Source organism: Marinobacter sp. X15-166B (assembly GCF_001752365.1).
Lineage (GTDB): Bacteria > Pseudomonadota > Gammaproteobacteria > Pseudomonadales > Oleiphilaceae > Marinobacter.
In genome coordinates this window covers 1,881,569-1,937,764 of the sequence record NZ_MEIY01000001.1, presented here as the reverse complement: position 1 = coordinate 1,937,764, position 56,196 = coordinate 1,881,569, and the positions used below count along the sequence as shown (strand labels likewise).

Below are 56,196 nucleotides of genomic sequence, written 5' to 3'. Positions count from 1 at the left end.
TCGCCGAAGCCCTGCTGGCGGGCAAGCCGGTGATTGCCACCGATGTGCCGATTGCCAATGAGTTTTTGCCGCCGCAGCACATCTACAAGGGCCATGACGCTGAGGGTTTTTCGCGGCTGCTGAACACCAATCTGAGCGAGGTGTATGAGGAGCAACTCCCGGCGCGGAAGCGCGCGCAGACCGAGTTGACGCTCAATGCCATGGTGCAACATACCCTCGACCTCTATCGCGCCGCGGCCGCTGCCGGTTAACTAGCCGCCCAGCCGCTGTTGCAGTTGAATTTCCTTGGCTTTGGCCAACCTCATAAAGTTCCGGTTGGCGGCCACCATGGCCACGCTCAGTCCGAACCAGCCATTGCGGAACTGCTGATGCAGAACATAGTACTTCAAAAACTTCAGCGGAAACTCCACCGCCAAGCGCGCACTGGAAATCCGCCGGCCCTTTGCAGCCATAAAGCGCGCCTGCTCCGTCGATAACTGACAATACTTGCGCTCCATTTGCTCCAGGGATATCAATGTACGGTGCAGCACATCCCCCTGGAGCCTTTCAACCCGGCCGGTCAGGACCTGAGGGCGATCATTGTTGCTGTTCTTTTCTGCCTGTATCTGCGCTTTGTGGCGGTCGTACAAGCGCAATATCCACTTGCTTTTGTCGTACCGGAAAGGATGTTCGGGATTGGGCTGGGACAGCACCCAGCGCATCTGGTAGCCGGCAACGTCGGCCGGTAAGGGACTGCTGAACAGCGTCTGGATGTTCGCCACCAGTTCATCCGACAAGACTTCATCCCCATCCAGATCCAGCACCCAGCGATTGCGACACAGGCTGGCTGCAAACGCTTTCTGACAGGCGAATCCCCGCCAGTCGTTATGCACCACCCGCGCGCCGGCGGCCTCGGCAATGGCCCTGGTGTTGTCAGTGCTGCCGGAATCAACCACAACAATCTCATCGACCCAGCCCTTGACCTTGGCCAGAGACTCGGGGAGTCTTTGCTCCTCATTGAGCGTGATATAATACACTGATAGCGGTAATGTCATGCACACCTCGGCAGTAAGCCATTCATAGCCTTGAGGAAACCTGCTTGTTACAGTCACGGGCTGTTTTTGTACCCACAATCACGGGATAATGGCAGTTTTACGCAGATAAGTCTTTCTGGCCGCACTGTCCGGACACCGCTGGCACACAGCCTGTTGTGCACATACCCCGTTACTTTATCTTGGCTCCCATGAGAAAACTGAAGTATTACATTGTTACCTTTCTGTTTCGCATCTCCGCATTGTTGTGTTTGCCCGCCGCCCAGGCGATCGGGCGTTTTCTGGGCAGCTTGGCGTGGCGATTGAAAACCGATGCCCGGCGGGTGACCGATATCAACCTGGCCATTTGCTTGCCAGACACCCCGGAGGAAGAGCGCAGGCGCTTGTCACACCATTCCTTGCGTCATACCGGTATGACCGCGCTCGAAATTCCGCTGATGTGGGAATGGCCGGTCGAAAAATGCCTCAGTCTGGTCAAAGAAATCGAAGGTGAGCAACTTTTGAAAGCGGCCAGAGCCAGCAACAAAGGGTTGATCCTGCTGGCCCCTCATTTGGGCAACTGGGAACTGGCGGGCCTGTATTTTTCATCCCGTTACCAGATGGCTGCACTCTACAGCCCCCCCAAGATGCCCGAATTTGAACAATACATGATCCGGGTGCGCAGCCGCCTGGGCTCCGAACTGGTGCGGGGCGACCGCCGTGGTCTGGTGCGGATGACCACCCTGCTGCGGGAAGGCGGTGTCGCCGGCATCCTGCCTGACCAGTCCCCGCGGGGCAAAGGCAACGTGTATGCGCCTTTTTTCGGCATGGAAGTGCGCACCATGACCCTGGCGGCCAAACTCGCCCAGCGCACGCAAGCTGATGTACTGATTACCTATGCGGAGCGGTTGCCAAACAGTCAGGGGTTCCGCATTGTTGTCCGTGAGGTCGACGGAGCCATCCACAACGAAGATCCGGTAGTGGCGGCCACGGCCATGAACACCGCCGTCGAGCAGTGCGTGCGCGCGGTCCCGGCGCAGTATCAATGGGAATACAAACGCATGCGTCACCGGCCCGCCGGTGAAGTGAACCCCTACAATCCTGACCGGGTATGCTGACCATGAACAAAAGTGACTGGGCAATCCACCTGCTGCTAATGGTCGGTCTTGGTGGGGCTCTGGTTTCCTCCAGTGTGCTGGCAACGGCCACACTGGTGACCGCCCTCTGTGGCCTGCTGTACATAAAACGCCACACATTGGCCGCAACAGATTGGGACAAGCCCAAAGAGCTGCGTCTGATGCACTTCGCATTCTGGTTCTTTGTTCTGGTCAGCCTGATTGCCTGGGTGTTCGAATCCTTTACTTATGAGGGTGGAAAAAACCTGGGCACCGCCGCGCGCTTCATTCTGTTTTGGCCGTTGGTCGTGGCGTTCACCAAGTCGCAGCTCAGCGCTCGCAGTGTATTCATCGCCCTGGCACTGGTGCCGGCTGCGGCCATCGCCATGGTGGCTTACACGGTCCTGACCCAGGATGTTTCTCTGGCCGCGTTACGCGCGGGCCGATTTGGCGGCGGCATCAACGCCATATCCTTTGGCAACGTCGCCCTGTTGGGCAGTGTGCTCACCCTGCTCGGGGCCGGTTATTTCTTCAGCTGCAGGAACTCCAGTGCGGGCGCCCTGCTGATTATTGTTGGTCTGGGCGGGCTATACGTCGCTAATCTGTCAGAAACCCGCAGCAACCTGATCGCACTGCCGCTGTTGCTGCTGCTCTTTATGCCGCTGGTGAAACCCAAACTGCGCACCGTCATTGTACTGGTGGCGGTCGTCTTCACGTCGGTGTTCGCCTTTTCCAGCGGTCGCGCCATCGCCGCTCTGGGCACCCTGGCGCAACAAGGCGGTGTTGATACCAACATGCACATCCGCTTTGAACTCTGGGCGCTCGCCTGGCAGTTGTTTGTCGACAACCCTTTGGTGGGTGCCGGTCTTGGCGGTTTCACCGAGGCCGCCAGACACGCCGCTTCCAGCGGCGAGGTGTCTGCAGTGATCGCCAGCTGCTGCACCGGCCACCCCCACAACGACCTGCTCAATCTGGCAGCCACACGGGGTACCCCGGGCGCCTTCAGCTGGGCCTTTATACTGTTTATTCCCATGGTGTTATTCGGTAAGCAGATGTTCAATCCCCACAGACCCAGCGCCTATCTGGCCATCGCCGGGACCATGGTGTCCACCGGCTACCTGATGTTTGGGCTCACCGAAGCTGCCTTCGACCGCAGTCTGTTGCTGACGTTTTACTTACTGGCCATCAGCAGCCTGGCCGCAGCGCTGTATCACGAACTCGGCCAATCCTACACCCGCCAACGCCGTGTGCGCGTATCGGCCACCGTCATCACCAAAAATGAAGAAGACCACATTGCCGCCTGCCTGCAATCCGCCCGCCTGGTGGCCGATGAAATCATCGTACTGGACAGCGGCAGCAGCGACCGCACCGTTGAAATCGCTCGCCAGTACGCAGATATTGTTGAAGTCACCGACTGGCCAGGTTTTGGCGTGCAAAAACAGAGAGCACTGGAGAAAGCCAGCGGTGACTGGGTGCTGTCGATCGATGCCGACGAGCGGATTACGCCGGCGCTGGCGCGCGAGATCAACCATCGCCTCGCTGCCCCGGACGCAGACGCCTACAAACTGCCTTGGGCGGTGACCATCTACGGGGCACGCCTGGATTTTGGCCGCAGTGGCCGGGCACCCTTGCGGCTGTTCCGCCGCGAGGGCGTGCGCTTCTCCGACGCACTGGTGCATGAACGCATCCTGATCCCCGCAGGGCGCACCATCAAGACCCTGCGCGGCCGGCTCACCCATTACACCCACCGAAACTTCGGCCACTCATTGGAAAAAAGTGCGAAATACGCCTGGCTGGGCGCTCAGGAAAAGCGGCGGCAAGGCCAGAAGACACGCACCATGCTGTACCCCGCGTTCCGTGGCTGGCTCACCTTCGCTCATGTGTATCTGCTGCGGTTCGGGTTCCTCGACGGCGCGGTTGGCTACCTGACTGCGGTTACCTATGCCCAGGTCACCTTTAATAAATATGCGGGGTTGTGGACCCTGAGTGCGGAAAAGCGAAAGACCAACGACAGTTGAACAAGACGCGTCGCAAATGGCCAAAAAGCTATTTTTTGGCCAATTCCCGTTTGAGTCGCTGGCGAACTTTTAACTTACGGACCAGATTCAGCGGCTTGCGGCGCAGGCTGGTTTGCCCCCCCTGAAGAAACGCTTCCACGGCGTCGAGCACCCGGCCACTGGATTGCCCGTCCGTAAACGAGTGCAGCTCATGGCAGAGGGCTTTGGACGCACGCAACACATCCGTTGCATCCGCCACCGCCTGAGTCAGGGCGGACTCCAGCTCGCTTACTTCCTCCACATCGATCAGGTAGGGGCCAGGCATTTTGGTGCGATAAGTGACCACTGGGCGATCGAGGAACATAAACTCGAACATGATGGAGGATGTATCGCACAACATCACGTCCGCTTTGGGCAACACCTCCAGCAGGTCTTGGTCACTTTCGATAAAGTCCAGATGTTCACCGGCCAAACTGCGATAGGCCTCCACCACCCCGGGATCCATTTTGGGATGCAGGGTAACCAGAAATTTCCAGCGGCCACTGCGGGACAATTCAGCAATGGTTTCCAGCAGTGCGGGCGCGGAAGTGACCGAGCGGCTGAAGGTGGAGGCGTAAAAAACAACGGGGCGCGAATCTTCGCCGGTTTCCCTTCGGCCACTCACCCCGGCCTGCAGCAATGGATCCAGTTTGGGCCAACCGGTTTTGGCCACCGCAAAATGACCGTGTTTTCGGGCCAGCTGCTGGAACCTGGCGGTATCTTTGTCTGCGTGGGTGCAATAGAGGTCGAACCAGCCCCTTATCCGGTAGTGGTCGCTGTCGTCCTCACTGCCGTGCCCGCGCTTGTTGCGGGCCATGCCATGGAAAACTTCCACTTTGATGCCAGGGAAAAAATACGGCACCCAGTCGCCCGGCACAAAGGTCGCACAGGCGTTATAGTCCATGACCTCCTGAACCGTATGCAACCGTATTTCGTCAGCCATCAGGGGGTCGGCGGTGCAGCCGGCGACAAACCAGGCGGCCTCATCGCCCCGGCGGCGAATTTCCTCCTGCAACGGACGCAGGATCGAATAGGAGTAGGGTTGATTGACAAAAAACAGGTAACGACGCATTTATTGATGACCTGCCAGGGTTTGGTACAAATCCCCGGTCTGCTGAACGGTGCGTGACGTATGGAAATCGTCGGCGATGCGCTGGCGGGCGGCCGCCCCCATCTGTGTTAACAGGCCTCGATCGCGGTACAGCCGCGTCATGGCATCAGCCAGTGCCTGGGCGTCTCTGGGGGGGGCACCACCAGGCCGCTGACGCCGTCCTCAACCAGTTCCGGCATACCGCCCACCGCGGTCACCAATGGGGTGGTTCCATAGGCCATGGCTTCAATCACCGCCCGGGGCAAGCCTTCGCGCTCGGTCGAGGGCAACACGAACACATCACTGGCCGCCGCGACGGCGGGCGCATCCTGGCGATAACCGGCAAAATGGATTCGCTCAGGGCGTTTGGTCTGCGCCACCTGAGCCTGCAAGGTCTGGTTGTTGATGACGTCGCCCACCAACAACAGATGCACCTCGACGTCCGCGGGCAACAGATCCACGGCGTTCACCAGCACATCAAAGCCCTTGCGGGGCACATCCCGCCCGGTACAACACACCACAAAGGCACCCGCGGGTACGCCAACCTCACGCAGGTCAGCCGGCTGATCGGTGTACCAGCTTAAATCATGCCCCTTGTAGATACGCTGCAGTTTGTGAGACGGAATCCTGAGTCCCAGCAAGCGTATGGACGCCAAATAGTCTTTAATCGCATCCGCCACGCACACAATGCGACTGACCCGGGGGTGCAAGAAGGTGATCCAGGATTCCGGATTCAAAAAACTGATGTTGCCGATCACGCCCCGGTAAGCCACGATGCTGACTGGCAGGCCTTTGGACGCCCGCAATCCGCATGCCAGCGCCCTCGGATTGTAGGCGTGAATCACATCATACTGTTTCTGCGCCAACTGCTGCTTGATGGCCGCGGTGCCCGCTTTATCAAACCGGCCCTGCAACGCCAGGGTTCCGACCACCAGACCGGCGTCCATCAGGCGCTGATAATTCCGCCCTTTCGGATTGCACATGACCCCCACATCGAAGCCCGCTTTTGCAAGGCCTATAAAGAGTTCTGACTCGGGACGGTCACAGGCGTCCGTCAGACAAAGTATTGCCGGTAACGGCCGCCCCTCACTCACTTGTTGTACTCCGCTCGTATCCTGCCATCATTGTGTCCCAGACCCGTTGCTGTGCAGCCGCTCCCGCCACTTTACGCAATGACCGGGCCAGCCGTTCCAGACTGGCCGCTTTCCATTGCTGGCTTCTCCCGGCGCCCATCAGTTGCCCTTTGTCAAAGTCGATCAAATAAAATTCCTTCTGCCGCACCAGAATGTTGTAACAGTTCAGGTCTGCGTGTTTAACCCCCGCGTCATGAAACCGGCGCAGCAATGAACCCAGCGCAGCCCACCCGTCCAATGCCAGGGTATCAATCAGATCCGCCAGTGGCACCGCATCGGCGATACGCTCAATAATGATACCCGCCTGGTAATACGCGCCCGACGTTTTACCGTACCAGGCCGCCACCGGAGCTGGCACCGGCAATTGCAGATCGATCAGGTGTTCCAACAGGCGCAACTCGGCAAACGAGCGCACACGGTCTTCGCTGGTGTAGAGATAACTCGACCGGAGCAGTTTTGCCGCCATCCCTCCCCGGAGGTAGCGACGCAACACCATGGGGGTACCAGCGGCTTCCACAAACCACGCGCTGCCACGACCACCGCTGGTCACCGGCCGGGCGCGCCCACCCCAGTAATCAGGCTGGAACCAATCTGAGGTGATGCCGGCGTCGGTGTAACCTGAGCCAATCAGGCAAACCCCGTACCGGGTTTCCACCCTGTGTACTACTCCACCCATGTATAACCTTAACGTTTTTACGATATGATGTGCGCTTGTCGCATTGGTGGCGCGCAGTGTAGCAACGATTACCGCCCAAGCTCTACCGACCCGGACCAAGAACCTGTAACGGATCACCCTTCCCATGACTTCTATCTGCATTCTCCGCCTGTCCGCCATTGGCGACGTGACCCATGTCGTCCCGGTGGTACTCAGCCTTCAGCAACAACTGCCCGAGGTGAAACTGACCTGGGTCATCGGCAAACTGGAGGCCCGGCTGATCGGCGACTTGCCCGGCGTCGAATTCATCGTGTTTGATAAAAAGGCGGGCAAGCAGGCCTATGCGGAGTTGCGCCGGCAAATGAAAGGCCGGCATTTTGATGCGCTGTTGCACATGCAGGTGGCCTTTCGGGCCAACCTGGCAGCGGCGCTGATCCCGGCCAGGGTCAAAGTGGGTTACGACAAGGCCCGCAGCAAAGACCTGCACAGCCTGTTCATCAATCAGCGTATCGCGCCGGCACCGCAGCAGCATGTGCGGGATTGCCTGGCCAGTTTTCTGCAGCCGCTCGGGTTGCAGCCGGCGGCGCCGACCTGGCGCATTCCGCTCACCGCCGCCGACCACGACTTTGCCCGTGCGCACCTGGCGACGGACCGCCGCAACCTGATCATCAGTCCCTGCTCCAGCCACCCCCTCAGAAACTGGCCGGTGGAGCGCTACGCCCGGCTGGCGGACCACGCCATCAGTGCGCACAACATGCAGGTGACGCTGGTGGGCAGCCCGGCCCCGTTTGAACTCGATTACTGCCAGCGCATCGAACAGGCCATGACCCACCGCCCCCATAACATCTGCGGACAGGATACCCTCAAGCAATTGACCGCACTGTTGAGTGAGGCCGATCTGGTGGTGGCCCCGGATACCGGCCCGGCGCATATTGCCAGTGCGGTCGGCACGGATGTATTGGGATTGTTTGCCGCCAGCAATCCCTATCGGTCAGGCCCTTATAACTCGCTCAACTGGTGTGTAAACCGTTATCCCGACGCCCTGAAGAAGTTTACCGGCAAGTCGGTGAACGACGCCCGCTGGGGGACCAAAGCGGAGTTTGCAGGGGCGATGGAATTGGTGACTGTGGACGATGCGACGGCGATGCTGGACAGGTGGGTGGAGGCGCACTGACACCCCCACTCCCCAACCCCTCCCCCGCCAGGGGCGAGGGGCTACTGCACTGCAGAACGCTTGGAGTGTTTGCTCCCCCGGCCAGGGGCGGGGGCTCCTGCACTGCTGAAGGCTTGGGGTGCTTGCTCCCCTCGCCCCTGGCGGGAGAGGGGGGGCTTATTTGCGGGCGGTGTAGTCCCGGTAGGACTTTTCTTCCACAAAGCGCGAGCCCAGCGCCAGATTGATGTCTTTTTTCAGGGCAGCACGCTTGTCATTGGTTACGTACACGGCACGGGCCAGTTCGATAAAGCGCTCGCCAAAATTCTGATCGGCCTCTTCGTCGCGGATATCGTCTTCAATCACCCACAGTTCTTCATTGACCGCTTTGAGTTGTGCCCGCAGATCCGCAATGGCGGTCTGATCTTGCACCGCTTCATTCCACGTGGCGGTCAGCTCTTCCAGCTCCAGACGCACGTTTTTTACTTTGGCTTCGTCCTGAATCCGCTCTGACTTGATCTCAAGGATGGTGATTTTGTCGAGCACTTCGCCGAAAGAAACCGGCACCCTGATTACATCTGCCATTAGATCGTCCTGTAGGTAATAGATTGATAACACATAACAAAGCCGCCGGACGGAGGTTCAGTCAACGGCGGCCCGGAAGTTTGCTGATGTCAGTCTCGGACAGCGGTGAGCCAGTCACTGTGCTGCGGGGCCCGGCCCTTGACCGCATCAAAGTACATCTTTTGCAGTTTTTCGGTCAGCGGACCCCGTTTGCCGGTGCCGATGGCACGGCCATCCAGCTCGCGGATGGGCAACACTTCCGCGGCGGTTCCGGTAAAGAAAGCCTCGTCGGCGACGTACACTTCGTCACGGGTGATGCGGCGTTCTTTGACCGGTATATCCAGTTCCCGGGCAAACTCAATGATGGTGGCCCGGGTGATCCCCTCCAGACAGGAGGTGAGTTCCGGGGTGTGCAGTACACCGTCGCGCAGAATGAACACGTTCTCGCCGGAGCCTTCCGCCACGTAACCCTCGTTGTCCAGCAACAAGGCTTCTTCACAACCACTCTCAATGGCTTCATTCAGCGCCAGCATGGAGTTGATGTAGTTGCCGTTGGCCTTGGCCTTGCACATGGTAATGTTGACGTGGTGGCGCGTATACGAAGAGGTACGCACCTTGATGCCCACTTCCATGGCCTCGGGCGACATATAAGACGGCCAGCTCCAGGCGGCAACCATGACGTGCACCTTCAGGTTGTCGGCACGCAGGCCCATGCCCTCAGAACCCAGGAACACCATCGGGCGCAGGTAGGCTTCATCCAGGTTGTTTTCCCGCACGGTGGCCCGTTGTGCTTCGTTCAGCTGCTCTTTGCTGAACGGCATCTTCATTTTGAGGATATGGGCCGAGCGAAACAGACGGTCGGTGTGCTCCTGCAGACGGAAAATTGCCGGACCCTGGTCGGTGCTGTACGCCCTCACACCTTCGAAGCATCCCAATCCGTAGTGCAGTGTATGAGTCAGAACGTGAGTTTTGGCCTCCCGCCAGGGTACCATCTCACCATCCAACCAAATCAGGCCATCGCGATCCGCCATCGACATTGTTTGTGCTCCTAAGCAAGCAGGTTCTGTTGAGCTGGCATTCTAGCAGGAAAAACCACCAGCACGAAGCAACCCGATCATGCCAGCATCACCCGCTGCCACAGCGCCTGAATACACCGGCGCTCGTCCGCAAACGCATCGCCGGAAACCTGACTGTTGAGATTCTGCAGAGCCCGTCGGTGAATGGTCGAGCGCAGGGTAATGTAGGCGGCAATCAGCGTCTCGGTGTCCGCCACCGGCAGCACCCCGGCACGCCCAAGTTCTTCCAGTTGGCGGATATTGTCGGACCATTGGGTCAGCGCGGGGTGGGCGGCACTGTGGGCCAGCATCAGGTATTGCACCAGAAATTCAATGTCCACAATTCCACCGCGATCGTGCTTGATGTGAAACACCTCAACCGCTATCCCGCCCGTTTCCGGGGTACCCAGACTGGTGCGCATTTTCTCGCGCATGTCGACCACGTCCTGACGCAGGGTGTCCGGATCGCGCTTCATCCGCAACAAGTCGTGCCGCAGGGCCTCGACCCGGGCCAGGGTCCGCCGGTCACCGGCCACACCGCGGGCGCGGGCCAGGGCCTGGTGCTCCCAGGTCCAGGCGTCGTTGCGCTGATAGCGTTCGAACGCCGCCAGGGTCGTCACCAACAACCCCGAGTTTCCCGAGGGGCGCAGACGCATGTCCACATCGTACAACTGGCCGGCCGCCGTCTGGGTGCTGAGGATATGCACTATGCGCTGGCCCAGACGGGTATAGAACACCGCGTTGTCGATGGGTTTGTCACCGTTGGTGCTCTGCTCGGGGGCGGCATCGTGAACGAACACCAGATCTAGGTCCGAGGTGTACCCCAGTTCGATGCCCCCCAGTTTGCCATAACCGACGATGGCGAAACCGGTGTCACACACCGAGCCGTCCGCCTGGCAGGGGTAGCCGTGCCGGGCCACCAGATTGGCGAAGGCCACCGCAACCACATGATCCAGCACCACCTCGGCAATCCAGGTCAGATAATCGCTGACCTTCATCAATGGCAGGGTGCCCCGCACTTCGGAAGCGGCCACCCGCAACACGTGGGCCTTTTTGAAGTGACGCAGGGACTCCATTTGCTCTTCCAGGTCTTCGAACGGAATGCGCAGCATCTGCTGGCGCAAATCGTCCTGCAATTCGCTCTTCGGGGGCGGGTGATACAGACTCTCGGCATTCAGCAGCTCATCCAGCAGCAGAGGGGTTTCCGCCAGCTGGCTGGCGATCCACGGGCTTTCACTGCACAGCCAGACCAGCTGGCTGCGGGCACCGGGATTTTCCAGCAATAACACCAGGTACGCGGTGCGCCGCAACACCGCTTCCACCAGCGGCATGACCCGGCCGAGGGTTTCTGAGGGGCAATCCACCTGGGTCAGTTCTGCCAGCAACACCGGCATAAACCGGTTCAGGCGCTGCCGGCCCTGGGTTTGCATGGTCTGCAACGCACGCCCGTCACGCAGCTCGGCGAGCAGGCTCGCACTGGCTTCCGGCGCCTCGTAGCCCTGCCCGGCCAGCCAGGCTGCCGCAGTCGACGGGTCCATTTCCCCCAACCAGAGGGCCTGCCAGTCCTCATCCAGCACGGTGCCGTTCTGTTCCGGGTCATCAATCGCGATGATGTCGGCAAAATGACGGGCGACCCGCTCCCGGTGGGCGTTCAATGCGTCCATGCAGGCCTGCCAGTCGCTGAACCCCAGGATCAGGGCGATGCGCGCCTGGGTCAGCTGATCGGCGGGCAACAACTGGGTTTGCTGATCGGCCACCCCTTGCAGGGCATGCTCCAGATTGCGCAGAAACACATACGCGGCGCGCAATTCCTCAACCACCGGTTCGGGCAACAGCTCCAGCTCCACCAGTTCATCCAGAATGGTCAGCAGCTCCCGTTGCTGCAGTTCCCGGTCGCGGCCGCCGCGGATCAGCTGAAACGCCTGCACCACGAACTCCACCTCACGGATCCCGCCACTGCCCAACTTGATATTGTTTTCCAGACCCTGACGCCGGACCTCCCGACCGATCATCAGCTTCATGTTGCGCAACGATTCAAAGGCGCTGAAATCGATGTACTTGCGGTACACAAAGGGCCGCAAGGAGTCGATCAATACCTGGCCGGCACGCCGGTCGCCGGCCACAACCCGCGATTTGACCATGGCGTAACGTTCCCAGTCGCGTCCCTGATCCTGATAGTAGGCTTCCAGCGCGGCAAAACTCAACGCCAGGGCACCACTTTGCCCGTAGGGACGCAAGCGCATGTCCACCCGAAATACAAAGCCATCGGCGGTGATCTGATCCAGCGCCTGAATCAGCCGCTGGCCCACACGCACAAAAAACTGCTGATTATCCAGCGCTCGGCGCCCGCCCCGGGTTTCGCCGTTACTGGGGAAAGCAAAAATCAGGTCGATGTCGGAGGACACGTTCAGCTCACAGCCACCGAGCTTGCCCATGCCCAGCACCACCATCTGCTGCGGGGCCTCGTGACCGGTGACCGGGTCACGCCCCCAGGGCGTCCCGAACTGGGCGCAACTGTCGGCGTACACCCAATCGAGTGCCCCCTGGATACACACATCGGCAAACGCACTGGTGGCCTGCATGGTTTCCGCCAGATCGGCCCAGCCCAGCAGGTCCCGCCAGATGATCCGGAACTGCACCTCGCGGCGAAAGCGGCGCAACTGGGTGTGCAGAGAGGCCTCGTCGGTCACCTCGGCCAGAAAACCGCGCCAGCGCGACTGCAGATACTCCGCCGTGGTGGGTTCTGACAAAGACCGGGAGGCCGCCATGGCCGCCATCGCTGCGGGCTGCTGTTCCAGAGTGCGGCGCACAAACACGCTGCGGGCCAGGGCCCCGGCCAGATCGTGGACGCTGACCCGACCGTCGGCGGCCGGATGATCGGAGTCGGCCACCCAGTCCGGCAAGCCGTCCGGAAAGATGGTTGCCCAATGGTTCGCCACTTCAGCGGCCAGAATGGGCGGCAATGCACCCCACGGTTCAGGCATAATGCAAACCTCTGTATCTCTGTTATATTTTTGTACTGTAATAGGAAGATTCGATGAGCGCCATGGCGCTCGCCCGCCACGCCGTTATTACTGACGCCCATAGGCTTTACATGCTTCGCAACCGTCGTCCGCTCAACCCCGAGCACCAGTACTCCCACCTGCCCATTTCCGGCATCATCCGGGCCCGCATCAAGCGGTTGTTCTTGATACTGGGTGGACTGGTGGCCCTGCAAACGCTGATCATCTGGAGCGTTGAAGAACTGTCCCTGTTCGAATCGGCGTGGATGACCATGACTACCCTCGCCACCGTTGGCTACGGCGACTTCGCCCCCGCCACCACCCTGGGCCGGCTGAGCACCATCGCCCTGATTTTCGTCGCCTCCATCACCATCATGACGCTGATAATCAGTGATTTTATCGAGTACCGCTATTACCGGCGGGAACGCATTCTTACCGGACGCTGGATCTATAACATGAAAGACCACATAGTGATCATCAATACCCCCCGCCACGCCGGGGAGCAATACTTCATGCGCATTGCCACCCAATTGCGGGCGGTGCCGGGCTACGAAACCATCCCGATCCAGATCCTGACGCGGGAATACCCCAACGGCCTGCCCCAGGAATTGTCCGACATGGGGCTGGTGCATTATCACGGTTACGGTGCCGACCCCAAGGCCCTGAAGGCGGTGCACGCCGGTGACGCCCGTCATATTCTGTTGCTGGCGGCCGACGAGTCGGACCCGGTGTCCGACAGCCTCACCTTTGATATCGCCCACCGCCTGAGCGAGGTCAACCTGGCCTCCCGCACCACCCTTGAGTGCGTGGTGGATGAGAACCGAATGCGCTTTGTCCCGCTGGGTATCCGCACCATCATCCGCCCGGTGCGCACCTACCCCGAGATTATGGTCAGAGCCGTGGTGGCGCCGGGTTCGGAACAAGTGCTCGAGGACATGTTCAATTACGAAAAAGACCACCCCCACCGGTATGAGATCGACGTGGACGATCTGAACTGGGCGGACATCGTCAGCGCTTTGATCCGTCATGGCATAGGCACCGCACTGGCCTACATTGGCCCGGACGGCGAGGTGGTCTGTCACCCGCCGGTGACCAAGAAAATACAGGGCAAAGGACTGATCATTCTGGTCAAGTCCCAGGATACGCCCACCGTCGAGATCGTGCAGGAAGCGTTGGACCGGTACCGAAGTTTTCTGGAAAAGTGGCGGACAGTACAGGAAAATGCCACCATCCCCGCGGATTCCACCCCGGACACCGATTGATCCACCGCTACCCAGGGTTTTGCTATGCAGCCAGTACACTACCAACCCCTGATCGACGCCCTGTCAGGAGGCCAGCACCACGCGATAGTGGAAGCCGCCAGCCAGTTCAATGCCGCTGACCTGGCGGAATTTATTGAGCAGCACCCGGAAGACGGCATGGGTGAAGCCCTGTTCGAGCTGTTGCCCCTGGAAGCCCGGGCCAAGGTACTGGGTTACATCAGCCCCGAGACGCAACTGGAACTGACCGAAGACGCACCGGTTCCCGAGCTGGCCCTGCTCACCGCAGAAATGCCCTCGGACGAACGGGCCGATTTTTTCAGCCGCCTGGAGGAGCCCCTCCAGCAGCAGCTGATCAAATCCCTCGATCAGGACGACCGCGAAGACCTGACCACCCTGCTCGGGTATGAGGAGGGGACCGCGGGCTCTTTGATGAGCACCGATTTCGCCATTTTTGATTCCGGAATCACCGCCAGCGAAGCCATTACCATCCTGCGCAAGACCGCAATGGACAAAGAGACCATCTACCAGTCCTACGTGGTGGATGATCAGCACCACCTGATTGGCGTGGTGTCCCTGCGGCGACTGATTACCGCCCCGCCGGACACCATCGTTGATACCCTGATGGCCACCGGGCTGGTGTACACCTATACGGATACCCTGCAGGATGATGCCGCCAAGCTGATTGCCAAGTATGACTTGCTGGCGCTGCCGGTCCTGGACCGGGACCAGCAACTGATGGGGATCATCACCTACGATGACGCCATGGACGTGATCGAAGCCGAGGCCACCGAGGACATCCACAAAGGGGGCTCCGTCGGTGCCCTGGAGTCCAACGTCATCGTCGCATCGCCGTTTTCGCTGTACCGTTCCCGCATCCAGTGGCTGGTGATTCTGGTGTTCGCCAACATCTTCACCGGTGCCGGGATCGCCCATTTTGAGAGCATCATCGGTGCCCATCTGGCGCTGCTGTTCTTTATGCCCCTGCTGGTGGCCAGTGCGGGTAATGCCGGGGCCCAGTCCGCCACCCTGGTGATTCGGGGCATTGCCACCGGCGACGTGGTCAACCGGGACTGGTGGCGATTGTTCCGCAAGGAGCTGCTGGTGGCCTCGGCCCTGGGGCTGACCATGGCGCTCACCGTCTGGGGGGTGGGCGTGTTCCGCACCAACATCGACATTGCCACCACCGTGGCGCTGACCATGATTGCCGTGGTGCTGGCCGGCAGTCTGATCGGGGTGCTGCTGCCGCTGGTGCTCAACCGCCTGAAGATTGACCCGGCGGCGGCCAGCATTCCGCTGATCACCACCATTGCCGACGTCAGCGGGGTGCTGATCTACTTCAGCATTGCCACCGCCATTCTCGGCAGCGGCTGAGGGCGGTGCCCCCCTAGGCCAGCAGCGCCAGCTGCAGCTGTCCCAGGGTCGGGTCTTGCAGCAAGGTGGCGGGCTCTGCCCCCGCCTGCAGCTGGGTCATGACCCGCTGCAGTGCATCCGTCACCGCCTTCTGTCCGGCCCGGACGGCCAGCGCTTCCTCATCCAGCCCCTGCAGGTCCACCGCCGTTCCGCACAGCCAGGCCAGCGCCAGACGCCGGCACCAGGCAATCACCGCATCCGCCGGTTGTGCATCGGCTGCAGGCGCGTGCACACCGGCCAGGTAATAGCCCTGCTCGGCTTTGCTGATCAGGTTCACAAACACCGGGCACCGCTGGGCCAGGCGCCCGGCCCACTCCAGCAGCCGCTGGGGGTTGCCGGACTTGAGTTCGAATTCAACTTCACACAGGGGTTTTTGCCGCGAGCCGGCGACGACCACCCCGTGGTCCAGCGCACACTCGATCACCGCTTCGCCGTCGTCGATGATCACAATCTGGCGGCTGAAATTGGTCTCGAACACCGGCGCCAGCTGCGCCAGGTTCACGCCCTCCGCCAGCGGAGTGTCCGCCAGCAAACCGAGGTTCAGGGTCGCCGTTGCCAGGGGCCACTCCCACTCATCCCGCTGGTGCAGGCCGTTGACAAACCGCCCCTGGGTTTTCACCGTCTGCACACAGGCATCGCCCTGCTGGCGTACCCGCAGGGCCGCTTTTTGCCGGTTCAGGTCGGCCCCGGGGGTGTCGTAGTAGGTGTTCTCCAGCCGCTTGCTGGCGCCAAGGGCGGTGCAGGGCTGGGCCTTCAACCAGACCAGCACCGCCGCCAAATCGCACTCATTGAGGGTCAGTTTGATTTCCAGTTCCTGGGCCATGGGGTCATCCGTCATTTTTCATTACTGTAACAAAAAAAACCGGCGACCTTGCGGTCACCGGTTTTTCAGACTGCTTCAGACTGAGCTAACTCAGATCAGAAGTAGTAGGTAGCACCCAGAGCCAGAGTCGTGGTGTCCTGATCAGCCACGCCGCTGTCTTCGTTTTTCAGCTGACCTTCTACGTATACGTAGAGGTTGCTGGACACGTTGTGCAGGGCTTGCGCAGTGATGGTAGAAACTTCGCCATCGCCACCGTCTTCATCCTGAAAGCCGTAACCCAATGCGAAGGTGTTGGCGCCCACGTTGTAACCCGCCAGCAGACCCCAGGCATCGCCCACGTCTTTACGGGTCTGGAAGGAACCGGTCAGACTCAGGTCGCCCGCACGGTAAGTGGCGCGCACACCGTAGGTGTTTTCGTTGTTAACACTACTGTCAAAAACGTTGCTGCTATAGGCGGTGTTGCCGTCGTTGGAGTCCATGGCCACAGCCAGTTCCAGCGCGTCCATGGAGTAGACCGCCGCCAACTGGTACGGGTAGGACTTCTTGCCGGCGACTTTTGCACCTGTGCTGTCGACACGCTCTTCGCCGTTACCGTTGATCTGCACGGCGGCGCTCAGCTGCAGACCGCCGAAGCTCGGGGAGCTGTACTGGATCAGGTCGCCTTCACCGGTGTCGTGGCCGATTTTGGTACCGGAGCTGAGGGCTTCCCAGTAGTTGCTGATCTTGTCGATTGCGTCTTCGTAACGGGAATCGTCAGAACCGACCCAGATCTGACCGAAGCTGTCACCTTTCACACCGATGTAAGCTTCGTCAAGGGCACTGATACCATTGCTGCCAGCCTTATCGTCTGCGCCGATGCCTTCCAGCTCCATCTTGAAGAAGCCGGTGATGCCCGGAGCAATCTGGTGGCTGTGGGTTACACCCAGGGTGGAACCGTTATCGAAATGCTCAATCGTAGAAGAACCTTCAACGTCAACGTGAGTGACCGCGTACTGAATGTTACCGTAAACGGTCGGCAGGTTGCTGTCCTGAGCCAGTGCAGCGCCGGAGAAAGTTGCAGCAGCGATCGCTGAGGCAAGTAGCGTTTTTTTCATTTTTGCGTCTTCCTTATTAAGTTAACTCAAGTTTTGCGACGGGTTGGCCCCGTTCTTCTGTCGTAAAAACACCTGACACCGGGCAGGACTCATGGTGAATCAAGTGAAATCCCGGCTTCCATGACCTCTATAACACTCAATTGTTTACAGCGCATTTTTAAGGCACTGCATGATGAGCCATTTTTAATACAACCCAAAGTGTTTTGCAAACTTTTAACACGCCTTTATGTAACTTTTATTAACCGCCTTTCATTTCAATTGATAATTCAACGATATAGCGTCCATTTGCCGGCCAAAACAATCGTTCACACGCAATATACACATTAAATATCATACAGTTAGGCTGCGATATCGGCGCCCCGGGTCGTCAGCATAAAGGTGACCGGGCCGTCATTGGTCAGCGCCACCTGCATATCCGCCCCGAAGCGGCCGGCCTGAACCTGCGCTTCACCCAGCCCCAACTTCGCCTGCACCACAAACTGCTGAAACAGCTGGTCAGCAAGTTCGGGGGCGGCGGCCAAAGAAAATCCGGGTCGGGTACCTGAACGGGTATCGGCCGCCAGGGTAAACTGGGGCACCACGAGCAGTGAGCCTGAGGTATCTTTAAGGGAAAGGTTCATGCGGCCGGCGTCATCGGGGAAGACCCGATAACTCAGTATTTTCTGGCAAAGTTCCTTAACCTGCCCGGCACTGTCGGTGCGCTCGACGCCCAGAAACAGCAGCAGGCCTGCGGGGATAGCGGCTATGAGCTTTCCATCAACAACGACTTGTGCCTGGGTAACTCGCTGAATCAGTCCCTTCATACCATCCCGAACATGAGGCGGTTGTAATTTTTAGAACGGGATGGAGTCTAACCAGCCTAAAACGAGAGCGCAAGGCTGTCTGCGGCTTAACCAGCCACCCGCTGGGCAATTTCTTCCACAGCGTGAACCAGTGCATCAATTATGGCCGGTTCGGTCGCCGAATGACCCGCTTCGCGGATGATTCTCAGCTCCGCACCCGGCCAGGCCGCACTGAGCGCCAGCGCATTATCCAGCGGGCACACCATGTCGTAGCGACCGTGCACGATGATCCCGGGAATGCCCGCCAGCGCGGCGGCGTTACGGGTAATCTGGTCCGCTTCCAGAAACGCCCCGTTGATGAAGTAATGACACTCGATGCGTGCCAGGGCAATGGCAAAATGCGGATGCTCGAAGTGCGCAACCACCCCCGGGTTCGGCAGCAAGGTGGCGCAGCGCCCCTCCCACACCGACCAGGCTTTGGCGGCGCGGATCTGCTCCAGTTCGTCGGTACTGGTCAGGCGGCGGTAATAAGCCGCCACCAGGTCGCCTCGCTCGGCGACAGGTATAGGCTCAAGAAACGCCTGCCAGTAATCCGGGTAAACGCGGCTGGCCCCTTGCTGGTAAAACCAGTGGATGTCCTGATCACGGCACAAAAATATACCGCGCAGCACCAGCCCGAGCACCCGCTCGGGATACGCCTCGGCGTACACCAGACTCAGGGTGGAGCCCCAACTGCCGCCAAACAGCATCCAGCGCTCCACCCCCAGAAACTGGCGGATGGTTTCCATATCGGCGACCAGATCGGCGGTGGTGTTGCCGGCCAGCTCCGCCAAGGGTCGTGAGCGCCCCGCCCCGCGCTGATCGAACAGAATGATGCGGAATCGCTCCGCATCAAAAAACCGCCGGTGATTGTCGCTGCAGCCGCCCCCCGGACCTCCGTGCACCACCAGAATCGGGATGCCCTCGGGGTTGCCGCTCTCCTCTATATAGAGTTCGTGGGGCGACGCCACCGCCAGTCGATACACGGCGTTGGGTTTGATATCCGGGTAGAGGTTCAGCACGGCGGTTCATCCATGTCGGGGGTGTCCTTAAATTGTAGCCGACTATCGCCGGGCCACTGCGCAACCGCGGTGCGGGCCACCCGTATTGAACCCGTGCCGGCGTTCATGGACAAATAGCGCATATCCTTAACCGCCCAACCCCAGTACTATAGGCGGGTCGTGGCACCTTCCCCTTTGCAACCAGGAAAGCAGCAAATGTTTCTAGACAGTTTTTATTCCGTCCAGGACGGACGCCTACATATTTCCGCCCCCCAGGCCAGCCTGTTTGCCAAGGAAGTGGCCGGAGACTTCAACCCCATTCACGATCCGGACGCGCGGCGCTTCTGTGTGCCTGGTGACCTGCTGTTTGCGGTGGTGGTTTCACGCTTCGGGCTGTCCCGGCACATGAAGTTTCAGTTCCGCGCCCTGCTGGGTGACGGCGTACCTCTGGTGTTCCGGGAAAGCGGCGACGACATCATCGAGTTGTGCGATGACAGCGGCAAGATTTATCTGGAGGTCACACGGCAGGGCGAGGTGACCCGGGATGAACAGATCATCGAACAGTTCATCCGCAATTACGTGGCCGCCTCGGGCAAGAACTTTCCGCACACCCTGCAGCCATTGCTGGAATCCAACGGCGTAATGTTCAACCCGGATCGCCCCATGGTGATGTACGCGAGCATGAGTCTTACCCTTAACAGCACGGACGCCGCCTCGGCGAATCTGGAACTGCACCATACCGATCTGGCGGCCAACGGTAAGCGCGGCGATGTGTCCCTTGCATACCGCCTGATCGCTGACGGCGCGGTGGTGGGTGAAGTGGACAAACAACTGGTGCTGGGCGGGCTCAGACCTTATTGCGCGGAGGCCATGAGCGGCATTGTGGACGAGTTCTATCGCCTCAAGGCCCGTGGCCCCCGGTACGGAATTGAAACTACGGGTTCCTGATCCCCTTGCGCTAATGCCCTGACTCCTCGGTCGTTGACCACAAAAAAAGGGGTGCCGCAGCACCCCCTCTTGATTCAGCGCCGTGCTCGACACACGGTGGCTGGTCTATTTTCTGCTTGCCCGCTTGCGCTCGTTCTCGGTCAGCAGCTTTTTGCGCAGCCGGATCGAGCTGGGCGTTACTTCTACCAGCTCGTCGTCTTCGATGAACTCCAGCGCCTGCTCCAGCGTGAATTTGATCGGCGGCACCAGGCCGATGACCTCGTCCTTGCCGGACGCGCGCATGTTATCGAGCTTCTTGCCCTTGGTCGGGTTGATCACCAGATCGGTATCCCGGCTGTGGATACCGCACAACTGGCCTTCATAGATTTCCTGCCCGGGATCCAGGAACAGCTTGCCGCGGCTCTGCAGTGTTTCCAGAGAATAGGTCAACGCGGTCCCGGTGGCCATGGACACCAGCACGCCGTTCTGACGACTGGCCACCTCACCACTCTTGATGGGGCCGTAATGACTGAAGGTGGAGGTCAGGATACCGGTCCCGGAGGTCATGGTCAGGAAGCTGTTACGGAAACCGATCAGGCCGCGCGCCGGGATGGTGTACTCCAGCCGCATGCGTCCCTTGCCGTCGGGCACCATGTTGGTCAACTCGCCTTTACGCAACCCCATCTGCTCCATCAGGGAACCCTGGTGCTGCTCTTCAATGTCGATAATGACGTTCTCGTAGGGCTCCTGCTGCTCGCCGTCCACTTCGCGGATCACCACTTCCGGACGACCCACCGCCAGCTCGAAGTTTTCACGGCGCATGTTCTCGATCAACACCGACAGGTGCAGTTCACCCCGGCCTGACACCTTGAATTTGTCGGCCGAATCGCCTTCCTCAACCCGCAGGGCGACGTTGTGCAGCAGCTCTTTTTCCAGACGTTCTTTGATGTTACGGCTGGTAACGAACTTGCCTTCCTTGCCACAGAAGGGCGAGTCGTTCACCTGGAAGGTCATGGACACGGTGGGCTCGTCCACCGTCAACGGGGGCAGGGCCTCCACGTGGTTCATGTCGCACAGGGTGTCGGAAATGTACAGTTCGTCCAGACCGCTCACGCAGATGATGTCGCCCGCTTGCGCTTCGTCAACCTCAACCCGTTGCAGTCCGGAGTGCCCCATGATCTTGAGGATCCGGCCCTGGCGCTTTTTACCGTCAGCACCAACCGCCACCACCGGCGTGTTGGTGGTGACCTTGCCGCGCATGATGCGACCGATACCGATCACCCCCAGAAAGCTGTTGTAGTCGAGCTGGGAAATCTGCATCTGGAACGGACCGTCCAGATCCACGGCGGGTGCGGGGACGTGATCCACAATGGCCTGGAACACCGCGTCCATGTTGTCTTCCAGTTGCTCGTGATCGAGCCCGGCAATGCCGTTCAGGGCACTGGCATAGACAATGGGGAAGTCCAGCTGGTCATCGCTGGCCCCGAGGCTGTCGAACAGGTCAAACACCTGATCCACCACCCAGTCCGGACGGGCGCCGGGACGATCGATCTTGTTGACAATGACTATCGGCCGCAGCCCGGCCGCAAAGGCCTTCTGGGTAACAAAGCGGGTTTGTGGCATGGGACCGTCGATGGAATCGACCACCAGCAGCACACAATCCACCATGCTCATCACCCGCTCGACCTCGCCACCGAAGTCGGCGTGGCCCGGGGTGTCCACTATGTTGATGTCGTAACCGTTCCACTTGAGCGCGGTGTTCTTGGCCAGAATGGTGATGCCACGTTCTTTTTCCTGATCGTCGGAGTCCATGACCCGTTCATTTTCGAGTTCTTTCCGATCCAGCGTGCCCGAGAGACGCAGCAGTTTGTCTACGAGCGTGGTTTTACCATGGTCGACGTGGGCGATGATCGCGATATTACGAAGTTTTTCTATCACAAACAGTATCCTGAGGCATGCATAATGGCCTGAGAGGGGCATCGGAAGGTGACGGGGCAGCCTGCCGCATGGCCTCTCAAATCCGTGAAAGTGGACCGGACCTTCCAGAGTGGCCGGCCCTCCTGCCTGAGGCAGGTCAATTTGAAGCGGCGGATACTATAGCAAAATCCGGGCGGGTATTATACGCACTGATCGTATAGAAATCGAACAATTCCGCAGCGCACCCTTTTGGTGCGCATCGTTCGCACCTGCACCGCGGCGGTGCGGTCACCGCCCGCCTGGTCGGCCCGGTCCCGACCTGACACCCGCACCTGCGGAGGATTTGCAAATTCTGGCAAGCTATTTGCTCAGTTTCTGTTGCCAAATGTGGAGGCAACAACACCCGGCTTTTGTTAAGCTGCGCTGATCGACCATTTCGGCACCACATAATTGATACCGCCCGCTGCCAGGGCACCCTTACGGAGCTTGCGCAATGTCCAGAACCCTTGATCTGATCAACGAACACCAAGTCAAATGGATCGACCTGCGATTCACTGACAGCCGCGGCAAAGAGCAACACGTCACCATGCCCGCTTCCGAAGTAAGTGAGGATTTTTTCGCTGACGGCAAAATGTTCGACGGTTCCTCCATTGCCGGCTGGAAGGGCATCAACGAATCCGACATGATCCTGATGCCCGACGACAGCAGCTCGGTGCTGGACCCGTTCACCGAAGAGGCCACCGTCAACATCACCTGCGACATCGTCGAGCCCACCACCATGCAGGGCTACGAGCGTGATCCGCGCTCGGTGGCCCGCCGGGCGGAAGAGTACCTGAAGTCCACCGGTATCGCCGACAGCGCCCTGTTCGGCCCGGAGCCGGAGTTTTTCGTGTTCGATTCCGTCAAGTGGAACACCGATATCAGCGGCTCCATGTACGCCATCCACTCGGAAGAAGCCGCCTGGGTGTCGGGGGATGATTTCGAGCGCAACAACATTGGCCACCGCCCGGCGGTCAAGGGTGGATACTTCCCGGTGCCACCGGTTGACAGCCTGCACGACCTGCGCGGCGCCATGTGTGCGGCCATGGAATCCATGGGACTGGACATTGAAGTGCACCACCACGAGGTGGGTACGGCGGGCCAGTGCGAAATCGGCGTCGGCCCCAACACCCTGGTCAAAAAAGCCGACGAAGTGCAGATTCTGAAGTACTGCGTCCATAACGTGGCCCACGCCTACGGCAAAACCGCCACCTTTATGCCCAAACCGCTGGTCGGTGACAACGGCTCCGGCATGCACGTACACATGTCCCTGAACAAGGACGGCAAGAATATTTTCGCCGGTGACGGCTACGCCGGCCTGAGCGAAACCGCGCTCTACTACATTGGCGGCATTATCCGCCATTCGAAAGCGATCAACGCGTTCACCAACGCCTCCACCAACAGTTACAAGCGCCTGGTACCCGGCTTTGAAGCCCCGGTTATGCTGGCCTATTCAGCCCGCAACCGCTCCGCCTCCATCCGCATCCCCTACGTTAACTCGCCGAAAGCGCGGCGGGTTGAAGTACGTTTCCCGGACGCGGCCTCGAACCCGTATCTGGCGTTTGCCGCGCTGATGATGGCGGGACTTGACGGCATCCAGAACAAGATTCACCCGGGCGATGCCATGGACAAGGATCTGTACGACCTGCCCAAAGAAGAGGCCCAGAACATTCCCACGGTGGCGGGCACCCTGCACGAGGCCCTCGATTGCCTCGAAGCGGATTTCGAGTTCCTGACCCGGGGCGGGGTGTTCACCGAAGATATGCTCAGCGGTTACATTGACCTGAAGCGCGGTGAAGTTGAGCGCCTTAACATGAGCACTCACCCCGTCGAGTTTGAGCTGTACTACTCCTGCTGATTGGCCGGCGTCCGCCCAACCCCCGGAAACCCCGCCCTGCGCGGGGTTTTTTATGGCTCTTCGACTGCCTCGGCGGGAGACAGAGAGACCCAGGTCTCACTCTGGCATTTCTTAACACTTGGTAACGGACAACGGTTTTCCCGGCGTTGCATAGTTGATCGGTGCTACCGATAATCAAGGGAATAAGAACGAGTGGACATGTGGATATGAACGTGAGATCTGGACTGCTAGCCGGACTGCTGGCCCTTGTGAGTGTGAGCGTGCACGCCGAGGTATACCGTTCTGTTGACGCTCAGGGCAACGTCACTTACTCCGACGAACCGACCAAAAACGCCAAGGTGGTCAACGTCAAACCGGTCACCACCATCACCTTGCCGAAACCGGAGACCGTGTCGGAAGTGTTGCAGTCACCGCCGCCCCGCGGCGACGCACCAGCCGCCTACAAGCGCGTCAGCTTTTCCGCCCCCAACGACCAGGACGCCTTTCACAGCGGCAGTGGCGACGTCGAATTTGTGGTCAGCAGCGATCCGGCCCTGCGCCCGGGCCACAAGTATGAGGTGCAGCTGGACGGCCAGCCGGTAGGCCAGAGCACCACCGGTTCAGTGACGGTGCGCAACGTCTACCGCGGCACCCACCGGGCGGATGTACACATCGTTGACCGGCAGGGCCTGCGGGTGATGTCAGGGGACAGCATTTCGTTCACCGTGCACCGCCCCACCGTCAACAATTAGCCCTCATTCGAGGCAACTGACGCACCATTCGAACGCGTTTCGGTTTATGCTGTCCTTTTGACACCGTTTGCAAGGAGCGTCATGGCAGCGCCTGCGGAACACATGCAGCTCATCGAACATCTGACGACGTCGGTGCTGGTGCTGGACCCCCAGCTGGTCATTCAATACCTGAACCCGGCCGCCGAAAACCTGTTCGAAACCAGCCTGACCCGGGCGGCCGGCTGCGCTCTGGCTGAGCTGCTGGCAGATGCCACGGAAACCCGCGCAACCCTGCGCGCCGCCGCCACCAGCGGCCAGTCCTACACCCGGCGCGAGACAGAGTTACTGCTCACCACGGGCACCAGCATGATCGTCGATTACTCCGTCATGCCCCTGGGCACCGACCAGCCCCTGCTGCTGATGGAGGTGCAATCCCGGGACCGGCTGCTGCGCATCATCCGCGAAGAGGACATACTCGCGCAGCAAGCCGCCAGCCGTATTCTGGTGCGGGGCATGGCCCACGAAATCAAGAACCCTCTGGGGGGCATTCGCGGGGCGGCCCAGTTGCTGCAGCGCGAACTCAGCCCTGCACAGCAAGAGTATACCCAGGTGATCATGGACGAGGTGGACCGCTTGCGCAGCCTGGTGGATCGCATGCTGGGCCCCAACCGCGCGCTCAACCTGACGCCGACCAACATTCATGAAGTGCTGGAGCGGGTGCGGGCATTGCTGGAAGCCGAAGCCGGTGACCGCCTTGTCTTCAAGCGGGATTATGACCCCAGCCTGCCGGAGTTTCCCGGGGACCGGGAGCAATTGATTCAGGCCGTGCTCAACATCGCCCGGAACGCCATGGAAGCCGCCTTCGAATTCGACCACCCCGCCGCCGGGGCGCGCCCCACCATCACCTTCCGGACTCGCGCCCTGCGTCAGTTCACCATTGGCCACACCCCCCACCGGCTGGTCTGTCGCATCGATATCATCGACAATGGCCCGGGCATACCCGCCGCCTTACTGCAGAATATTTTTTACCCCATGATCAGTGGTCGGGCCCAGGGTACCGGGCTGGGTCTCGCCATCACCCAGAGCATTATTGGTCAGCACCGCGGACTGGTGGAGTGCGAGAGTGTGCCCGGCGAGACGGACTTTATGATTTTCCTGCCCCTGGAGGACACCCCATGACCGCAACGGAACAGGTGTGGGTCATCGACGATGACCGCAGCATTCGCTGGGTACTGGAGCGTGCCCTGACCCAGGCCGGTCTCGCCTGCCGCGTGTTTGAGCGGGGCGACACCATCCCTGGCCTGCTGGAGCAGCAACAACCGGATGCGATCCTCAGTGATATCCGCATGCCCGGTATCGACGGCATCACCCTGCTGGCCGAGCTGGCCGCCGCCCACCCGGACCTGCCGGTGATCATCATGACGGCCCACTCCGACCTGGAAAGCGCGGTCAGCAGTTATCAATCCGGCGCGTTCGACTACCTTCCCAAGCCCTTCGATGTGGATGACGCGGTGGCCCTGGTCAAACGGGCAATTGCCCACCGCCGCGAGCAACGCAAGCACCGGGAAAGCCAGCATGAGCCCCCCTTACCCGCCACGGACATCATCGGCGCGGCACCCGCCATGCAGGCGGTGTTTCGGGCGATCGGCCGGCTGTCCCACTCCAACATCACGGTGCTGATTAACGGCCAGAGCGGCACCGGTAAAGAACTGGTGGCCCGGGCACTGCACAACCACAGTCCCCGCGCCCGGGAGCCGTTTATCGCCCTGAACATGGCGGCCATACCGAAGGAATTGATCGAGTCGGAACTGTTCGGTCATGAAAAGGGGGCGTTTACCGGGGCAACGGGGGTACGGCACGGCCGTTTCGAACAGGCCAGCGGCGGCACCCTGTTTCTGGATGAGATTGGCGACATGCCGGCCGAGACCCAGACACGCCTGCTGCGTGTGCTGGCGGACAGCGAATTCTACCGCGTTGGCGGCACCACCCCGATCAAAGTGGATGTACGCATCATCGCGGCGACCCATCAGGATCTGGAGCAACTGGTACAGCAAGGCTCGTTTCGTGAAGACCTGTTTCACCGCCTGAACGTGATCCGTATGCACCTGCCCACCCTGGCGGAGCGGCGGGAGGACATCCCGCAGCTGATCCAGCATTTTCTGCAACGGGCCGCCATGGAACTGTCCGTCGAGCCTAAAATACTGCGCGCGGATACCGAGGCCTACCTGTGTGCCCTGCCCTGGCCCGGCAACGTGCGCCAGCTGGAAAACACCTGTCGCTGGCTGACGGTGATGGCCAGCGGCCGTGAGGTCCATATCGATGACTTACCGGCCGAGTTGCGCCAACCGGCGGACCCGGCCACCGACGGTCAGCTTTGGCACCAATACCTGGGGGACTGGGCCCGTCTGGAGTTCAGCCGAGGCCACAGCAACCTGCTCACCACGGCACTGCCCCAGTTCGAGCGCATTCTGATGGAAGCGGCCCTGCAGCAGACCGGCGGCCGCAAAAAAGACGCGGCACTGCTGCTGGGCTGGGGCCGGAATACCCTGACCCGCAAACTTGGCGAGCTGGGGCTGGACGACCGTCAGGGGGCCGACGACTGAAACCGCCCTCCCGTTTAGTGCAAGCCTTCGCGGTAGCGGAACGCCTGTTGAATGTGCTCGCGAATCTGACGGTCATCCCAGGGTTTGGTCACGAACCGATAGATCGCCCCCTGGTTAATCGCCTCGGTGACCGACCGCAGATCTGTGTATCCGGACAGCACAATCCTGACGGTGTTGGGGTACAGCTCCTTCACCTGGCGGAAAAACTCCGTGCCCGACATCTCGGCCATCCGCTGGTCGGAGAGAATCACCTGGACTTCGTTTTCGGCCAGCAGATTAAAGGCTTCCTGAACGCTGGTGGTCGATAGTATGCGATACCCGTCACGACGCAATACACGGTTAAGCGCCCGCAGAATGTTTTCTTCATCATCCAGCAGCAATAAGGTTTTCTGCACCTCTCCTTCAATGACGCTATGACCGCCGGCAACAGCCCTGCTGCTGCTCAAATAGCGTTTGAGCTCTGCAAAGGGCATGGGCCGGGCAAAGACAAACCCCTGCAGCAGGTCGCACTTCTGGCGGCGCAAAAAGGCCGCTTGTGCTTCGGTTTCCACGCCCTCTGCCACCACCACCAACGACAGGTGATGCCCCATGGATATGACGCTCTGGGTAATCGCCGCATCGCTCGGACTGTGGATCACATCCTTGACAAACGAACGGTCAATTTTGATCTTGCTCACCGGCAACAGCTTGATGTAGCTGAGACTGGAAAATCCGGTACCGAAATCATCAATGGCGATCCGCACCCCGAGGTCACGCAATTCATGGAGTGTCTGTACCGCCCGGTCGGTGTAATTGAGCAACGCCGATTCCACGGTTTCCAGTTCAAGCGCCTCTGGGGTAAGGCCATTAGCCTTCAGGGCACGGCTGACGACGTCCGGAAAACCGGGTTTTTGAATCTGTTTGGGTGACACATTCACCGCAACGGCACAGTCTCTGAACCCCGCCTCGTGCAACGCCGCGATGTCCCGGCAGGCCTGATTCAACACCAGGGTACCAAGCTCGACAATCTGGCCGGTTTCCTCCGCCAGCGGAATAAATTCCGCCGGCTCGAGCATGCCGCGCACGGGGTGGGGCCAGCGGGCCAGCGCTTCCACATATTCAACCCGCCCGGTTTGGGCATTAATAATCGGTTGGTAATGGAGGGTAAGCGTCTGTTTGTTGATTGCGGACTGTAACTCATTGCGAAGCTTCATTCGCAGGCTGGTTTCAGCATTGAAATCTTCACAAAACCACTGATTGATATTTTTACCGGTCTGTTTGGCACGCACCATGGCCAGGCTGGCCTGTTGCACCAGCTCCATAGGTCGCTCAGGGCTGGCATCGCTCACCGTAATGCCAATACACGCCGTCAAATGAACGGTCTCGGACCCCAGCCGGTAAGGTCGCGCCAGTTCCAGATGCATTTTTTCGACGGGGATCATGATATCCCGGGGCTGCGCCAGATCGGTCAGCAGAACCACAAACTCATCCCCATTGATCCGGGCGACGGTATCCCCGGAGCGCACCAATGCCATTAACCGCCGGGCGGTTTCCACCAGCACCTGGTCTCCGACACGATGACCAAAAGCGCCATTGATCTGTTCGAACCCGTCAAGCCCTACCATTAACACACCGATGTGCCGGCCATGGCGACGGGCAAACTGGCAGGCCTGAGGCAGGCGGTCTTCCAGCAGCATGCGATTCGGCAGACGGGTGACCAGATCATGGCTGATGTGATAGGCGAGCCTTTGTTCGATATCCCGGCGCGCGGAAATATCATTCTGAATACCCACAACATGGGTCAGCTGTCCCGTATCGTCTGTTACCGGTGTCAGGTACAACTCGTTCCAGAAGGTGCTGCCATCCTTGCGATAGTTGCGCAGCACCCCGGACACTTCCGTACCTTCTTTCAGCGCCTTGCGAATGTCTGCCAGGGCCGGCTCGTTCATGGGGTCTGCGTGGTCATGCTGCAGAAACCGGCAGTTACGGCCCTGCACTTCTGCCCGGTCATACCCGGTAATACGCTCAAAACTCGGGTTCACATAGACCACCGGCATGTCGGGCTGGCGGGCATCGGCGATAATGATGCCGTTAGAACTGGCCTCGATACAGCGTTTGAACAAGCGCAACTGCTGGCTATGGGCCACCTGTTGGGTCAGATCTTTCAACACCCGCAGGCTCCGCGCGCGGCGATTGATTACTATGGGCGCGGCCAATACTTCTACGAAGAGCTCCTGACCGGAAGAGGTGCGATGCAATTCCAGTGTGGCGCCCGCCTGCAGCACCACCCCATCGATGACCGTGCCGCCCGGGCTGGGATCCACACACAAATCGCCCCACCTGAGCCCGGCGATGCTGCGAACGCCGCCTCCGTAACCATAAAGCCGTTGTGCGGCGGCGTTCATGCTGAGAACACGGCCCGACTGCGGCTCCACCAGACACTTGGGAGCGGGTGAGCTTTCAAACAGTAAGCGGTATTGGGCTTCGCTATCAGAAAACTGGGCAATGGCAGCGGCCTGTTCAACGGCATGGAGAACTCGAGATATGAGGTCCGGGCCGCCGAGATACTCTTTGCGCAAATAGTCGCTGGCTCCCAGCGCCGCGATCCGAGCGTGCAGGTCCCCGCCTTGCAGACCAAGCAGCAAAATGAAGGGCGTGGTCAGGCCCTCACTGCGCGCCTTCTGGATCAGGCTCTGGACGCCATCCGTACCCAGCCGCTGACCGGCCAGAACAACGTCAACCGCCTCAGCTCGCAAGGCCGCAAGGCCCGCCGCGGCAGTGTTTCGCCATATCAGCCGAAACATGCCACGATCGGTATGTTGCAGCTGATTGCGGATAACTTGATAGTCCTGCTCGTCATCATCAATAAGCAGAACGCAGAGTTCAGGATTGGTTTCGGTCATATTGCAGGATTCAGGATTGGTCACAGTCACATTGTCCGTGCTTTTATTGAAGCAGCGCCCTTACGGTCACATCGGTCGGTTATTATCTGGCCACGGGGTTCAGCTACAGCCGCTCCCACTCATCCATTACAGGTGCTCGGCCTCGAGAATCTGGGGCCCCAGCAAACGCAACACTTCGTCCGCGGTGGTGAGCCCGTCACGTAATTTTTCCAGGGCGTCGTCCAGCAGCACCCGCATCCCCCGGTCACGGGCGATGGTTTCGATCTGCATGGCACTGGCACCCTCCATGATCGCGACCCGCAGCTCTTCACTTATGGTCAACACCTCGTGGATTGCTACCCGGCCCCGATACCCTTGGTGGCATTGATCGCACCCCTGACCGCGATAGAAAGTAAGTTCGGCGTCCATAAACCGGGGACCAAGCTGAGCGAGCACCTCCGTCGGTGGCGGGACTTCCTCACGGCAGAGACTGCAGATTCTGCGCAACAGGCGCTGTGCTACTATGGCTTCGAGGGCAGACGCCAGTACAAACGGTTTCAGCCCCAGGTCCAGCAAGCGGGCTACGGTGGTTGCCGCCGAACCGGTGTGCAAGGTGGAATAGACCAGATGCCCGGTCATGGCCGCATGAAAAGCAACATCAGCGGTTTCTTCGTCGCGGATCTCGCCCAGCAAAATGACATCGGGGTCCTGGCGCAGAATGGCGCGCAGAATGCTGGCAAAACTCAATCCGATGCGTTCCTTCACCGGCACTTGCCCGGCCATGTCCACGTGGAATTCCACCGGATCTTCAATGGTGACGTAGTTCCGCTCGGCGGAGGCATTATGCTGCAGCAAGGCATAGAGGGTGGTGGTTTTGCCGCTGCCGGTTGGTCCGGTCGCCAGAATGATGCCCTGGGGTTTGGCCACTACATGCTTCAAGCGTTGCAAATTGTGGGCGGATAACCCCAGATCGGCCAGCGACTGGGCAGAGGACTGGCGTTCCAGTACCCGCATCACCACCTTCTCACCGTTGATCGTTGGCAGGGTGGAGATGCGCAGATCGACAATGCGCATGGGTGTTTTGACCGTGATACGACCGTCCTGGGGTTTGCGGCGCTCGGTGATGTCCAGCTCTGCCATCACTTTGATGCGGGATACGACCGACATCAACAGGTTCGAGGGGATGTGTATCTTATCCTGCAACACACCGTCGATCCGGTAACGCACCACCAGGGATTTCGTGCGCGGGTGCACGTGAATGTCACTGGCTCTGAGACGCAGGGCCTCCAGGATAATGGCGTTGACCAGACGTATCGCCGGCGGTTCCTCTGAGCTGCCCAGCAACTGCTCCAGGGATTCCTGATCGGATTCGTCGTCCAGTACTATCTCGATCCCTTCGTAAGGATCCTCGGTGCTGACTTGCGTCGCGATGTCGTCGAGTTGGTCTGCTCCGCCAAAAATTTCCGCCAGTTTTTGCTGCATCTGCGCGGTTTCGCACAACAGAGGGTGAATGCTGTACCCCGTCATGAACCCCAGTTCGTCGATCAGGTGGATGTCCATCGGATCCACCATGGCGAGGCGTAAGCGTGGCCCGTTTAGCCGCAAGGGCAGGACCATCTGGCGCATACAGATGTTTTGCGGAATCAAGGACAGCAATGCCGGGTCTGGCTGCGCTTCCGCCAGCTCAACGGTCTCAAACAGCATGTCATCCCGCAGCATCTCGAACATGCGCTGGAAATCGACCCATTCGTGTTGCAGCAACTGTCGGACCACCGGTGTTTTCTGACTCTGCATTTCCCGGTGCAGTTGCTGGATTTGCTGTGAATCCAGCCAGGCTTTTTTATGGAGCAGTATCGCCAGCGGACTGCGGTTGGTGGCGGTCAGTTTGCTGATGGTTTCCAGATCCCGACCCTGGCTCCGGTTTTGTTCGGTCAGCTTGCGGGACAGCTGAATCAGCTGATACTGCTCCAGAGCCAGCGCGATGGTCACCCGAAGCTCGTCATCGTTCCAGGGTTTGAGGATAAACCGATACACCGCCCCGTCTGCGACCGACCCCATCACCGCGTCGGTATTGGCGTGGCCGGTGAGCATCACACGGATGGTCTGCGGCCAGCGCTCACGCACTTCCCGCAGCAACTCACTGCCGGTCATGCGCGGCATCAGAAAATCGGTGACGATCAGATGCACCGGTTTCTTGTCCATAGTCGCCAGGGCTTCCTGGCCGCTGCCGGCGAACAGCAATTCGTAGTTTTCACGCTGAAACACCCGGGCCATGGCGGCGAGGATGTTGGGCTCGTCATCCACAAACAGCAACCGGTAAGGGGCCCGCTTTTTTTGTGCCGCAGGTGGTGCGTCTTGCCCCGATGAATCACGGTTGAACAGGGATGCGTAGCGACGGTTCATGTCCTCTGACCCTCGGCCAATGGCAGACTGAGGGTCACCCGTGTGCCGCCCCCTTCCTGGCTGTCAAGTTGCAGCGTACCATGATGCATGTGCACGATATCACGGGCGACCGTCAGCCCCAACCCGGTACCAGCACCCACCGGGCGTGTGGTAAAAAACGCATCAAACACCTGCGCGCGAACCGCATCCGGGATGCCACAGCCATTGTCCTGAATCGTCACCTGCACCCGTCCATGACTCACCTGGGTGCGCAGCAATATCTGCCCCCCCCCTGACCCGTTCCGGCCGCGTCCAGCGCTTGGGCGGCATTTTCGAGCAGATTGAAAAAGGCTTGCGCCAGGCGTGACGGTGACCCGTTGACAACCGACTGGTCATCCAGACGGTCGGTCACATTCAGCTGATGTCCGTATTCGGCCTGCACCAGATTCACCGCACTGAGCAACAGCTCATTGATACGGCAGCGCGTAAATTCATGCTGGTCAATGCTGGAAAACGTTTTCAGGTCCGCAACGATACCGGCAATTCGCCGGGTGCCGTCCATGGATTCCGCCAACAGGTCACGAAAGTCGGCAAGCAGACCGTGTTTGCCGTGCCCCTCCGGCAATGATCCCTCCAATACATCCACGTAATCCCGGGCCACCCCAAGGTTACTGCGGATGAACCCCACGGGGTTGTTGATTTCGTGGGCCACCCCGGCCGCCAGCTGCCCAACGGAGCGCATATGCGCAGACTCGTAGAGTTCCTGCTGGGTACGCTGCACCACCCTGACCTGCTCGTCGACTTTGCACTGCAGTTCGTCTGACAGTTGCCGATAACGCGCCTCGGACGCTTGCAATGCCTCATTTTTTTGCTGCAGTTCGTCGTAGCTGGCCGCCGTGACATCAAGATGAAGATTGGCCGCCCACCGGTACTTGGCAATGAACATCAGCAAAAACGACACCAACTCGGCAACTGCGCCCTGCTCTTCCTCGGAGCGCCCGCCTGAGAGCCAGCCAATGGTTTCCAGATTGAACTCCACCGGTGTGCCGTCCCCCCGTCTGGCGCTCCCGCAGCACCACCGGGACCTGACACAAGCGGCTCAGTATGTCATTCAACTGCTCCTGCTGTGCGTGGGTCAGCAAGTCGTCGAGATGGGGATCGTCTTCAAAATTACGCACAGGCGACCCCATGCCGGGCGCTCAGGCGCGCGATAAAGGTTTCGCGATCGATGCCATGGTCTCGGGCTAATGAAAACTCTGCGTCCGCGCTGGTGTACAATCGGTCGAGCAGCCGGCGAAAGGTTTCGATCACCCCATCACCCTGCAGCGCCGAGGCCATGGTTAACGGTGCCCAGGGGGTGTGCGCCCAGCATTGCTGCAGCTCGTCCTCTGGCACCACAGCGCCAACGTCCCGTTTGTTAAACTGAATGACCAAGGGCAAGGTTTCGATATCGAGCCCCACCTTATCCAGATTGTCCTCCAGATCGCCGAAGGCGGCCGCGTTGCTGTCCTGCGCGGATACCTTGGAATCAGCGACAAAGACAACCGCATTGGCCCGCGACAGCACTGCCTTGCGGGTACTGTCATGCTGAACCTGGCCGGGTACTGTGAACAGTTTCAACCGCAGATCCAGTCCCGAGGCTGCCCGCAAACCGATGGGCAGCATGTCAAAAAACAGGGTACGATCGCCTCGGGTTTCCAGCACCATCAGCTCACCCATGCGCTCCGGATGGAGCAAAGAATGCAATTGCATCAGATTGGTGGTTTTACCACTCAGAGCGGGCCCGTAGAACACCACCTTCAAGGTGAGTTTGCACGCTTTCTTGTTGTATACGGCCATGGCGCCTTACCTGTTCAGCTGTCATCACCGACAAGAATCGAACCCTCGGTATCCCGCAACACCTGGGTGATCCCGGGATGTTCTGCTTCCAGCCGCTGCAGTTCCTGCTCCCGCGCTTGCAGCATTGCTTTTTGGGTCGCCACCGTCTGGAGCAGCCGGTGGTTCTCGCGCACCAGCTGGTGGAGTTCTACCGCCGACTGAATCGCAGCCACGATTTCATAGTCGTTCCAGGGTTTGGTCAGGTACCGGTAGACCTCTGCCTGATTGATCGCTTTGATAACCGATTGCCGGTCACCGTGGGCCGTGAGCACCAGCCGCATTGCATCCGGACGGCGCTGTTTGGCAAATTGCAGATAGGTGACGCCATCCACCGCGGGCATCAGATAATCCGACACTATGACCGCGTAATCGTGTGCCAGCAGCCCGCCGAGCGCGTCGTCCACGTTGTCGTAGGCATCCACCTCCCAGCCTTGTGCCTTCAACAGGCGTTTGAGGGCCTTCAAAATATTGGGCTCATCGTCTACCAACTGAATCTTGATCATGAGGCAGTCTCCTTTTCCTCGTTCTCAGGGGGATACACATACAGCTCATAGCGCAGCCCATTCGGCTCGTTTTGCTCAAACGCGGTCAGTTTTTCAATCAGTGATGCAGTCAGCACCTTCCCTTCATTAAGCAACAGCATCCCCGAGGCGGCGTACAGGTTCCGCGCCAGCACCATGCCCGGGGTCACGCGCAAGGTGTCCAGGCGCAGAATGGCTGGGTCGTAACCTTCCACATCCGGGGCCTGCTGAACAATCATCTGCAGAAACTGATCCGCCATTTCAGGGTCGTACACGAGTCCTTTGTAGCGTCCGACAAGTGTGATCGCGTCCTCCCGGGATACCTTGCGCTCGAGGATCAATCCGAACTGAAATTCGACGAAGTCAACTGCCAGTTTCAGCACACGGGCCCCCAGCGGAATTTGCTCGCCCGCAAGCTGGTCGGGCACACCTTTTCCACTCCAGCGCTCCTGATGGTGGCGGATGATACAGGCCGCATTTCTCAGCGGTTCCAGCGCCATCAGCAGCTTCTCACCGGTGACGGGGTAGCGCTGATACTCTTCGCGCTGCACTTTGCCCATTAATTCCGAGGGCGTTTCAATCATCTGGTCCGGCCAGCTCAGTTTGCCGAGGTTGTAGAGCGCCGCCGCCATGGTTACATCCCAGGTGAGGGCACTGTCCAGCTGGCAGTGCTCAGCAAACGCCTTCACCAGGGCGATCACTTTGGCGTTCGGTTGGCGCTTGGCCGGCAACCGCTTGTTGATCAGCGCAGAAAAAACTTCAGCTGCGGTGGTGTAACTCTGCCGTAACTCCTGATAGGCAAGATCGAGCATACCGGCCGTTTGCTCGAGCTCTTCGGTGCGCGCCCGCACCTTATCCTCGAGGGTCGCATTCAAGACCTGCAGTTCCTGATTCTGGGCGCGGGTCAATTGCTCCAATGCCAGCCGGCGACGTTCGGAGTACTGAAAGGCCAGCGCCTGCCGTACCGTTAAACGCAACTCGTCCTCTTCCCACGGCTTGCTGATATACCGGTAAATCTGACCTTCATTAATGGCGGCGATGGTAGAGGCCAGGTCGGTGTACCCGGTCAACAGGATGCGGATGCACCCCGGGTACTTCTGTTTGATGCGTGCCAGCAGATCCGGGCCACTGATCCCCGGCATATGGGCGTCGGAAATCACCAGATCAAAGGTTTCGGTGGCCAGCCGCTGCAACGCCTCTTCTCCGGACCGGGCAAACGCCAGCTCATAAGGCTCCCGACGCATGACCCGGTGCAGGCTGCGTAAAATATTTTCTTCATCGTCCACCAGCAACAACCGCGCCTTGGCTGGCGGCTGCGACGGGAGAGTGTCAACGTCGGAGTAATTAATGTCCATGAGGTATCAGGAACAACGGCCGGTATCGGAAGTGCCAATGGGCAGAATGATACGAAAACAGGTGCCTTTGCCCGGGGTACTCGTTACGTCAATGCGACCGTTATGTTTCTCGACAATACTGAAAGACAATGACAACCCGAGACCGGTGCCCTCGCCGATAGGCTTGGTGGTGAAGAAGGGATCAAATACTTTATTGATGTGTTCCTGGGAAATACCTTTACCGGTATCTTCCACATCAATAACGACGTAGTTACTTTCGTGCCGGGTGCGTACGATGATTTTGCCAAACCCTTCGATGGAGTGGGCGGCGTTGGCGAGCAGGTTCAGGATCACCTGATTGATCTGGGAAATAATGCAGGACACCAACGGCAAGTCGCCGAAGTCTTTCACCACCTCCGCTTTATACTTGATCTCGTTATTGATCACGCTAAGCGTGGTGTTGATGCCCCAGTGAATATCGGCAAGTTTGAATTCTTCTTCATCCGCGTGGGTAAAATCCATGAGGGTCGTTATAATGGTTTTGACCCGCTCGATGCCCTCGCGGGACTCGGCCACCAGATCTTCCAGATCGCCGCGCAAAAACTCATAGTCAATGCTCTGTTTGAGTTCCTCCAGCTCTTCCTGCGTCGATGCCGAACCGATCGCATCGGTCAACCGGAACATGTCGACCAGGTATCGATCCAGACTCTGCAGGTTGGAGTAGACGTAGCCGATGGGGTTGTTGATCTCATGGGCCACGCCCGCCGCCAGCTGACCGATGGCCGCCATTTTTTCTGACTGCAGCAGCTGACGGTTTACACGCTCGAGCTGCTCATTTAAAGCGGTGTCGTCCGCCGGGGAGTTGGGAACATCTGTCATAATCGGGTCGCCGGACAAACAAATCGCCTGTCAATTATTGTTTGAAAAGGCCGCAATACGGCTGGAGTATAATGATTTTAAACGCCAAACTTCGTTACAGTTCGTATCTGGACACCCCACCGGATCATTCGCCTGAAAAACCAAATCCCGGTTCTTTTCGGGGGCGCTGAACAAGCGCACTTTTTCCTCCCCAAATAGCGAAAGCCCCGCGGTACGGGGCTTTCGAGCTGGATGCTTAATGACACACCCAGTATTCCCTTACTTGAGGGAGTCAGAACGGGATGTCATCGTCGAAATCATCCATCGGGTCGGGGGCGCCGCCCCCCTGAGCCGGCTGGTTGTAGCCGCCGGATTGCTGACCGGACGCCGGCGGCTGATTCTGTTGCTGGGCCGGAGGGGCGTTGTAGCTGGACGACTGCGGCCGGCCGGCTGGCGCGCCCTGCTGCATACCGCCTTCACCCCCACGGCTATCGAGCATCTGCATCTGGCCGTTGATGTCCACCACCACCTCGGTGGTGTACCGGTCGTTACCGTCCTGGCCCTGCCACTTGCGCGTCTGCAACTTGCCTTCAATGTAGACTTTGGACCCTTTGCGCAGATACTGGCCCGCAATCTCGGCGATCTTTCCGAACATTACGATCCGGTGCCACTCCGTTTTGGGAACCATCTGCCCGCTCTGCCGATCCCGGTAACTCTCGTCGGTCGCCAGGGACAGGTTGACCACGGCATTGCCGTTGGGGGTGAACCGGGTCTCGGGGTCCTGCCCCAGATTGCCAATCAGAATTACTTTGTTAACGCCTCGTGCCATGTCTTCTTGCTCCTGACTCAGTCTGTAATAATCTGGGCATTCCATTGCCGGATGTGTGGATTCAAGCCGGTGTGCGCGGCTGGATAAATTCGTAACCGGCTAGCAGCTCTTCTTTGAAATACTGGCGATCAACCTTCAGATACGCGGTATGGGCTTCTTCAAGAATCACCACATCCTGCACCCCGGGCAGTGTCCGCAACCGCTCGTCAATGACGGCAATCTGCTCAGGGCTGACCGTCCGCAACTGTAACATGAAACTGGTCGCGTGACTTGGCGGCGACATGGTCAGCGCGACCACCAGCCAACATAGTAGAACACCCACCATCAAACCAACAACACCGTAAAACCCGTAGGCTTCCAGCAACACACCCGCCAGGGTGCCCCCCAGAAAGGCCCCCATGAACTGAGAGGTGGAATACACCCCCATGGCGGTGCCCCGGCTGGCGGCGGGCGCTTCCTTGCTGACCAGAGACGGCAGGCAGGCCTCCAGCAGGTTGAAGGCCATGAAGAAGAAAAACAGTACAACCCATGCCCCCGCCAGACTGCCAGAGACCAGCACCAGTGCCGCGGTCGCCGCAGCCAACATCAGGATGGCGCCCGACAGCACCGCCTTCATCTGCCGGCGCTTTTCACCAATAATGATGAACGGCACCATGGCAAAGAATGAGGTCACCATCACCGTCAGATACAGCCACCAATGGGACTCAGCAGCCAGCCCAACGGTGTGCTCCAGCAACCCCGGTACCACCAGAAAGACCGCTGTGAGCACGAAGTGCAGCGCAAAGATACCAAAATCGAGGCGCAGCAAGCGACTGTCCCTCAACACCTGGGAAAGCATCGCCCGGTTCGGCCGGGTCTCCAACGAGTGGCTGGCCTGGTAGGGGTTAGGCACGGCAGCATAAACAATCACCATGGCCACCAGCGCCAACCCGGCGGTGGCGTAAAATATGCCCGCCAAGCCGTAGGCGGCAGCAATCAGCGGCCCCACCACCAGTGACAGTGAAAACGACAGACCGATGGATATGCCCACGGTGGCCATGGCCTTGGTGCGCTGCTCTTCCCGGGTCAGGTCGCTGAGCAACGCCATCAGCACGCTGGCGATGGCACCGGCGCCCTGTAACAGGCGACCGGCAATCACCCCGTAAATGGTGTCGGCTCCGGCCGCCAGCAAACTGCCCGCGGTAAATATCAGCAAACCCAGATAGATCATCCGTTTGCGACCGAACCGGTCGGACAGTACGCCGAACGGAATTTGCAGCACCGCCTGACTCAGCCCATAGGCGCCAATGGCAAAGCCGAGCAGCGCGGGCGTGGCCCCGCCAAGGCCACTGCCGTACAGCACGAACACCGGCATCACCATGAACAGGCCCAGCATTCGCACCGCATAGACCGAGGCCAACGCTGCAACCGAGCGTCTTTCCAAAGCAATCATACGCCTCCAGATCCTTAACTCTTAAAAGACGCGCATTGTAGCAGAAGCAGCCCTCCGTCGCGGCATTTAGCCGGATTGCCCGGAACACGGTATACTCAGCGTTTTTCTTTTCGAGGATGTTATGGATCATATCCAGATCAAAGGGGCCAGAACCCACAACCTGAAAAACATCGACCTGGATATCCCGCGCAACCAGCTCATTGTGATTACCGGCTTGTCCGGGTCGGGCAAGTCGTCGCTGGCCTTTGATACGCTCTACGCAGAGGGCCAAAGGCGTTATGTGGAATCCCTGTCCACCTACGCGCGCCAATTCCTGTCGATGATGGAAAAACCGGAGATCGACCACATTGAGGGTCTGTCGCCGGCCATCTCCATCGAACAGAAGTCGACCTCCCACAACCCCCGGTCGACGGTGGGCACCATCACAGAAATTTACGATTACCTGCGATTGCTGTTTGCCCGGGCCGGGGAACCCCGCTGCCCCGATCATGGCCAACCTTTGGAAGCGCAAACCGTCAGCCAGATGGTGGACCAGGTGATGGCCATGCCCGCCGACAGCCGCCTGATGATTCTGGCACCGGTGATCCGGGATCGTAAGGGAGAGCACCTGCAACTGATTGACACCATGCGCAGTCAGGGGTTCATCCGTTTGCGGGTCGACGGCACGGTGTACGACATCGACGAACTGCCCGCGCTGGATAAAAAGCGCAAGCATCAGATTGACGTGGTGATTGATCGTTTCAAGGTCCAGGCGGGGCTGGAGCAACGTCTGGCGGAGAGTTTTGAAACCGCGCTGCAGCTGGCGGACGGTCTGGCGCTGGTGGCGCCCATGTCGGAGACCGGCGAAGAGCATATTTTTTCCGCCCGCTACGCCTGCACCCAGTGCGGCTACGCCTTGAGCGAACTGGAGCCCCGGTTGTTCTCGTTCAATAATCCGGCCGGCGCCTGCCCGACCTGCGACGGTCTTGGTGTGCGCCAATTCTTTGACCGGGACAAAATCGTCCATCACCCGGAGGCGACCCTGGCAGCCGGCGCTGTGAAAGGCTGGGACCGGCGGGCGGTGTATTATTTTCAGCTACTGAGCAGCGTCGCCGAGCATTACGGGGTCGACCTTGACACGCCCTTCAATGAGTTGCCGGAGTCCTTCCGGGAGATCATCCTGCACGGTTCCGGCACTGAAGAGATCGCCTTTCGCTACGTGAATTCCCGTGGCCAGATGATGGAGCGCAGCCATCCCTTTGAAGGCATACTCCCCAATCTGGAGCGCCGTTACCGGGAGACGGATTCGCAAACCATGCGCGAGGAACTGGCCAAAAACCTGAGTCAGCAAGCCTGCAAGGACTGCCAGGGTAGCCGGTTACGTCGCAGCGCCCGCCATGTATTTATTGAACACAACAATCTACCCGCACTCACCCACCTGCCCATCGGCGACGCACTCAGATATTTTGAGACCCTGAGCCTGCCCGGCCGACGGGGCGAAATTGCCGAAAAGATCGTCAAAGAGGTGCACCAGCGGCTGCAGTTTCTGGTCAATGTGGGCCTGGATTACCTGACCCTGGAGCGCAGCGCGGACACCCTGTCGGGGGGCGAAGCCCAGCGCATCCGTCTCGCCAGCCAGATCGGCGCGGGCCTGGTGGGGGTCATGTACATTCTGGACGAACCCTCCATCGGCCTGCACCAGCGGGACAACGACCGCCTGCTGGCCACCCTCACCCACCTGCGCGACCTCGGCAACACTGTCATCGTGGTGGAGCACGACGAGGACGCGATACGCGCCGCCGACCACGTGATCGATATAGGTCCGGGTGCAGGCGTTCACGGTGGCCAGATCATTGCCCAGGGTTCCCCGCAAGCGATCATCGACAATCCGGCTTCGCTGACCGGCCAATACCTCAGTGGCAGCAAGGAAATCAGCGTGCCGGCCACCCGCAACCCCGGCTCGGGCAAATTCCTGACCCTCACCGGCGCCAGCGGCAATAACCTGCAAGACGTGTCCCTGGAAATTCCACTGGGGGTCATGACCTGCGTCACCGGGGTGTCCGGTTCCGGCAAGTCGACCCTGATCAACAGCACCCTCTACCCTATCTGCGCCACCAGCCTCAACAAGGCCACCACGCTGAGCCACGGGCCTTATCAATCCATCAGCGGTCTGGACCACCTGGACAAGGTGATCGATATCGACCAGAGCCCCATTGGCCGCACGCCCCGCTCCAACCCGGCCACCTACACCGGCCTGTTCACGCCCATCCGCGAGCTGTTTGCGGGCACCCAGGAATCCCGTTCCCGGGGCTACAAGCCCGGCCGCTTCAGCTTCAATGTGAAAGGCGGCCGCTGCGAGGCCTGCCAGGGTGACGGGGTCATCAAGGTAGAAATGCATTTTTTACCGGATGTGTATGTACCCTGCGATGTGTGCAAGGGGCAGCGGTACAACCGGGAAACCCTGGAAATCCGCTATAAGGGTAAAAACATCCACGAAGTGCTGTCGATGACTGTGGAAGAAGGCCGGGAGTTTTTTGACCCGGTGCCGTTTCTGGCCCGCAAATTACAAACCCTGATGGATGTGGGGCTGTCCTATATTCGCCTGGGGCAAAGCGCGGTGACCTTGTCGGGCGGTGAAGCCCAACGGGTCAAACTGGCCAAAGAACTGTCCAAGCGGGACACCGGCAAGACCCTGTACATTCTGGACGAGCCGACCACCGGGTTGCACTTCTACGATATCCAGCAGCTGCTTAACGTGCTGCAGCGTTTGCGGGATCACGGCAACACCATTGTGGTGATTGAACACAACCTGGATGTCATCAAAACCGCAGACTGGGTGGTGGACCTGGGGCCTGAAGGGGGCTCTGGCGGCGGCCGGATAATTGCTGAAGGCACCCCGGAGGAGGTCGCGGACAACCCGGCATCCCACACCGGCCGTTACCTGAAAGCCATGTTAACGAAATGAGCCCACCGCTTCCCTGCCAGCAACAAAAAAGCCGGTGACCCTGAGGGCACCGGCTTTTCTTTCAGCACGACTGGGAGCGTTTACTCTTCGTCGTCCATCTCTTCTGCTTCGATATCCAACGGACGTCCGATCAGCTCGACGTACGCCATAGGCGCATTGTCCCCGGCACGGAAGCCACACTTCATGATGCGAAGGTAACCACCCGGACGATCGGCGAAACGTGGGCCCAGCTCGGTGAAGAGCTTGGCGACCACGGCATCGTTACGCAGACGCGAGAACGCCAGACGACGATTTGCTACCGAATCATTTTTTGACAGCGTGATCAGTGGCTCTGCTACCCGGCGCAATTCTTTTGCCTTGGGCAGAGTTGTTTTGATCAGCTCATGCTCGACTAGTGACGCAGCCATGTTGCGAAACATGGCTTTGCGATGCGCACTGGTCCTACTAAATTTACGACCACTCTTGCGATGACGCATTGCTCTGATTCCTTACTTAAACTACCAGTTCGGCGATTAACCGCCCAGAACCCGGTCGTCACCACGAAGGCTTGCCGGCGGCCAGTTATCAAGACGCATACCCAGAGACAGACCGCGTGAAGCCAGCACATCTTTAATTTCTGTAAGCGACTTTTTGCCCAGATTAGGCGTCTTCAGCAGCTCTACTTCTGTACGCTGAATAAGATCGCCGATGTAGTAAATGTTTTCAGCTTTCAAGCAGTTAGCTGAACGCACGGTTAGCTCCAGATCATCCACCGGACGCAACAGAATCGGATCGACTTCTTCCTCTTCCTCAACGCGCTCGGGCTCTTTCTCATGATCGAAGTCAACAAATACTGCCAATTGCTGCTGGAGGATGGTCGCGGCCCGGCGAATTGCTTCTTCCGGATCGATCGTACCGTTGGTCTCCAGGTCAATCACCAGCTTGTCCAGATCCGTACGCTGCTCGACACGGGCACTATCGACCGTGTACGCCACACGACGGACCGGGCTGAACGTAGCGTCCAGCTGCAGGCGCCCGATTGCACGGGTTTCGCTCTCGTCGAAGCCGCGCTGATCTGCCGCTTCGTAGCCACGACCGCGAGCCACCGTCAACCGCATGTTGATTTCGCCATTCTCACTGAGATGACAGATCACATGGTCAGGGTTTGCGATCTCGACTTCATGATCCAGCGTGATATCACCAGCTGTAACAACGCCCGGACCTTTCTTGCTGAGGGTAAGCTCAGTCTCGTCCCGGTCGGCCATGGTTACCGCGACGCCCTTGAGATTCAACAGAATCTCGATGACGTCTTCCTGGACACCTTCAATTGCGCTGTACTCATGCAAAACACCGTCAATCTGCGCTTCAGTAACAGCGCAGCCCGGCATTGAGGACAAGAGAATCCGACGCAGTGCACTTCCCAGGGTATGCCCGAAGCCTCTTTCGAGAGGCTCCAGCGTCACCTTGGCACGCGTGTTATCGGCTTCTTTCACGTCAATGGTACGAGGTGTCAATAACTCTTGTACTGAACGCTGCATAGACGCCCCTATCTACTCTCGTTGCTAACAAGGCTTTACTTGGAGTAAAGCTCGACGATGAGGTTCTCATTGATGTCGGCCGGAAGCTCAGTACGCTCTGGCACCGACTTGTAAACGCCAGACATCTTGTTGGCGTCGACCTCTACCCAGCTCACCGCAGCACGGCCGGCTGAAAGCTCCAATGCACCTTTAACGCGCAGTTGGTTCTTCGCCTTTTCACGAATGCTCACTACGTCCCCTGCTTTAACCTGATAGGATGGAATGTTGACCACCTTATCGTTAACCAGGATCGCCTTGTGAGAAACGAGCTGACGGGATTCTGCACGGGTTGAACCAAAACCCATGCGGTAAACTACGTTATCCAGACGGCCTTCCAGAAGCTTCAACAGGTTCTCACCGGTTGCACCTTTCCGTCTGGCTGCCTCGACGTAATAACTGCGGAACTGCTTTTCAAGCACGCCGTACATACGACGGACTTTTTGCTTTTCACGAAGCTGAAGACCGTATTCGGACAAACGACCGCGACGTGCACCATGCATTCCCGGAGGAGTTTCAAGGTTACACTTGGTGTCGAGGGCGCGAACACCGCTCTTCAGAAAAAGATCTGTCCCTTCACGCCGAGACAGTTTGCACTTCGGGCCTATGTAACGAGCCATATCTCACTGTCTCCTGTGTTAGACGCGGCGCTTTTTGGGCGGGCGACAACCGTTGTGGGGAATCGGCGTCACATCTGTGATGTTTGTGATCTTGTAGCCACACGCGTTCAACGCGCGCACTGCAGATTCACGTCCAGGGCCGGGGCCCTTAACTTCAACATCCAGGTTTTTCAAGCCGTATTCAGCAGCCGCATTACCGGCTCTTTCAGCTGCTACCTGCGCAGCAAAAGGTGTACTCTTACGCGACCCGCGGAACCCGGAACCACCAGAAGTAGCCCAGGACAGGACATTGCCCTGACGGTCAGAAATGGTCACGATGGTGTTGTTGAAGGAAGCGTGGATGTGCGCGACGCCATCAACAACCGTCTTTTTCACCTTTTTACGGGTACGTGTACCTGGCTTTGCCATGTTTGCCTACCTGTTACTTGCGAATAGGTTTGCGTGGACCTTTACGGGTGCGAGCATTGGTCTTGGTGCGCTGCCCACGGACGGGTAGTCCATGACGGTGACGCAGACCACGGAAGCAACCGAGATCCTTCAAACGCTTGATGTTCATCTGTACTTCACGACGCAGATCGCCTTCAACAGTCAATTTACCTACTTCTGAACGAAGCGCTTCAAGCTCTTCGTCAGTGAGGTCTTTGACCTTGACGCCCGGCTTGACACCGGATGCATCGCAAAGCTTAAGAGCTGCTGTCTTGCCGATCCCGAATATATAGGTCAGCGAGATTGCAGCGTGTTTGTTGTCGGGTATATTGACACCGGCTATACGTGCCATCCAAATTACTCCGCGTTCAAAGCTTTGCTGTGTGAATTGTCCGCCACAAAAGGGCGCGAAATAATAACGCTTGACCAACTAGAGGTCAAGCGTTATCAGTTCGTACACTTTCATCGTTCGTTGCTTATTCCGGAGGAATTAGCCTTGACGCTGTTTGTGACGAGGTTCCGAGCAAATGACCCTTACCGAGCCATTGCGACGAATCGTTTTGCAGTTGCGGCAAATTTTCTTTACCGAAGCGCGTACTTTCATTGTCGACTCCAGTTTTCAAGTGGAACTGAACTTAGTTCCGACCGTAGCCCTTGAGGTTGGATTTCTTCATCAGCGATTCATACTGATGAGACATCAGGTGCGATTGAACCTGGGCCATAAAATCCATCACTACGACTACAACAATCAGCAGAGACGTACCGCCGAGATAAAACGGCACGTTCCCGAACACCATCAAAAACTGAGGGAACAGGGAAACTGCTGCGATATACATCGCTCCAAACAGCGTCAGACGCGTCAACACACCATCAATGTATCTGGATGTTTGTTCGCCAGGACGAATGCCTGGAATAAACGCCCCAGAGCGCTTAAGGTTGTCTGCTACTTCTTTCGGATTGTACATCAAAGCCGTATAGAAAAAGCAGAAAAATACAACCGCGGCGGCAAAAAGCAGGATATACAGCGGGCTGCTGGGTGCCAGCACCTGCGATATATCACTCAACCATTCCATGCCTTCACTTTGTCCGAACCACTGCCCGAGGGAGGCCGGGAACAGCAGAATGGACGACGCAAAGATCGGTGGAATCACACCGGCCATGTTTACTTTCAGTGGCAAGTGGCTGGACTGCTGCGCAAACACCTGACGCCCTTGCTGTCGCTTGGCGTAGTTGATCGTCAGCCGGCGCTGACCGCGCTCCATGAACACCACGAAACCGACCACGGCGATTGCCAGAATGGCGATCCCGAGAACCACCAACAAACTCATTTCGCCGTTGCGTGCCTGCTCCAGCGTTTGCCCGACAGCCCCTGGCAGGCCTGCCACGATACCGGCGAAGATAAGCAGCGAAATACCGTTACCTACACCCCGCTCCGTGATCTGCTCTCCCAGCCACATCATGAACACGGCACCGCTGACAAAAGAGATGACCGCGACGAAATGAAAGCTGAAGCTGTCATTGAACGTTATGCCTTGCGACGCCAGCCCGACCGAGATACCCATACCCTGGACAAGGGCCAGCACCACAGTGCCGTAGCGGGTGTACTGACTGATCTTGCGACGCCCTGCCTCACCCTCTTTTTTAAGCTGCTCAAGCTGCGGGTTTACCGCAGTCATGAGCTGCATAATAATCGAGGCCGAGATGTACGGCATAATCCCAAGTGCAAAGATACTCATGCGTTCGAGCGCACCACCGGAGAACATGTTGAACAGACTCAGGATGGTGCCCTGATTCTGATCAAACAGCGCCGCCAGGCGGTCGGGATTGATACCCGGCACAGGGATATGCGCACCGATGCGATAAACCAGCAATGCCAGAAAGACAAACCAGAGCCGCGAACGCAGCTCCGCCAGTCCTTTCCCCGCGCCCGAAGGCAATGATGCTGTCTTGGCCATTTGGTCCTCGACTCGTCTTAGTCTTCGACTTTCCCGCCCGCGGCTATGATTGCCTCGCGCGCGCCGTTTGTCACTCTCAGACCTTTGACGGTCATTGCGCGACTGACTTCGCCAGACAGGATCACCTTCGCTTCGCGAATTTCTTCACGAATGATGTCCGCCTTCTTCAGCGCCGCCAGATCGACCACATCACCTTCGACTTTGGTCAATTCGTTGAGACGAATCTCGGCCACATAACGCTGCTGACGCGAAGTGAAACCAAACTTCGGCAGACGACGTGCCAAAGGCTGCTGACCGCCTTCAAATCCGGGGGCAACGCTTCCTCCGGAGCGAGACTTCAGACCCTTGTGACCGCGACCACCGGTTTTACCCATGCCACTACCGATACCACGCCCAATCCGCTTAGGGGCTTTGCGTGAACCGGGCTCCGGACTAAGTTCGTTCAAACGCATCTTAGTTCTCCTCAACCCGTACCAGGTAATCCACCTGGTTGATCATGCCACGGATGGAAGGCGTATCTTCCAGCTCCACGGAATGACCGATTTTGCGAAGACCCAAGCCCTTGACGCACAACTTGTGCTTGGGCTTGCAACCGATTGGGCTGCGGGTCAGTGTTACTGTAATCTTTTTAGCATTCGCCATGACTTCAACCCAGAATATCTTCCACGGTCTTGCCGCGCTTGGCTGCAATATCTTCAGGCGCATGCATGCTCTGAAGACCCTTGATGGTGGAACGGACCACGTTGACCGGGTTGGTCGATCCGTAACACTTGGACAGTACGTTTTGAACGCCCGCCACTTCCAGTACCGCACGCATTGCACCGCCGGCGATAACACCGGTACCTTCTGAGGCCGGCATCATGAACACCTTGGATCCGCCGTGGGAGGCCTTCACCGGGTATTGCAGCGTCGTGCCGTCCAGCGGAACGTCGATCATGTTTTTGCGAGCAGCTTCCATCGCCTTCTGGATTGCAGCCGGCACTTCACGCGCCTTGCCACGACCAAAGCCAACACGGCCTTTGCCGTCACCAACAACAGTCAGTGCGGTGAACGCGAACACGCGTCCACCCTTGACCACTTTGGCCACTCGATTCACCTGAACCAGCTTCTCCTGGAGCTCAGGAGCCTTCTGTTCGTTAAAGCTCATTTCTCCACCCCTTAGAATTGCAAGCCAGCTTCACGGGCCGCATCGGCCAAAGCCTGCACACGACCATGATAACGGTAACCCGAGCGGTCAAAAGCGACCTGCTCCACCCCGGCGGCCTTGGCGCGCTCGGCGATCAGCTGACCAACTTTCTTGGCAGCCTCGATGTTACCGGTTGCACCCTGACGCAGTTCTTTATCCAAGGTGGAGGCAGTCGCCAGCACTTTACTGCCGTCAGCAGTAGTGATCTGGGCGTACATGTGCCGCGGTGTACGGTGTACACACAGGCGAGTCGCACCCAACTCACGGATTTTCATGCGCACTTTGCGTGCGCGACGCAATCTTTCGTTATTAGCGCTCATAGTCCCGCCTTATTTCTTCTTGGCTTCTTTACGTCTGACCTGCTCATCCGCATAACGAACACCCTTGCCCTTGTAAGGCTCGGGCGGACGGTAAGCGCGGATATCCGCAGCGACCTGGCCAACCTGTTGTTTATCGATTCCGCGAACAATAACTTCCGTCTGGGACGGAGTTTCAACGGTAATCCCCTCGGGCAGTTCGTGCTCAACCGGGTGAGAAAAACCCAGTGTCAGATTGAGCTTTTTCCCCTGTGCCTGGGCGCGATAACCAACACCAACCAGCTGGAGTTTACGCTCAAACCCTGCAGACACCCCTGTCACCATGTTGTTAACCAGGGCACGGGTCGTTCCTGCAAGTGCGCGGGACTGTTTTGCGCCGTCACGGGCCGCGAAGTGCAGGATGTTGTCTTCCTGCTTCACTTCCACCGCCTGATGTACGGTAAACTGAAGCGCTCCCTTGGAGCCCTTCACATTGATTTCCTGTCCGTTCAGCTTCACCTCAACACCGGTAGGCAGCACGACAGGATCATTGGCAATCCTGGACATGTGTTTCTCCTAGAATACGGTGCAGATGACTTCGCCACCCACGCCTGCCTCTCGTGCGGCGCGGTCTGTCATTACGCCACTGGACGTAGAGACAATCGCGACTCCCAAACCACCGGCAACTTTCGGCAGTTCCCCAGCGCCTTTGTACTGGCGCAGACTCGGACGGCTAACGCGCTTGATCTCTTCGATGACAGGCTTGCCTCCAAAATATTTGAGGACAACGGTCAACTCAGGCTTTACGTCGGCTGAAACCGAGAAGTCTTCTACGTAACCTTCGTCCTTGAGGACCTGGGCCACGGAGACCTTCAACTTTGACGACGGCATCACCACGTCGGCTTTCGATGCCATCTGGGCATTACGAATACGAGTGATCATATCCGCAAGCGTATCTTGCATGCTCATTAGTATGAGACTCCTGATCTTTTTAGTTGTGCAGCGGCATCCCGCTCCGCTTACCAACGGGCACCTTCGTGTAGCTTGAAGGTGCCTGCTTTACCAGCTTGACTTTGTCAGGCCCGGAACGTCACCACGCATGCCGGCTTCGCGCAACTTGATGCGGGAAAGCTGAAACTTGCGCAAAACGCCGTGAGGACGACCGGTCACCTGGCAACGGTTACGCAGACGCGAAGGGCTGGCATCGCGAGGAAGCTGCTGCAGCTTCATCTGTGCATCCCAACGGTCATCGTCGCTGGTATTCGGGTTTTTGATGATTGCTTTGAGCTCGGCGCGCTTGGCTGCGTACTTGGCAACCGTTTTTTCGCGCTTGAGCTCACGATTTCTCATTGAAACCTTAGCCATACTCTCGTTCCTTATTTCTTGAACGGAAAGCCAAATGCTTTCAGCAGTTCGCGGCCTTCGTCGTCGGTGGCGGCTGAGGTCGTGATGGTGATATCCAGCCCGCGAATCGCATCGATCTTGTCGTAGTCGATTTCCGGGAAGATGATTTGCTCACGAACACCCATGCTGTAGTTGCCACGTCCGTCGAACGATTTGGGGTTCAGACCGCGGAAGTCACGCACGCGAGGTATCGCGATGTGCACCAGACGATCCAGAAAATCCCACATACGCTCGCCGCGCAGGGTAACCTTGCAGCCAATGGGCCAACCTTCACGGATTTTGAAACCCGCGACCGATTTACGCGCTACGGTAACAACCGCTTTTTGTCCCGCCAGACGCTCAAGATCGGCGACTGCGTTTTCAATCAGCTTCTTGTCACCCACCGCTTCACCGACACCCATGTTCAGGGTGATTTTTTCGATGCGCGGCACCTGCATCACGTTCTTGTAACTGAACTCTTTCAGCAGGGCAGGTATGACTTCCTTGCTGTACTGCTCTTTCATATTAAGCATCGTGACCACCGCTTACTGGCTATCGATGGCTTCTTTCGTGGACTTGAAGATCCGCACTTTAGCGCCGGATTCCAGAGTCTGGAAGCCTACGCGATCGGCTTTGCCGGTCTGCGGATTAAAAATTGCCACGTTGGAAACCTGGATAGGTGCTTCTTTTTCGACGATGCCACCCGGAGTGCCCAGCATCGGGTTCGGCTTAGTGTGTTTCTTGATCATGTTGATCCCGGAAACGATCACTTTACCGTCGTTCTGAACCTTCAGAACTTTACCACGATTGCCTTTGTTTTTCCCCGCAATGACAATTACTTCGTCATCTCGTTTGATCTTTCTCATAACCGGCCTCTAGTTCTTACAGTACTTCGGGTGCCAGCGAAATAATCTTCATGAACTTTTCGTTACGCAGTTCGCGGGTAACCGGCCCAAAAATACGGGTGCCGATGGGCGCGTCCTGGTTGTTCAGAAGTACAGCCGCATTACCGTCGAAGCGAATCAACGATCCGTCCGGGCGACGAACGCCCTTCCGGGTGCGCACAACAACAGCGTTGAGAACCTGGCCTTTCTTCACTTTCCCGCGGGGGATGGCTTCCTTAACGGTCACCTTGATGATGTCTCCCACCCGGGCATAGCGCCGGTGTGACCCGCCCAGAACCTTGATGCACATAACACGACGCGCACCACTGTTGTCTGCGACTTCAAGCATAGTTTCAGTCTGAATCATGGTTGTTCTCCGGGCGAATTACACCTTCGATCCGTGCTCGGTGATCTCAACCAGGGCCCAGCTCTTGTTCTTTGAGAACGGGCGGGTTTCCTGGATGACGACTAGATCACCGATGTTGCACTGGTTGTTCTCATCGTGAGCGTGAATTTTAGTAGAACGCTTCAGGTACTTACCGTACAACGGGTGCTTAACCTGACGCTCCACCAGAACCACAATGGATTTCTCCATTTTGTTACTCACAACCTTTCCGCTCAGGGTCCTGGCAGTTTTGGTAGCTTCAGTCATCTTACTGTCCTGCCCTTTCTTTGATAACTGTTTTAACGCGAGCAATGTCACGCTTCAACTTGGGGAGAAGGTGAGACTGATTCAGCTGGCCCGTCGCCTTGCGCATGCGCAGGTTAAACTGCTCCTTCAGGAGATCGATCAGCTGCTGGTTCAGCTCTTCGACGGACTTTTCGCGCAGCTCTGTTGCTTTCATCACATCACCGTCCTCGTTACAAAGGTGGTCGACACGGGCAGTTTGGCGGCGGCCAGTGTAAAGGCCTCACGCGCAACGTCCTCGGCAACACCTTCCATCTCGTACAGCATCTTGCCGGGCTGGATTTCAGCCACCCAGTACTCGACGGAACCCTTACCCTTACCCATACGTACTTCCAGCGGCTTACCGGTAATCGGCTTGTCGGGGAATACCCGAATCCAGATTTTACCGCCCCGCTTAATTTTACGAGTCATGGTACGACGCGCCGCCTCAATCTGGCGTGCAGTTATACGTCCACGACTGGTCGCTTTCAATCCGTACTCACCGAAGCTCACCTTGTTACCGCGCTGAGCGAGACCGGTGTTACGGCCTTTCATTACTTTGCGAAATTTGGTGCGTTTTGGCTGCAGCATACGAGTGCCCCTTTACTTAGAACCTTTCTTGCGAGAGGCGTTCTTGTCAGCACGGACTTGCTCCATACCACCAAGAATCTCACCCTTAAAGATCCATACCTTAACGCCGATAATGCCGTACGTAGTATGCGCTTCGTAGGTTGCGTAATCGATGTCTGCACGCAGTGTGTGCAGCGGAACGCGACCTTCACGATACCACTCGGAACGGGCAATTTCGGCACCCCCAAGACGGCCACCGACCTGAATCTTGATACCCTTTGCGCCTTGACGCATCGCGTTCTGTACCGCGCGCTTCATAGCACGACGGAACATGACACGACGCTCCAGCTGACCAGCTACATTCTGGGCAACCAGGCGGGCATCCAGATCCGGCTTACGGACCTCTTCGATGTTGATGTGCACAGGCACACCCATCATGGCGCCGACTTCGCGACGCAGACGGTCAACATCTTCACCCTTCTTGCCGATAACAATACCGGGACGGGCTGTATGGATCGTGATACGGGCGTTCTGAGCAGGGCGCTCGATCACAATCTTGCTGACAGACGCCTTTTCCAGACGCTTGTCTAGGAATTCGCGAACCTGAATATCATTCAACAGGTTTTTCGCGTATTCCTGCTTCTCGGCGTACCAGACTGAGTTGTGCTCTTTTATCACACCCAGGCGGAAGCCGATTGGATTTACTTTATGACCCATCTGAGCATCTCCTACTTGTCGGCGACCTTGACGGTGATATGACAGCTGCGCTTGAAAATCCGATCAGCGCGCCCCTTGGCCCGGGCCTTGATTCGCTTCAGCGTCGGACCCTCGTCCACAAAAATCGTGGACACCCGCAGTTCGTCAACGTCCAGACCTTCGTTATGCTCAGCGTTGGCAATGGCGGATTCAAGAGCTTTCTTGATGATCCCAGCTGCCTTCTTCGGGCTGAAAGTCAGAATATTCAAGGCGTCCTCAACAGCCTTACCGCGAACCTGGTCGGCGACAAGACGTGCTTTCTGAGCAGAGAGGCGAGCGCCCTTGTACTTAGCCGCTACTTCCATTTCTATTCCCCTCGCAATCAGCGTTTAGCTTTCTTGTCGGCGGCATGGCCACGGAAGGTTCGCGTTGCCGCGAACTCACCCAGCTTATGCCCAACCATATCTTCGGTGACATAAACGGGCACGTGTTGCTTGCCGTTGTGGACTGCTATCGTCAGGCCTACCATCTCTGGGAATACGGTTGACCGGCGGGACCATGTCTTGATGGGCCGCTTGTCATTCGCTTCCAGAGCTGCTTCGACCTTCTTCAACAGGTGCAGGTCTATAAAAGGACCTTTCTTTAAAGAACGTGGCACAGCTTATACCTCTATGTTGTCGTTTACTTGGCCGAACGACGACGTACTATCAGGTTATCAGTACGTTTGTTCTTACGAGTCTTATGCCCTTTGGTCGGAACACCCCACGGAGTTACAGGGTGACGTCCACCAGAGGTACGCCCTTCACCACCACCATGCGGGTGGTCAACTGGGTTCATAGCAACACCACGTACTGTTGGCCGCTTGCCACGCCAACGTGATGCACCCGCTTTACCAAGTTGCTTCAGACTGTTTTCGCTGTTGGACACTTCGCCCAACGTGGCGCGGCAGTCAACAAGCACCTTACGCATTTCACCTGAGCGCAGGCGGAGGGTCGCGTACGCGCCTTCCCGAGCTACCAGCTGTACGGATGCGCCCGCAGAGCGAGCCAGCTGAGCACCTTTGCCAGGCTTGAGTTCGACGCAGTGGACGACAGAACCGACCGGCATATTCCGGAGCGGCAATGCACTACCCACTTTAATCGGCGCGTCGATACCGGAGCGCACTTGGTCTCCAGCTTTGACACCTTTGGGAGCGATGATGTAACGACGCTCGCCGTCGGCGTACTTCAGGAGCGCAATGTGCGCGGTGCGGTTCGGATCGTATTCCAGACGCTCAATTACGGCCGGGATACCATCTTTGGTCCGCTTGAAATCAATCAGACGGTAATGGCGTTTGTGTCCACCACCAATATGACGTGTGGTGATACGACCATAATGGTTACGTCCACCCGTCTTACTCAGTGCTTCCACCAACGGATCGTGAGGGCGCCCTTTGTGCAGGTCCGGGTTGTGGATCTTTACAACGTGACGGCGGCCAGGAGATGTTGGCTTGGTTTTGACGATCGGCATATTACGACCCCTTTACCTTATTCCACATCCAGAAAATCGATGTTCTGACCGTCCGCAAGCTGCACATAAGCCTTACGAATGTCATTGCGCTTGCCAAAACCGCGCATGGTACGCTTGAGCTTACCCTTGCGGTTCAGAACCTGAACACCTTCGACAGTGACGTTGAACAGCTGCTCAACGGCTTTCTTGATCTCTGGCTTGGTTGCGTCGGGGGCTACGTGAAACACCACCTGCCCGCGCTCTCCAGCCAAAGTTGCTTTCTCTGATACGAGCGGCCCCAGAAGAACCTTGTAGATACGTTCCTGATTCATCCCAGCATCTCCTCGATCTTCTTAAGAGCCGGCACAGTCACCACGACCTTCTCAAAGGCAACCAGACTGACTGGATCAAGACCAGCCACGTCACGCACGTCGACGTGAGGGACATTGCGAGAAGCCAGATGCAGGTTCTGCTCGACGCTCTCGGAGAGAATCAGCGCATTGCTTACACCCAAATCCTTCAGCTTGGCGGTAAACGCCTTGGTCTTGGGGGTGTCGACAACCATGTCATCGACCACAATCAGACGATCCTGACGAACCAGCTCGGACAAAATAGAACACATCGCTGCGCGATACATTTTGCGGTTAACTTTCTGCTCAAAATTCTGTGGCTTGGCAGCAAAAGTTACCCCACCGGAGCGCCAGATCGGGCTACGGATAGTACCGGCACGTGCGCGCCCTGTACCCTTCTGACGCCATGGCTTCTTACCACCACCGCGAACTTCAGAACGGGTTTTTTGCGCACGGGTTCCCTGACGACCACCGGCCATGTAAGCGGTGACAACCTGGTGAACCAATGCTTCATTAAATTCTTTGGCAAATGCGGCTTCAGATACAGTAATACCTTTACCACTGCCTGTAATAGTCAATTCCATCGAACCGCTCCTCAGGCTTTAACTGCAGGCTTGATGACAACATCGCCGCCGGTAGCACCAGGAACAGCACCACGAATCAGCAGCAGGTTGCGCTCGGCGTCAACACGGACAACCTGAAGATTCTGCACAGTTACCTGAGCATTACCCATCTGGCCGGCCATCTTTTTGCCCTTGAACACCTTGCCCGGAGTCTGGTTCTGACCGATAGAACCCGGAGCGCGGTGCGCCAAAGAGTTACCGTGAGTAGCGTCCTGCATCGCAAAGTTCCAGCGCTTCACACCGCCCTGAAAACCTTTACCTTTGGAACGACCTGTGGCGTCGACGATCTGCCCTTCTTCAAAGACAGAGGCGTTGATTTCACCGCCTGCGGCGAGATCTTCACCTTCACCGTCGGCGAGGCGGAATTCCCACACACCACGACCAGCCTCAACACCGGCTTTCGCGTAGTGGCCTGCCTCGGCCTTGGTCACACGGGAGGAACGACGGGTACCAACAGTTACCTGAACGGCACGATAACCATCGTTTTCGAGTGTTTTCAGTTGAGTAATGCGATTAGGCTCAACCTCAACAACAGTTACGGGCACTGACTGCCCGTCTTCCGTAAAAATACGGGTCATGCCCGCTTTACGGCCGACAATACCAATTGCCATGTTTCACCTCTTAAGTGTACGGGGCTTGCACCCTCTATGGCCTTATGACAGTTACACTGGCTGATGCAGGCGCATCAACCGAGGCTGATCTGAACGTCTACACCTGCTGCCAGGTCCAACTTCATCAAAGCATCAACCGTCTTTTCCGTTGGCTCGACAATGTCAAGCAAACGCTTGTGCGTACGAATCTCATACTGGTCGCGCGCGTCTTTATTGACGTGCGGTGAAACCAGAATGGTGTACTTTTCCTTCCGCGTCGGCAGAGGGATTGGTCCACGCACTTGAGCGCCGGTACGTTTTGCCGTATCGACGATCTCCTGCGTTGACTGGTCGATCAGGCGATAATCGAACGCCTTCAACCGAATTCTGATCTTTTGGCTTTGCATGATGCACCAAACTCCACTCGTTGCAGCTACTCTTAGCCGACCTTTGAAAAAAGGAGTCGCATTGTATGCAGAATACCCAACCCTGTCAAGCAACCATCACCGGCTGCTCGACAGAATTGGGCACCACTACTCCCGGACAAAAAAAGGGCTGCGTTGCAGCCCTTTTTCTGCAAATGAACCGAACGAGC

General features: G+C 58.2%; 62 protein-coding genes (1 of these 62 running past the window's edge). 12 read left to right on the top strand and 50 right to left on the bottom strand.

The genetic code is table 11. The annotated features are described in order from the left end of the window. Positions 1 to 251, top strand: the end of a protein-coding gene (locus BG841_RS09110; protein WP_083260225.1) for a glycosyltransferase. Its footprint begins 778 nt before the window's first position; the window shows 251 of its 1,029 coding nt (coding positions 779-1,029); the start codon falls outside the window, past its left edge; the stop codon is at positions 249 to 251. Here BG841_RS09110 and BG841_RS09105 read toward each other — a convergent pair whose 3' ends face one another. Next, entirely contained in the window at positions 252 to 1,034 is a 783-nt protein-coding gene (locus BG841_RS09105; RefSeq protein WP_070057366.1) for a glycosyltransferase family 2 protein, read from the bottom strand. 188 nt (positions 1,035 to 1,222) lie between these two features. Here BG841_RS09105 and BG841_RS09100 point away from each other — a divergent pair, with 188 nt between their 5' ends. Together BG841_RS09100 and BG841_RS09095 are read left to right on the top strand one after the other, a co-directional pair. Next, positions 1,223 to 2,128 carry a lysophospholipid acyltransferase family protein gene (locus BG841_RS09100; protein ID WP_070057365.1) on the top strand — a complete coding sequence of 302 codons (906 nt, stop codon included), beginning with the start codon at positions 1,223 to 1,225 and terminating at the stop codon, positions 2,126 to 2,128. Between the two features lie 2 nt (positions 2,129 to 2,130). Further along, positions 2,131 to 4,143 (top strand): glycosyltransferase, encoded by a 2,013-nt coding sequence (locus BG841_RS09095; RefSeq protein WP_070058761.1) that lies wholly within the window; start codon positions 2,131 to 2,133, stop codon positions 4,141 to 4,143. Between the two features lie 28 nt (positions 4,144 to 4,171). On the opposite strand, the gene BG841_RS09090 is transcribed toward BG841_RS09095, so the two are convergent. The 3 genes from BG841_RS09090 to BG841_RS09080 form a co-directional block, all read right to left on the bottom strand. Further along, positions 4,172 to 5,233, bottom strand: a complete 1,062-nt coding sequence (locus tag BG841_RS09090) for a CDP-glycerol glycerophosphotransferase family protein (protein ID WP_070057364.1) — start codon at positions 5,231 to 5,233, stop codon at positions 4,172 to 4,174. A 137-nt stretch (positions 5,234 to 5,370) separates the two neighbouring features. Further along, positions 5,371 to 6,345: a glycosyltransferase gene (locus BG841_RS09085; RefSeq protein WP_228141634.1), complete on the bottom strand. Its 975-nt coding sequence runs from the start codon at positions 6,343 to 6,345 to the stop codon at positions 5,371 to 5,373. After that, a complete protein-coding gene (locus tag BG841_RS09080) occupies positions 6,338 to 7,060 on the bottom strand; it encodes a 3-deoxy-D-manno-octulosonic acid kinase (protein WP_070057363.1) in 723 nt (240 codons plus the stop codon). The genes BG841_RS09085 and BG841_RS09080 overlap by 8 nt, the downstream gene beginning before the upstream one ends. A 124-nt stretch (positions 7,061 to 7,184) precedes the next feature. On the opposite strand from BG841_RS09080, the gene BG841_RS09075 reads away from it, so the two are divergent. Further along, positions 7,185 to 8,213: a glycosyltransferase family 9 protein gene (locus BG841_RS09075; protein ID WP_070057362.1), complete on the top strand. Its 1,029-nt coding sequence runs from the start codon at positions 7,185 to 7,187 to the stop codon at positions 8,211 to 8,213. A 156-nt stretch (positions 8,214 to 8,369) separates the two neighbouring features. Here BG841_RS09075 and BG841_RS09070 read toward each other — a convergent pair whose 3' ends face one another. The 3 genes from BG841_RS09070 to glnE all read right to left on the bottom strand — a co-directional run bounded on the left by BG841_RS09070 (position 8,370) and on the right by glnE (position 12,792). Continuing rightward, a complete protein-coding gene (locus BG841_RS09070; RefSeq protein WP_070057361.1) occupies positions 8,370 to 8,774 on the bottom strand; it encodes a DUF6165 family protein in 405 nt (134 codons plus the stop codon). A gap of 89 nt (positions 8,775 to 8,863) precedes the next feature. Then, positions 8,864 to 9,790, bottom strand: coding sequence for a branched-chain amino acid transaminase (locus BG841_RS09065; protein WP_070057360.1), 927 nt, complete (start codon positions 9,788 to 9,790; stop codon positions 8,864 to 8,866). Between the two features lie 77 nt (positions 9,791 to 9,867). Next, the gene (gene glnE / locus BG841_RS09060; protein WP_070057359.1) at positions 9,868 to 12,792 is read right to left on the bottom strand and encodes a bifunctional [glutamate--ammonia ligase]-adenylyl-L-tyrosine phosphorylase/[glutamate--ammonia-ligase] adenylyltransferase; all 2,925 of its coding nucleotides are present in this window, start codon (positions 12,790 to 12,792) and stop codon (positions 9,868 to 9,870) included. A gap of 110 nt (positions 12,793 to 12,902) precedes the next feature. Between glnE and BG841_RS09055 the strand changes: the two genes are divergently transcribed. Together BG841_RS09055 and mgtE are read left to right on the top strand one after the other, a co-directional pair. Next, complete coding sequence (locus BG841_RS09055) at positions 12,903 to 14,072, top strand: potassium channel family protein (protein WP_070058760.1); 1,170 nt, start codon at positions 12,903 to 12,905, stop codon at positions 14,070 to 14,072. Between the two features lie 24 nt (positions 14,073 to 14,096). Further along, positions 14,097 to 15,443, top strand: coding sequence for a magnesium transporter (gene mgtE / locus BG841_RS09050; RefSeq protein ID WP_070057358.1), 1,347 nt, complete (start codon positions 14,097 to 14,099; stop codon positions 15,441 to 15,443). 13 nt (positions 15,444 to 15,456) lie between these two features. On the opposite strand, the gene BG841_RS09045 is transcribed toward mgtE, so the two are convergent. The 4 genes from BG841_RS09045 to pip form a co-directional block, all read right to left on the bottom strand. Continuing rightward, positions 15,457 to 16,320 carry a CYTH domain-containing protein gene (locus BG841_RS09045; RefSeq protein ID WP_228141633.1) on the bottom strand — a complete coding sequence of 288 codons (864 nt, stop codon included), beginning with the start codon at positions 16,318 to 16,320 and terminating at the stop codon, positions 15,457 to 15,459. Between the two features lie 80 nt (positions 16,321 to 16,400). After that, entirely contained in the window at positions 16,401 to 17,399 is a 999-nt protein-coding gene (locus tag BG841_RS09040) for a porin (protein WP_070057356.1), read from the bottom strand. A gap of 338 nt (positions 17,400 to 17,737) precedes the next feature. Then, entirely contained in the window at positions 17,738 to 18,202 is a 465-nt protein-coding gene (gene dtd / locus BG841_RS09035) for a D-aminoacyl-tRNA deacylase (protein WP_070057355.1), read from the bottom strand. Positions 18,203 to 18,288: 86 nt separating this feature from the next. Further along, positions 18,289 to 19,242, bottom strand: a complete 954-nt coding sequence (gene pip, locus BG841_RS09030) for a prolyl aminopeptidase (RefSeq protein ID WP_070057354.1) — start codon at positions 19,240 to 19,242, stop codon at positions 18,289 to 18,291. Positions 19,243 to 19,437: 195 nt separating this feature from the next. On the opposite strand from pip, the gene BG841_RS09025 reads away from it, so the two are divergent. Continuing rightward, on the top strand, positions 19,438 to 20,169 hold the full coding sequence (locus BG841_RS09025; RefSeq protein WP_070057353.1) for a DUF3581 family protein: 732 nt from the start codon (positions 19,438 to 19,440) through the stop codon (positions 20,167 to 20,169). A gap of 105 nt (positions 20,170 to 20,274) precedes the next feature. Here the strand turns inward: BG841_RS09025 and typA are convergent, their stop codons facing one another. Next, positions 20,275 to 22,086, bottom strand: coding sequence for a translational GTPase TypA (gene typA / locus BG841_RS09020; protein ID WP_070057352.1), 1,812 nt, complete (start codon positions 22,084 to 22,086; stop codon positions 20,275 to 20,277). A 472-nt stretch (positions 22,087 to 22,558) separates the two neighbouring features. Between typA and glnA the strand changes: the two genes are divergently transcribed. The 4 genes from glnA to glnG all read left to right on the top strand — a co-directional run bounded on the left by glnA (position 22,559) and on the right by glnG (position 27,275). Then, on the top strand, positions 22,559 to 23,962 hold the full coding sequence (gene glnA, locus BG841_RS09015; RefSeq protein ID WP_070057351.1) for a glutamate--ammonia ligase: 1,404 nt from the start codon (positions 22,559 to 22,561) through the stop codon (positions 23,960 to 23,962). A 206-nt stretch (positions 23,963 to 24,168) separates the two neighbouring features. Beyond that, a complete protein-coding gene (locus BG841_RS09010) occupies positions 24,169 to 24,693 on the top strand; it encodes a DUF4124 domain-containing protein (protein ID WP_070057350.1) in 525 nt (174 codons plus the stop codon). Between the two features lie 81 nt (positions 24,694 to 24,774). After that, positions 24,775 to 25,851, top strand: coding sequence for a nitrogen regulation protein NR(II) (gene glnL / locus BG841_RS09005; RefSeq protein WP_070057349.1), 1,077 nt, complete (start codon positions 24,775 to 24,777; stop codon positions 25,849 to 25,851). Next, entirely contained in the window at positions 25,848 to 27,275 is a 1,428-nt protein-coding gene (gene glnG / locus BG841_RS09000) for a nitrogen regulation protein NR(I) (protein ID WP_070057348.1), read from the top strand. Before glnL ends, glnG begins: the two co-directional genes overlap by 4 nt. Before the next feature lie 14 nt (positions 27,276 to 27,289). Here the strand turns inward: glnG and BG841_RS17605 are convergent, their stop codons facing one another. The 10 genes from BG841_RS17605 to BG841_RS08955 all read right to left on the bottom strand — a co-directional run bounded on the left by BG841_RS17605 (position 27,290) and on the right by BG841_RS08955 (position 39,370). Further along, positions 27,290 to 30,157, bottom strand: coding sequence for an EAL domain-containing protein (locus tag BG841_RS17605; protein ID WP_070057347.1), 2,868 nt, complete (start codon positions 30,155 to 30,157; stop codon positions 27,290 to 27,292). A 126-nt stretch (positions 30,158 to 30,283) separates the two neighbouring features. Next, complete coding sequence (locus BG841_RS08990) at positions 30,284 to 32,539, bottom strand: ATPase, T2SS/T4P/T4SS family (RefSeq protein ID WP_070057346.1); 2,256 nt, start codon at positions 32,537 to 32,539, stop codon at positions 30,284 to 30,286. Further along, complete coding sequence (locus BG841_RS17155; RefSeq protein ID WP_198929175.1) at positions 32,536 to 32,796, bottom strand: sensor histidine kinase; 261 nt, start codon at positions 32,794 to 32,796, stop codon at positions 32,536 to 32,538. Before BG841_RS17155 ends, BG841_RS08990 begins: the two co-directional genes overlap by 4 nt. Continuing rightward, positions 32,778 to 33,557, bottom strand: coding sequence for a sensor histidine kinase (locus BG841_RS08985; protein WP_198929174.1), 780 nt, complete (start codon positions 33,555 to 33,557; stop codon positions 32,778 to 32,780). The genes BG841_RS17155 and BG841_RS08985 overlap by 19 nt, the downstream gene beginning before the upstream one ends. 131 nt (positions 33,558 to 33,688) lie before the next feature. Further along, on the bottom strand, positions 33,689 to 34,357 hold the full coding sequence (locus tag BG841_RS08980) for a GTP-binding protein (RefSeq protein ID WP_070057345.1): 669 nt from the start codon (positions 34,355 to 34,357) through the stop codon (positions 33,689 to 33,691). 14 nt (positions 34,358 to 34,371) lie between these two features. Next, complete coding sequence (locus tag BG841_RS08975; protein ID WP_070057344.1) at positions 34,372 to 34,899, bottom strand: response regulator; 528 nt, start codon at positions 34,897 to 34,899, stop codon at positions 34,372 to 34,374. Continuing rightward, entirely contained in the window at positions 34,896 to 36,272 is a 1,377-nt protein-coding gene (locus BG841_RS08970) for an HD domain-containing phosphohydrolase (protein WP_070057343.1), read from the bottom strand. The genes BG841_RS08975 and BG841_RS08970 overlap by 4 nt, the downstream gene beginning before the upstream one ends. Positions 36,273 to 36,278: 6 nt before the next feature. Beyond that, the gene (locus BG841_RS08965; protein ID WP_070057342.1) at positions 36,279 to 37,130 is read right to left on the bottom strand and encodes an ATP-binding protein; all 852 of its coding nucleotides are present in this window, start codon (positions 37,128 to 37,130) and stop codon (positions 36,279 to 36,281) included. A 271-nt stretch (positions 37,131 to 37,401) separates the two neighbouring features. Further along, positions 37,402 to 37,938, bottom strand: coding sequence for a single-stranded DNA-binding protein (gene ssb / locus BG841_RS08960; protein ID WP_070057341.1), 537 nt, complete (start codon positions 37,936 to 37,938; stop codon positions 37,402 to 37,404). A 61-nt stretch (positions 37,939 to 37,999) separates the two neighbouring features. After that, positions 38,000 to 39,370: an MFS transporter gene (locus BG841_RS08955; protein WP_070057340.1), complete on the bottom strand. Its 1,371-nt coding sequence runs from the start codon at positions 39,368 to 39,370 to the stop codon at positions 38,000 to 38,002. A gap of 121 nt (positions 39,371 to 39,491) precedes the next feature. Between BG841_RS08955 and uvrA the strand changes: the two genes are divergently transcribed. Beyond that, positions 39,492 to 42,314, top strand: a complete 2,823-nt coding sequence (gene uvrA / locus BG841_RS08950; RefSeq protein ID WP_070057339.1) for an excinuclease ABC subunit UvrA — start codon at positions 39,492 to 39,494, stop codon at positions 42,312 to 42,314. An 80-nt stretch (positions 42,315 to 42,394) separates the two neighbouring features. On the opposite strand, the gene rplQ is transcribed toward uvrA, so the two are convergent. From rplQ to rpsJ, 28 genes are all read right to left on the bottom strand, one after another. After that, positions 42,395 to 42,790, bottom strand: a complete 396-nt coding sequence (gene rplQ, locus BG841_RS08945) for a 50S ribosomal protein L17 (RefSeq protein ID WP_070057338.1) — start codon at positions 42,788 to 42,790, stop codon at positions 42,395 to 42,397. 36 nt (positions 42,791 to 42,826) lie between these two features. Then, positions 42,827 to 43,831 (bottom strand): DNA-directed RNA polymerase subunit alpha, encoded by a 1,005-nt coding sequence (locus tag BG841_RS08940; RefSeq protein WP_070057337.1) that lies wholly within the window; start codon positions 43,829 to 43,831, stop codon positions 42,827 to 42,829. 35 nt (positions 43,832 to 43,866) lie between these two features. Beyond that, the gene (gene rpsD / locus BG841_RS08935; protein ID WP_070057336.1) at positions 43,867 to 44,487 is read right to left on the bottom strand and encodes a 30S ribosomal protein S4; all 621 of its coding nucleotides are present in this window, start codon (positions 44,485 to 44,487) and stop codon (positions 43,867 to 43,869) included. Positions 44,488 to 44,505: 18 nt separating this feature from the next. After that, positions 44,506 to 44,895, bottom strand: coding sequence for a 30S ribosomal protein S11 (rpsK, locus tag BG841_RS08930; protein ID WP_007153992.1), 390 nt, complete (start codon positions 44,893 to 44,895; stop codon positions 44,506 to 44,508). 13 nt (positions 44,896 to 44,908) lie between these two features. Further along, entirely contained in the window at positions 44,909 to 45,265 is a 357-nt protein-coding gene (rpsM, locus tag BG841_RS08925) for a 30S ribosomal protein S13 (protein ID WP_070057335.1), read from the bottom strand. Positions 45,266 to 45,403: 138 nt separating this feature from the next. Further along, positions 45,404 to 45,517, bottom strand: coding sequence for a 50S ribosomal protein L36 (gene rpmJ, locus BG841_RS16485; RefSeq protein WP_074454317.1), 114 nt, complete (start codon positions 45,515 to 45,517; stop codon positions 45,404 to 45,406). Positions 45,518 to 45,548: 31 nt separating this feature from the next. After that, complete coding sequence (gene secY, locus BG841_RS08920; RefSeq protein WP_070057334.1) at positions 45,549 to 46,868, bottom strand: preprotein translocase subunit SecY; 1,320 nt, start codon at positions 46,866 to 46,868, stop codon at positions 45,549 to 45,551. Between the two features lie 17 nt (positions 46,869 to 46,885). Further along, a complete protein-coding gene (rplO, locus tag BG841_RS08915) occupies positions 46,886 to 47,320 on the bottom strand; it encodes a 50S ribosomal protein L15 (RefSeq protein WP_070057333.1) in 435 nt (144 codons plus the stop codon). A 1-nt stretch (position 47,321) separates the two neighbouring features. Beyond that, positions 47,322 to 47,510 (bottom strand): 50S ribosomal protein L30, encoded by a 189-nt coding sequence (gene rpmD / locus BG841_RS08910; RefSeq protein ID WP_070057332.1) that lies wholly within the window; start codon positions 47,508 to 47,510, stop codon positions 47,322 to 47,324. A 4-nt stretch (positions 47,511 to 47,514) separates the two neighbouring features. After that, on the bottom strand, positions 47,515 to 48,015 hold the full coding sequence (gene rpsE / locus BG841_RS08905) for a 30S ribosomal protein S5 (RefSeq protein WP_070057331.1): 501 nt from the start codon (positions 48,013 to 48,015) through the stop codon (positions 47,515 to 47,517). A gap of 11 nt (positions 48,016 to 48,026) precedes the next feature. Then, the gene (gene rplR, locus BG841_RS08900) at positions 48,027 to 48,374 is read right to left on the bottom strand and encodes a 50S ribosomal protein L18 (RefSeq protein WP_070057330.1); all 348 of its coding nucleotides are present in this window, start codon (positions 48,372 to 48,374) and stop codon (positions 48,027 to 48,029) included. Between the two features lie 9 nt (positions 48,375 to 48,383). Continuing rightward, entirely contained in the window at positions 48,384 to 48,917 is a 534-nt protein-coding gene (gene rplF / locus BG841_RS08895; protein ID WP_070057329.1) for a 50S ribosomal protein L6, read from the bottom strand. Positions 48,918 to 48,926: 9 nt separating this feature from the next. Then, positions 48,927 to 49,319 (bottom strand): 30S ribosomal protein S8, encoded by a 393-nt coding sequence (gene rpsH / locus BG841_RS08890; protein ID WP_070057328.1) that lies wholly within the window; start codon positions 49,317 to 49,319, stop codon positions 48,927 to 48,929. A gap of 90 nt (positions 49,320 to 49,409) precedes the next feature. Beyond that, on the bottom strand, positions 49,410 to 49,715 hold the full coding sequence (rpsN, locus tag BG841_RS08885) for a 30S ribosomal protein S14 (protein ID WP_070057327.1): 306 nt from the start codon (positions 49,713 to 49,715) through the stop codon (positions 49,410 to 49,412). Positions 49,716 to 49,726: 11 nt separating this feature from the next. Further along, complete coding sequence (gene rplE / locus BG841_RS08880) at positions 49,727 to 50,266, bottom strand: 50S ribosomal protein L5 (protein WP_070057326.1); 540 nt, start codon at positions 50,264 to 50,266, stop codon at positions 49,727 to 49,729. 12 nt (positions 50,267 to 50,278) lie between these two features. After that, a complete protein-coding gene (gene rplX / locus BG841_RS08875; protein ID WP_070057325.1) occupies positions 50,279 to 50,599 on the bottom strand; it encodes a 50S ribosomal protein L24 in 321 nt (106 codons plus the stop codon). Positions 50,600 to 50,615: 16 nt separating this feature from the next. Next, positions 50,616 to 50,984, bottom strand: a complete 369-nt coding sequence (rplN, locus tag BG841_RS08870; protein ID WP_070057324.1) for a 50S ribosomal protein L14 — start codon at positions 50,982 to 50,984, stop codon at positions 50,616 to 50,618. Positions 50,985 to 51,002: 18 nt separating this feature from the next. Next, positions 51,003 to 51,269: a 30S ribosomal protein S17 gene (rpsQ, locus tag BG841_RS08865; RefSeq protein WP_070057323.1), complete on the bottom strand. Its 267-nt coding sequence runs from the start codon at positions 51,267 to 51,269 to the stop codon at positions 51,003 to 51,005. A gap of 1 nt (position 51,270) precedes the next feature. Next, positions 51,271 to 51,462: a 50S ribosomal protein L29 gene (gene rpmC / locus BG841_RS08860; RefSeq protein ID WP_070057322.1), complete on the bottom strand. Its 192-nt coding sequence runs from the start codon at positions 51,460 to 51,462 to the stop codon at positions 51,271 to 51,273. Further along, positions 51,462 to 51,875 (bottom strand): 50S ribosomal protein L16, encoded by a 414-nt coding sequence (rplP, locus tag BG841_RS08855; RefSeq protein ID WP_070057321.1) that lies wholly within the window; start codon positions 51,873 to 51,875, stop codon positions 51,462 to 51,464. The genes rpmC and rplP overlap by 1 nt, the downstream gene beginning before the upstream one ends. Positions 51,876 to 51,887: 12 nt before the next feature. Beyond that, entirely contained in the window at positions 51,888 to 52,571 is a 684-nt protein-coding gene (gene rpsC, locus BG841_RS08850) for a 30S ribosomal protein S3 (protein WP_070057320.1), read from the bottom strand. Positions 52,572 to 52,582: 11 nt separating this feature from the next. Then, positions 52,583 to 52,915: a 50S ribosomal protein L22 gene (gene rplV, locus BG841_RS08845; protein WP_070057319.1), complete on the bottom strand. Its 333-nt coding sequence runs from the start codon at positions 52,913 to 52,915 to the stop codon at positions 52,583 to 52,585. A 17-nt stretch (positions 52,916 to 52,932) separates the two neighbouring features. Then, complete coding sequence (rpsS, locus tag BG841_RS08840; RefSeq protein WP_070057318.1) at positions 52,933 to 53,208, bottom strand: 30S ribosomal protein S19; 276 nt, start codon at positions 53,206 to 53,208, stop codon at positions 52,933 to 52,935. Between the two features lie 23 nt (positions 53,209 to 53,231). Then, a complete protein-coding gene (gene rplB, locus BG841_RS16480; RefSeq protein ID WP_074454316.1) occupies positions 53,232 to 54,059 on the bottom strand; it encodes a 50S ribosomal protein L2 in 828 nt (275 codons plus the stop codon). A 17-nt stretch (positions 54,060 to 54,076) separates the two neighbouring features. After that, on the bottom strand, positions 54,077 to 54,370 hold the full coding sequence (rplW, locus tag BG841_RS08835; protein ID WP_070057317.1) for a 50S ribosomal protein L23: 294 nt from the start codon (positions 54,368 to 54,370) through the stop codon (positions 54,077 to 54,079). Next, the gene (rplD, locus tag BG841_RS08830; protein WP_070057316.1) at positions 54,367 to 54,972 is read right to left on the bottom strand and encodes a 50S ribosomal protein L4; all 606 of its coding nucleotides are present in this window, start codon (positions 54,970 to 54,972) and stop codon (positions 54,367 to 54,369) included. Before rplD ends, rplW begins: the two co-directional genes overlap by 4 nt. An 11-nt stretch (positions 54,973 to 54,983) precedes the next feature. Beyond that, complete coding sequence (gene rplC / locus BG841_RS08825; RefSeq protein WP_070057315.1) at positions 54,984 to 55,622, bottom strand: 50S ribosomal protein L3; 639 nt, start codon at positions 55,620 to 55,622, stop codon at positions 54,984 to 54,986. A gap of 74 nt (positions 55,623 to 55,696) precedes the next feature. Next, positions 55,697 to 56,008: a 30S ribosomal protein S10 gene (gene rpsJ, locus BG841_RS08820; protein WP_041341420.1), complete on the bottom strand. Its 312-nt coding sequence runs from the start codon at positions 56,006 to 56,008 to the stop codon at positions 55,697 to 55,699. Positions 56,009 to 56,196 lie beyond the last annotated feature (188 nt).

Bases quoted from the DNA above. Each gene is read 5' to 3' on its own strand.
- BG841_RS09105 (WP_070057366.1), bottom strand. From the start codon at position 1,034: ATGACATTACCGCTATCAGTGTATTATATCACGCTCAATGAGGAGCAA.
- BG841_RS09100 (WP_070057365.1), top strand. From the start codon at position 1,223: ATGAGAAAACTGAAGTATTACATTGTTACCTTTCTGTTTCGCATCTCC.
- BG841_RS09095 (WP_070058761.1), top strand. From the start codon at position 2,131: ATGAACAAAAGTGACTGGGCAATCCACCTGCTGCTAATGGTCGGTCTT.
- BG841_RS09090 (WP_070057364.1), bottom strand. From the start codon at position 5,233: ATGCGTCGTTACCTGTTTTTTGTCAATCAACCCTACTCCTATTCGATC.
- BG841_RS09080 (WP_070057363.1), bottom strand. From the start codon at position 7,060: ATGGGTGGAGTAGTACACAGGGTGGAAACCCGGTACGGGGTTTGCCTG.
- BG841_RS09075 (WP_070057362.1), top strand. From the start codon at position 7,185: ATGACTTCTATCTGCATTCTCCGCCTGTCCGCCATTGGCGACGTGACC.
- BG841_RS09070 (WP_070057361.1), bottom strand. From the start codon at position 8,774: ATGGCAGATGTAATCAGGGTGCCGGTTTCTTTCGGCGAAGTGCTCGAC.
- BG841_RS09065 (WP_070057360.1), bottom strand. From the start codon at position 9,790: ATGTCGATGGCGGATCGCGATGGCCTGATTTGGTTGGATGGTGAGATG.
- glnE (WP_070057359.1), bottom strand. From the start codon at position 12,792: ATGCCTGAACCGTGGGGTGCATTGCCGCCCATTCTGGCCGCTGAAGTG.
- BG841_RS09055 (WP_070058760.1), top strand. From the start codon at position 12,903: ATGCTTCGCAACCGTCGTCCGCTCAACCCCGAGCACCAGTACTCCCAC.
- mgtE (WP_070057358.1), top strand. From the start codon at position 14,097: ATGCAGCCAGTACACTACCAACCCCTGATCGACGCCCTGTCAGGAGGC.
- BG841_RS09045 (WP_228141633.1), bottom strand. From the start codon at position 16,320: ATGACGGATGACCCCATGGCCCAGGAACTGGAAATCAAACTGACCCTC.
- BG841_RS09040 (WP_070057356.1), bottom strand. From the start codon at position 17,399: ATGAAAAAAACGCTACTTGCCTCAGCGATCGCTGCTGCAACTTTCTCC.
- dtd (WP_070057355.1), bottom strand. From the start codon at position 18,202: ATGAAGGGACTGATTCAGCGAGTTACCCAGGCACAAGTCGTTGTTGAT.
- BG841_RS09025 (WP_070057353.1), top strand. From the start codon at position 19,438: ATGTTTCTAGACAGTTTTTATTCCGTCCAGGACGGACGCCTACATATT.
- glnA (WP_070057351.1), top strand. From the start codon at position 22,559: ATGTCCAGAACCCTTGATCTGATCAACGAACACCAAGTCAAATGGATC.
- BG841_RS09010 (WP_070057350.1), top strand. From the start codon at position 24,169: ATGAACGTGAGATCTGGACTGCTAGCCGGACTGCTGGCCCTTGTGAGT.
- glnL (WP_070057349.1), top strand. From the start codon at position 24,775: ATGGCAGCGCCTGCGGAACACATGCAGCTCATCGAACATCTGACGACG.
- glnG (WP_070057348.1), top strand. From the start codon at position 25,848: ATGACCGCAACGGAACAGGTGTGGGTCATCGACGATGACCGCAGCATT.
- BG841_RS17605 (WP_070057347.1), bottom strand. From the start codon at position 30,157: ATGACCGAAACCAATCCTGAACTCTGCGTTCTGCTTATTGATGATGAC.
- BG841_RS08990 (WP_070057346.1), bottom strand. From the start codon at position 32,539: ATGAACCGTCGCTACGCATCCCTGTTCAACCGTGATTCATCGGGGCAA.
- BG841_RS08980 (WP_070057345.1), bottom strand. From the start codon at position 34,357: ATGGCCGTATACAACAAGAAAGCGTGCAAACTCACCTTGAAGGTGGTG.
- BG841_RS08975 (WP_070057344.1), bottom strand. From the start codon at position 34,899: ATGATCAAGATTCAGTTGGTAGACGATGAGCCCAATATTTTGAAGGCC.
- BG841_RS08970 (WP_070057343.1), bottom strand. From the start codon at position 36,272: ATGGACATTAATTACTCCGACGTTGACACTCTCCCGTCGCAGCCGCCA.
- BG841_RS08965 (WP_070057342.1), bottom strand. From the start codon at position 37,130: ATGACAGATGTTCCCAACTCCCCGGCGGACGACACCGCTTTAAATGAG.
- ssb (WP_070057341.1), bottom strand. From the start codon at position 37,938: ATGGCACGAGGCGTTAACAAAGTAATTCTGATTGGCAATCTGGGGCAG.
- BG841_RS08955 (WP_070057340.1), bottom strand. From the start codon at position 39,370: ATGATTGCTTTGGAAAGACGCTCGGTTGCAGCGTTGGCCTCGGTCTAT.
- uvrA (WP_070057339.1), top strand. From the start codon at position 39,492: ATGGATCATATCCAGATCAAAGGGGCCAGAACCCACAACCTGAAAAAC.
- rplQ (WP_070057338.1), bottom strand. From the start codon at position 42,790: ATGCGTCATCGCAAGAGTGGTCGTAAATTTAGTAGGACCAGTGCGCAT.
- BG841_RS08940 (WP_070057337.1), bottom strand. From the start codon at position 43,831: ATGCAGCGTTCAGTACAAGAGTTATTGACACCTCGTACCATTGACGTG.
- rpsD (WP_070057336.1), bottom strand. From the start codon at position 44,487: ATGGCTCGTTACATAGGCCCGAAGTGCAAACTGTCTCGGCGTGAAGGG.
- rpsK (WP_007153992.1), bottom strand. From the start codon at position 44,895: ATGGCAAAGCCAGGTACACGTACCCGTAAAAAGGTGAAAAAGACGGTT.
- rpsM (WP_070057335.1), bottom strand. From the start codon at position 45,265: ATGGCACGTATAGCCGGTGTCAATATACCCGACAACAAACACGCTGCA.
- rpmJ (WP_074454317.1), bottom strand. From the start codon at position 45,517: ATGAAAGTACGCGCTTCGGTAAAGAAAATTTGCCGCAACTGCAAAACG.
- secY (WP_070057334.1), bottom strand. From the start codon at position 46,868: ATGGCCAAGACAGCATCATTGCCTTCGGGCGCGGGGAAAGGACTGGCG.
- rplO (WP_070057333.1), bottom strand. From the start codon at position 47,320: ATGCGTTTGAACGAACTTAGTCCGGAGCCCGGTTCACGCAAAGCCCCT.
- rpmD (WP_070057332.1), bottom strand. From the start codon at position 47,510: ATGGCGAATGCTAAAAAGATTACAGTAACACTGACCCGCAGCCCAATC.
- rpsE (WP_070057331.1), bottom strand. From the start codon at position 48,015: ATGAGCTTTAACGAACAGAAGGCTCCTGAGCTCCAGGAGAAGCTGGTT.
- rplR (WP_070057330.1), bottom strand. From the start codon at position 48,374: ATGAGCGCTAATAACGAAAGATTGCGTCGCGCACGCAAAGTGCGCATG.
- rplF (WP_070057329.1), bottom strand. From the start codon at position 48,917: ATGTCCAGGATTGCCAATGATCCTGTCGTGCTGCCTACCGGTGTTGAG.
- rpsH (WP_070057328.1), bottom strand. From the start codon at position 49,319: ATGAGCATGCAAGATACGCTTGCGGATATGATCACTCGTATTCGTAAT.
- rpsN (WP_070057327.1), bottom strand. From the start codon at position 49,715: ATGGCTAAGGTTTCAATGAGAAATCGTGAGCTCAAGCGCGAAAAAACG.
- rplE (WP_070057326.1), bottom strand. From the start codon at position 50,266: ATGCTTAATATGAAAGAGCAGTACAGCAAGGAAGTCATACCTGCCCTG.
- rplX (WP_070057325.1), bottom strand. From the start codon at position 50,599: ATGAGAAAGATCAAACGAGATGACGAAGTAATTGTCATTGCGGGGAAA.
- rplN (WP_070057324.1), bottom strand. From the start codon at position 50,984: ATGATTCAGACTGAAACTATGCTTGAAGTCGCAGACAACAGTGGTGCG.
- rpsQ (WP_070057323.1), bottom strand. From the start codon at position 51,269: ATGACTGAAGCTACCAAAACTGCCAGGACCCTGAGCGGAAAGGTTGTG.
- rpmC (WP_070057322.1), bottom strand. From the start codon at position 51,462: ATGAAAGCAACAGAGCTGCGCGAAAAGTCCGTCGAAGAGCTGAACCAG.
- rplP (WP_070057321.1), bottom strand. From the start codon at position 51,875: ATGCTGCAGCCAAAACGCACCAAATTTCGCAAAGTAATGAAAGGCCGT.
- rpsC (WP_070057320.1), bottom strand. From the start codon at position 52,571: ATGGGTCATAAAGTAAATCCAATCGGCTTCCGCCTGGGTGTGATAAAA.
- rplV (WP_070057319.1), bottom strand. From the start codon at position 52,915: ATGGAAGTAGCGGCTAAGTACAAGGGCGCTCGCCTCTCTGCTCAGAAA.
- rplB (WP_074454316.1), bottom strand. From the start codon at position 54,059: ATGCCGATCGTCAAAACCAAGCCAACATCTCCTGGCCGCCGTCACGTT.
- rplW (WP_070057317.1), bottom strand. From the start codon at position 54,370: ATGAATCAGGAACGTATCTACAAGGTTCTTCTGGGGCCGCTCGTATCA.
- rplD (WP_070057316.1), bottom strand. From the start codon at position 54,972: ATGGAATTGACTATTACAGGCAGTGGTAAAGGTATTACTGTATCTGAA.
- rplC (WP_070057315.1), bottom strand. From the start codon at position 55,622: ATGGCAATTGGTATTGTCGGCCGTAAAGCGGGCATGACCCGTATTTTT.
- rpsJ (WP_041341420.1), bottom strand. From the start codon at position 56,008: ATGCAAAGCCAAAAGATCAGAATTCGGTTGAAGGCGTTCGATTATCGC.